Source organism: Sulfitobacter sp. M05, assembly GCF_029285175.1.
Taxonomy (GTDB): Bacteria; Pseudomonadota; Alphaproteobacteria; order Rhodobacterales; family Rhodobacteraceae; genus Sulfitobacter.
In genome coordinates this window covers 114389-171851 of the sequence record NZ_JABEDH010000001.1, presented here as the reverse complement: position 1 = coordinate 171851, position 57463 = coordinate 114389, and the positions used below count along the sequence as shown (strand labels likewise).

57 protein-coding genes (2 of these 57 cut by a window edge) are annotated in these 57463 nt (G+C 57.9%); 26 read left to right on the top strand and 31 right to left on the bottom strand.

The window, feature by feature from the left end; all coding sequences use genetic code 11:
- The 8 genes from HKX44_RS00855 to coxB form a co-directional block, all read right to left on the bottom strand.
- On the bottom strand, positions 1-1044 hold the 5' portion of the coding sequence (locus HKX44_RS00855; RefSeq protein ID WP_276149415.1) for a pitrilysin family protein. 219 nt of this gene lie to the left of the window's left edge; 1044 of the gene's 1263 nt are visible here — the first part of the coding sequence; it begins with the start codon at positions 1042-1044; its stop codon lies off the left edge, out of view.
- Positions 1041-2429 carry a threonine synthase gene (gene thrC / locus HKX44_RS00850; protein WP_276149414.1) on the bottom strand — a complete coding sequence of 463 codons (1389 nt, stop codon included), beginning with the start codon at positions 2427-2429 and terminating at the stop codon, positions 1041-1043. The genes HKX44_RS00855 and thrC overlap by 4 nt, the downstream gene beginning before the upstream one ends.
- A 5-nt stretch (positions 2430-2434) precedes the next feature.
- Entirely contained in the window at positions 2435-3112 is a 678-nt protein-coding gene (locus HKX44_RS00845) for an SURF1 family protein (protein ID WP_276149413.1), read from the bottom strand.
- Between the two features lie 98 nt (positions 3113-3210).
- The gene (locus HKX44_RS00840; protein WP_276149412.1) at positions 3211-4020 is read right to left on the bottom strand and encodes a cytochrome c oxidase subunit 3; all 810 of its coding nucleotides are present in this window, start codon (positions 4018-4020) and stop codon (positions 3211-3213) included.
- A 35-nt stretch (positions 4021-4055) separates the two neighbouring features.
- Positions 4056-4631, bottom strand: coding sequence for a cytochrome c oxidase assembly protein (locus HKX44_RS00835; RefSeq protein WP_276149411.1), 576 nt, complete (start codon positions 4629-4631; stop codon positions 4056-4058).
- The gene (locus HKX44_RS00830) at positions 4631-4822 is read right to left on the bottom strand and encodes a cytochrome C oxidase assembly protein (RefSeq protein WP_276149410.1); all 192 of its coding nucleotides are present in this window, start codon (positions 4820-4822) and stop codon (positions 4631-4633) included. The genes HKX44_RS00835 and HKX44_RS00830 overlap by 1 nt, the downstream gene beginning before the upstream one ends.
- Entirely contained in the window at positions 4822-5757 is a 936-nt protein-coding gene (cyoE, locus tag HKX44_RS00825; protein WP_276149409.1) for a heme o synthase, read from the bottom strand. Before cyoE ends, HKX44_RS00830 begins: the two co-directional genes overlap by 1 nt.
- A gap of 140 nt (positions 5758-5897) precedes the next feature.
- Positions 5898-6821: a cytochrome c oxidase subunit II gene (coxB, locus tag HKX44_RS00820; RefSeq protein WP_276149408.1), complete on the bottom strand. Its 924-nt coding sequence runs from the start codon at positions 6819-6821 to the stop codon at positions 5898-5900.
- A 178-nt stretch (positions 6822-6999) separates the two neighbouring features.
- On the opposite strand from coxB, the gene tldD reads away from it, so the two are divergent.
- From tldD to HKX44_RS00790, 6 genes are all read left to right on the top strand, one after another.
- Positions 7000-8421, top strand: coding sequence for a metalloprotease TldD (gene tldD / locus HKX44_RS00815; RefSeq protein ID WP_276149407.1), 1422 nt, complete (start codon positions 7000-7002; stop codon positions 8419-8421).
- A 111-nt stretch (positions 8422-8532) separates the two neighbouring features.
- On the top strand, positions 8533-9684 hold the full coding sequence (dprA, locus tag HKX44_RS00810) for a DNA-processing protein DprA (protein WP_276149406.1): 1152 nt from the start codon (positions 8533-8535) through the stop codon (positions 9682-9684).
- Between the two features lie 187 nt (positions 9685-9871).
- On the top strand, positions 9872-12535 hold the full coding sequence (gene topA, locus HKX44_RS00805; protein WP_276149405.1) for a type I DNA topoisomerase: 2664 nt from the start codon (positions 9872-9874) through the stop codon (positions 12533-12535).
- Positions 12536-12702: 167 nt separating this feature from the next.
- Positions 12703-13266, top strand: coding sequence for a L,D-transpeptidase family protein (locus HKX44_RS00800; RefSeq protein WP_276149404.1), 564 nt, complete (start codon positions 12703-12705; stop codon positions 13264-13266).
- A 99-nt stretch (positions 13267-13365) separates the two neighbouring features.
- Positions 13366-14070 (top strand): CoA transferase subunit A, encoded by a 705-nt coding sequence (locus tag HKX44_RS00795; protein WP_276149403.1) that lies wholly within the window; start codon positions 13366-13368, stop codon positions 14068-14070.
- A gap of 2 nt (positions 14071-14072) precedes the next feature.
- Positions 14073-14696, top strand: coding sequence for a CoA transferase subunit B (locus HKX44_RS00790; RefSeq protein ID WP_276149402.1), 624 nt, complete (start codon positions 14073-14075; stop codon positions 14694-14696).
- Positions 14697-14773: 77 nt separating this feature from the next.
- Here HKX44_RS00790 and HKX44_RS00785 read toward each other — a convergent pair whose 3' ends face one another.
- Positions 14774-15586: a lytic transglycosylase domain-containing protein gene (locus tag HKX44_RS00785; protein ID WP_276149400.1), complete on the bottom strand. Its 813-nt coding sequence runs from the start codon at positions 15584-15586 to the stop codon at positions 14774-14776.
- A gap of 369 nt (positions 15587-15955) precedes the next feature.
- Here HKX44_RS00785 and HKX44_RS00780 point away from each other — a divergent pair, with 369 nt between their 5' ends.
- The 16 genes from HKX44_RS00780 to HKX44_RS00705 all read left to right on the top strand — a co-directional run bounded on the left by HKX44_RS00780 (position 15956) and on the right by HKX44_RS00705 (position 31834).
- On the top strand, positions 15956-16144 hold the full coding sequence (locus tag HKX44_RS00780; protein ID WP_276149399.1) for a hypothetical protein: 189 nt from the start codon (positions 15956-15958) through the stop codon (positions 16142-16144).
- Positions 16145-16252: 108 nt separating this feature from the next.
- The gene (locus tag HKX44_RS00775; RefSeq protein ID WP_276149398.1) at positions 16253-16441 is read left to right on the top strand and encodes a hypothetical protein; all 189 of its coding nucleotides are present in this window, start codon (positions 16253-16255) and stop codon (positions 16439-16441) included.
- Between the two features lie 189 nt (positions 16442-16630).
- Complete coding sequence (gene cpaB, locus HKX44_RS00770; RefSeq protein ID WP_276149397.1) at positions 16631-17485, top strand: Flp pilus assembly protein CpaB; 855 nt, start codon at positions 16631-16633, stop codon at positions 17483-17485.
- A 206-nt stretch (positions 17486-17691) separates the two neighbouring features.
- On the top strand, positions 17692-19128 hold the full coding sequence (locus HKX44_RS00765) for a type II and III secretion system protein family protein (protein ID WP_276149396.1): 1437 nt from the start codon (positions 17692-17694) through the stop codon (positions 19126-19128).
- Positions 19115-19804 carry an OmpA family protein gene (locus HKX44_RS00760; RefSeq protein ID WP_276149395.1) on the top strand — a complete coding sequence of 230 codons (690 nt, stop codon included), beginning with the start codon at positions 19115-19117 and terminating at the stop codon, positions 19802-19804. The genes HKX44_RS00765 and HKX44_RS00760 overlap by 14 nt, the downstream gene beginning before the upstream one ends.
- A 270-nt stretch (positions 19805-20074) precedes the next feature.
- The gene (locus HKX44_RS00755; RefSeq protein ID WP_276149394.1) at positions 20075-21316 is read left to right on the top strand and encodes an AAA family ATPase; all 1242 of its coding nucleotides are present in this window, start codon (positions 20075-20077) and stop codon (positions 21314-21316) included.
- A gap of 20 nt (positions 21317-21336) precedes the next feature.
- Positions 21337-22770: a CpaF family protein gene (locus HKX44_RS00750; protein ID WP_276149393.1), complete on the top strand. Its 1434-nt coding sequence runs from the start codon at positions 21337-21339 to the stop codon at positions 22768-22770.
- Positions 22771-22837: 67 nt separating this feature from the next.
- Positions 22838-23800, top strand: coding sequence for a type II secretion system F family protein (locus tag HKX44_RS00745; RefSeq protein ID WP_276149392.1), 963 nt, complete (start codon positions 22838-22840; stop codon positions 23798-23800).
- A 17-nt stretch (positions 23801-23817) separates the two neighbouring features.
- Complete coding sequence (locus HKX44_RS00740; RefSeq protein ID WP_276149391.1) at positions 23818-24801, top strand: type II secretion system F family protein; 984 nt, start codon at positions 23818-23820, stop codon at positions 24799-24801.
- Between the two features lie 50 nt (positions 24802-24851).
- Positions 24852-25379 carry a tetratricopeptide repeat protein gene (locus tag HKX44_RS00735; protein WP_276150771.1) on the top strand — a complete coding sequence of 176 codons (528 nt, stop codon included), beginning with the start codon at positions 24852-24854 and terminating at the stop codon, positions 25377-25379.
- 49 nt (positions 25380-25428) lie between these two features.
- A complete protein-coding gene (locus HKX44_RS00730; protein WP_276149390.1) occupies positions 25429-26280 on the top strand; it encodes a tetratricopeptide repeat protein in 852 nt (283 codons plus the stop codon).
- Positions 26281-26284: 4 nt separating this feature from the next.
- Entirely contained in the window at positions 26285-26779 is a 495-nt protein-coding gene (locus HKX44_RS00725) for a prepilin peptidase (protein ID WP_276149389.1), read from the top strand.
- A 110-nt stretch (positions 26780-26889) separates the two neighbouring features.
- Positions 26890-28197 (top strand): ATPase, encoded by a 1308-nt coding sequence (locus tag HKX44_RS00720; protein ID WP_276149388.1) that lies wholly within the window; start codon positions 26890-26892, stop codon positions 28195-28197.
- Between the two features lie 114 nt (positions 28198-28311).
- Positions 28312-30750, top strand: a complete 2439-nt coding sequence (locus HKX44_RS00715) for a ligase-associated DNA damage response DEXH box helicase (RefSeq protein ID WP_276149387.1) — start codon at positions 28312-28314, stop codon at positions 30748-30750.
- A complete protein-coding gene (pdeM, locus tag HKX44_RS00710) occupies positions 30747-31418 on the top strand; it encodes a ligase-associated DNA damage response endonuclease PdeM (RefSeq protein WP_276149386.1) in 672 nt (223 codons plus the stop codon). Before HKX44_RS00715 ends, pdeM begins: the two co-directional genes overlap by 4 nt.
- Positions 31415-31834: a PaaI family thioesterase gene (locus HKX44_RS00705; RefSeq protein WP_276149385.1), complete on the top strand. Its 420-nt coding sequence runs from the start codon at positions 31415-31417 to the stop codon at positions 31832-31834. The genes pdeM and HKX44_RS00705 overlap by 4 nt, the downstream gene beginning before the upstream one ends.
- 127 nt (positions 31835-31961) lie before the next feature.
- On the opposite strand, the gene HKX44_RS00700 is transcribed toward HKX44_RS00705, so the two are convergent.
- Complete coding sequence (locus HKX44_RS00700) at positions 31962-32717, bottom strand: LytTR family DNA-binding domain-containing protein (RefSeq protein ID WP_276149384.1); 756 nt, start codon at positions 32715-32717, stop codon at positions 31962-31964.
- Positions 32718-32811: 94 nt separating this feature from the next.
- On the opposite strand from HKX44_RS00700, the gene HKX44_RS00695 reads away from it, so the two are divergent.
- A complete protein-coding gene (locus tag HKX44_RS00695) occupies positions 32812-33210 on the top strand; it encodes a DUF2306 domain-containing protein (RefSeq protein WP_276149383.1) in 399 nt (132 codons plus the stop codon).
- Here the strand turns inward: HKX44_RS00695 and folD are convergent.
- The 16 genes from folD to ruvC form a co-directional block, all read right to left on the bottom strand.
- Entirely contained in the window at positions 33199-34101 is a 903-nt protein-coding gene (gene folD, locus HKX44_RS00690; RefSeq protein ID WP_276149382.1) for a bifunctional methylenetetrahydrofolate dehydrogenase/methenyltetrahydrofolate cyclohydrolase FolD, read from the bottom strand. The two genes, HKX44_RS00695 and folD, sit on opposite strands and share 12 nt — an antisense overlap.
- A 70-nt stretch (positions 34102-34171) precedes the next feature.
- Entirely contained in the window at positions 34172-35848 is a 1677-nt protein-coding gene (locus HKX44_RS00685) for a formate--tetrahydrofolate ligase (RefSeq protein ID WP_276149381.1), read from the bottom strand.
- Positions 35849-35993: 145 nt separating this feature from the next.
- Positions 35994-36575 carry an MOSC domain-containing protein gene (locus HKX44_RS00680; RefSeq protein WP_276149380.1) on the bottom strand — a complete coding sequence of 194 codons (582 nt, stop codon included), beginning with the start codon at positions 36573-36575 and terminating at the stop codon, positions 35994-35996.
- 110 nt (positions 36576-36685) lie between these two features.
- Positions 36686-38608, bottom strand: a complete 1923-nt coding sequence (ftsH, locus tag HKX44_RS00675) for an ATP-dependent zinc metalloprotease FtsH (protein ID WP_276149379.1) — start codon at positions 38606-38608, stop codon at positions 36686-36688.
- 102 nt (positions 38609-38710) lie between these two features.
- Positions 38711-39967 carry a tRNA lysidine(34) synthetase TilS gene (tilS, locus tag HKX44_RS00670; protein ID WP_276149378.1) on the bottom strand — a complete coding sequence of 419 codons (1257 nt, stop codon included), beginning with the start codon at positions 39965-39967 and terminating at the stop codon, positions 38711-38713.
- Positions 39968-39970: 3 nt separating this feature from the next.
- Entirely contained in the window at positions 39971-40798 is an 828-nt protein-coding gene (gene ybgF / locus HKX44_RS00665; protein ID WP_276149377.1) for a tol-pal system protein YbgF, read from the bottom strand.
- A 42-nt stretch (positions 40799-40840) separates the two neighbouring features.
- On the bottom strand, positions 40841-41365 hold the full coding sequence (gene pal / locus HKX44_RS00660; protein WP_276149376.1) for a peptidoglycan-associated lipoprotein Pal: 525 nt from the start codon (positions 41363-41365) through the stop codon (positions 40841-40843).
- Between the two features lie 83 nt (positions 41366-41448).
- Positions 41449-42786 (bottom strand): Tol-Pal system beta propeller repeat protein TolB, encoded by a 1338-nt coding sequence (gene tolB / locus HKX44_RS00655; RefSeq protein ID WP_276149375.1) that lies wholly within the window; start codon positions 42784-42786, stop codon positions 41449-41451.
- A 136-nt stretch (positions 42787-42922) separates the two neighbouring features.
- Positions 42923-44023, bottom strand: coding sequence for an energy transducer TonB (locus HKX44_RS00650; RefSeq protein WP_276149374.1), 1101 nt, complete (start codon positions 44021-44023; stop codon positions 42923-42925).
- Between the two features lie 3 nt (positions 44024-44026).
- Positions 44027-44506 carry a protein TolR gene (gene tolR / locus HKX44_RS00645; protein ID WP_276149373.1) on the bottom strand — a complete coding sequence of 160 codons (480 nt, stop codon included), beginning with the start codon at positions 44504-44506 and terminating at the stop codon, positions 44027-44029.
- 116 nt (positions 44507-44622) lie between these two features.
- Complete coding sequence (tolQ, locus tag HKX44_RS00640) at positions 44623-45318, bottom strand: protein TolQ (RefSeq protein WP_276149372.1); 696 nt, start codon at positions 45316-45318, stop codon at positions 44623-44625.
- Positions 45319-45432: 114 nt separating this feature from the next.
- On the bottom strand, positions 45433-45831 hold the full coding sequence (locus HKX44_RS00635) for a YbgC/FadM family acyl-CoA thioesterase (protein ID WP_276149371.1): 399 nt from the start codon (positions 45829-45831) through the stop codon (positions 45433-45435).
- Positions 45828-46463 (bottom strand): hypothetical protein, encoded by a 636-nt coding sequence (locus HKX44_RS00630; RefSeq protein WP_276150770.1) that lies wholly within the window; start codon positions 46461-46463, stop codon positions 45828-45830. Before HKX44_RS00630 ends, HKX44_RS00635 begins: the two co-directional genes overlap by 4 nt.
- 33 nt (positions 46464-46496) lie before the next feature.
- Positions 46497-47516 (bottom strand): Holliday junction branch migration DNA helicase RuvB, encoded by a 1020-nt coding sequence (gene ruvB, locus HKX44_RS00625; protein WP_276149370.1) that lies wholly within the window; start codon positions 47514-47516, stop codon positions 46497-46499.
- A gap of 48 nt (positions 47517-47564) precedes the next feature.
- Complete coding sequence (gene ruvA / locus HKX44_RS00620; RefSeq protein WP_276149369.1) at positions 47565-48224, bottom strand: Holliday junction branch migration protein RuvA; 660 nt, start codon at positions 48222-48224, stop codon at positions 47565-47567.
- The gene (ruvC, locus tag HKX44_RS00615; RefSeq protein ID WP_276150769.1) at positions 48221-48727 is read right to left on the bottom strand and encodes a crossover junction endodeoxyribonuclease RuvC; all 507 of its coding nucleotides are present in this window, start codon (positions 48725-48727) and stop codon (positions 48221-48223) included. Before ruvC ends, ruvA begins: the two co-directional genes overlap by 4 nt.
- Before the next feature lie 345 nt (positions 48728-49072).
- Here ruvC and HKX44_RS00610 point away from each other — a divergent pair, with 345 nt between their 5' ends.
- Positions 49073-49282 (top strand): DUF1127 domain-containing protein, encoded by a 210-nt coding sequence (locus HKX44_RS00610; protein ID WP_276149368.1) that lies wholly within the window; start codon positions 49073-49075, stop codon positions 49280-49282.
- Between the two features lie 303 nt (positions 49283-49585).
- Here the strand turns inward: HKX44_RS00610 and HKX44_RS00605 are convergent, their stop codons facing one another.
- From HKX44_RS00605 to HKX44_RS00585, 5 genes are all read right to left on the bottom strand, one after another.
- Positions 49586-49936 carry a hypothetical protein gene (locus HKX44_RS00605; protein WP_276149367.1) on the bottom strand — a complete coding sequence of 117 codons (351 nt, stop codon included), beginning with the start codon at positions 49934-49936 and terminating at the stop codon, positions 49586-49588.
- Between the two features lie 113 nt (positions 49937-50049).
- On the bottom strand, positions 50050-50922 hold the full coding sequence (locus tag HKX44_RS00600; RefSeq protein WP_276149366.1) for a 50S ribosomal protein L11 methyltransferase: 873 nt from the start codon (positions 50920-50922) through the stop codon (positions 50050-50052).
- On the bottom strand, positions 50922-52313 hold the full coding sequence (locus tag HKX44_RS00595; protein ID WP_276149365.1) for an MATE family efflux transporter: 1392 nt from the start codon (positions 52311-52313) through the stop codon (positions 50922-50924). Before HKX44_RS00595 ends, HKX44_RS00600 begins: the two co-directional genes overlap by 1 nt.
- A gap of 1 nt (position 52314) precedes the next feature.
- Positions 52315-53547 carry an MFS transporter gene (locus HKX44_RS00590; RefSeq protein WP_276149364.1) on the bottom strand — a complete coding sequence of 411 codons (1233 nt, stop codon included), beginning with the start codon at positions 53545-53547 and terminating at the stop codon, positions 52315-52317.
- A gap of 212 nt (positions 53548-53759) precedes the next feature.
- Entirely contained in the window at positions 53760-55955 is a 2196-nt protein-coding gene (locus tag HKX44_RS00585) for a primosomal protein N' (protein WP_276149363.1), read from the bottom strand.
- A 94-nt stretch (positions 55956-56049) separates the two neighbouring features.
- On the opposite strand from HKX44_RS00585, the gene fsa reads away from it, so the two are divergent.
- Both fsa and HKX44_RS00575 read left to right on the top strand, forming a co-directional pair.
- Complete coding sequence (gene fsa, locus HKX44_RS00580) at positions 56050-56703, top strand: fructose-6-phosphate aldolase (RefSeq protein ID WP_276149362.1); 654 nt, start codon at positions 56050-56052, stop codon at positions 56701-56703.
- 130 nt (positions 56704-56833) lie between these two features.
- On the top strand, positions 56834-57463 hold the 5' portion of the coding sequence (locus tag HKX44_RS00575; RefSeq protein ID WP_276149361.1) for a DUF484 family protein. It continues 78 nt past the right edge of the window; 630 of the gene's 708 nt are visible here — the first part of the coding sequence; it begins with the start codon at positions 56834-56836; the stop codon falls past the right edge of the window.

Here is a 57463-nt window from a genome sequence, read left to right as displayed (position 1 = left end):
GCTTTCCAGCCCCATCAACAAACCCGCTTTCATCTGGGCGCGCGCCCTTGCCACCTCGGCCGGTGACATATCGGAGGCGGCGCGTTTCATCTCGTCGATGGTGATGCCGGCAAGTTCCGGCAGTTGCTCGGCAGAGGTGCCTGCATAGATCGTCATCATACCGGTATCGGCATGAGCGCCCGCTTGCGCAAAGATCGTATAGCAAAGGCCGCGGTTTTCGCGGATTTCCTGAAACAAGCGCGATGACATGCCGCCGCCAAGGGCAGAGGCGTATATCTGCGCAACATAGATGTCATCTGCACGGTATCCCGGCGATTCAAAGCCTAGGGCAAAATGGGCCTGTTCCAGCGCCTTGTTCTGGCGCACCTCGCCGCCTTTGAACGATGCCACATCCATCTGAAACAACGGTTTCGCCGGCATGTCACCAAACAGCTGTTCGGCCAGTTTCACGATCTCGTCGTGATCCACAGCCCCTGCCGCGGACAGGATCATCTGTTCGGGGCCATAGTGATCCTTGATGAACCCTTGCAAATCGCTCCGGTCGAAGTTTGACACACGTTCGCTCGGTCCGAGGATCGTTCGGCCCAGCGGCTGACCGGGATAGGCCTGTTCCTGTAGCCAGTCAAAAATCACATCATCTGGCGTATCAAGCGCCTGACCGATCTCTTGCAGGATAACACCGCGTTCGACTTCGATCTCGTTCGGGTCCAGTACCGGATTACGCAGAATGTCCGCGATGACATCAAGTCCAAGCGCCACATCATTTTCCAACACGCGCACGTAATAGGCCGTTACTTCGCGGCTGGTGTAAGCGTTGATATAGCCCCCCACGTCCTCAATCGCTTCGGCGATTTGCAGGGAGGTGCGTTTCTTGGTGCCTTTAAACGCCATATGTTCCAGAAAATGCGCAATGCCGTTTTGTTGCGGCGTTTCGTGGCGCCCTCCTGCGGCGACCCACACCCCAATAGAGGCAGAGGCAAGGCCCGGCATGTGTTCGGTGACAATGCGAAAGCCATTGGCAAGGCGGTGTTCGTTCAGGCTCATAGGCCGAGCGCCCCTTTGATGTGAGATTTCAATGCGTCCAGATCGTTGGCAACGCGGGTGACGCGTTCGTCCCGTTCAAACAGATCGGCCATGCGCGGGGGCAACGGGGGCCGGATGCCGCTTGCTGCTTCTACCGCGTCGGGGAACTTGGCCGGATGGGCGGTGGCAAGGGTGATCATCGGTGTGGCCGCGTCGCGTTTCTCCTCCGCTACTTTTACGCCAACCGCAGAATGAGGGCACAAAAGTTCACCGGAAGATTTCAGCGCCCGCGTGATGGTCGCGCTGGTTTCTTCTTCGGTGGCACGGCCCGAGGTATAGATATCCTGCAAGACCTGCATCGCGCCCTGACTGACATCAAAGCCACCCTGCCCCAGTTCATCCATCAATTGCGCCACGGCATTGCCGTCGCGACCATAAGCGTCAAACAAGGCGCGTTCAAAATTCGAGCTGACCTGAATATCCATTGATGGGCTGATCGACGGTTCAACCGTGCCCTTGTGATAACCCTGTCCCTTCAGGCAACGGTCAAGGATGTCATTCTGGTTGGTGGCAACGACCAAATCCTTGATCGGCAACCCCATGCGTTTGGCAATGTAGCCGGCAAAAATATCGCCGAAATTGCCGGTCGGCACGGTAAAGCTGACCTCGCGCTCCGGCGCACCAAGAGACACGGCAGAAGAAAAGAAATATACAACCTGCGCCAACACCCGGCCCCAGTTGATCGAATTCACACCGGCCAGCTTGACCGCATCACGGAATTCGAAATCGTTGAACATATCTTTCAGGCGGGCCTGACAATCGTCAAAATCACCATCGATGGCCAAGGCATGTACATTGGACTCGGTCGGGGTGGTCATCTGGCGACGTTGCACATCGCTGACCCGGCCATGCGGATAAAGGATAAACACATCGACGTTGTCGAGACCGCGAAAAGCCTCAATCGCGGCAGAACCTGTATCGCCCGAAGTTGCGCCGACGATCGTGACACGCGCGCCTTTTCGTCCCAGTGCTTTCTGAAACATCTGGCCAATCAACTGCATGGCGAAATCCTTGAACGCCAGCGTGGGGCCATGGAACAGTTCAAGCAGGAAATGATTAGGGGCAAGTTGCACCAGCGGTGCCCGTGCCTCATGGCCGAACCCGCCATAAGCGCTGGCAATCAACGCGCGAAACTCGGCGTCAGTAAATGTATCGCCGATGAAGGGGCGCATAACGCTAAAGGCAACCTCTTCATACGACTGGCCAGCCATCGCCGCGATCTGTTCCCGGCTCAGGGTGGGGATTTCTTCGGGCACATAAAGCCCCCCGTCCCGGGCAAGGCCCGTCAACATGGTGTCTTCGAATGTCAGCGCGGGGGCTTGGCCCCGGGTCGAGATATAGCGCATTTCAATCAGCTTTCGGATAGGGGGGCGCGACGACGGCGCAGGAAAAGGAGGGACATGGCCAGCCAGATGGCAGCCAGCGAAAACCACGTGACTGCATATTGCAGGTGGTCATTAGGAATACGGCTGGTGTCGACAGGCAAGGGTGTAACAGCCGGGTCATCGTCTGGCAGGCTGCGGGCGACGATCAGCACAGGTTCTGCGCCGAGTGTTTCTGCCATCGCCGGCACATCACGGGCGAACCAGATGTTGTTTTCGGTATCCGCCTCGGGGGTAAACCCGTCCGTCTCACGGGGCCATTGCAGGTTGCCGATGACCATTACCTCGCCGATGGGTAATTCGGTAGTTTCGCTATCAACCGAGACAAATCCACGATCGACCAAAACCCGCCGCTCGCCGGTTTCGAATCCGGTGATCAACCGGTAACCGGCCCCTTTGACTTTTTGCGAGACCAGAACACGCAGGGTATCGCCAGAAAACCGGCCGGACGCAGTGACTGGCAAATAAGCATCGCTCTCAGCGGACGCAGATGTGGGTACCGCCACAGGTGTTGCATGTATGCGGGCATCAATATCGGCGATGACGCCCTCTTTCCATGCCAGACGCTGCACCTGCCACAGGCCCAGTGCGACCAGAATGGCGACACCCCCAAGGCCGATGATAAGAAGGAACAAGGCGCGGTTCATAGACACTCATGCATACGAAAAAGCACGCGAAGCGGTTGCTACGCGTGCTTGGGTTTTCAAGGATCGGAGATGCAGATGCAACCCCAGTTTTGCCGCAGTTAGCCCGGTACGCCCCAGATGTAGACGGCGAAGAACAGGAACAACCATACGACGTCAACAAAGTGCCAGTACCAGGCAGCCGCCTCAAAGCCGACATGCTGTTCAGGGGTGAAATCACCGCGCATTGCACGGATCAGGCAAACCGCCAAAAAGATTGTCCCGATCAGAACGTGCATACCGTGGAAACCGGTTGCCATAAAGAACGCAGAGAAGAACGCATCGCCACCAAAGGTCCAGTCGTGGTGCAGCAGCAGTTCACGGTATTCATAAGCCTGCAAGAAGGTAAAGAAGACGCCCAAAGCAATGGAAATGGCCAGACCGTTGATCAGGTCCTTGCGGTTGTTTTCATGCACCAGCGCGTGGTGCGCCCAAGTTACGGCACAGCCGGACAGCAACAGAACCAGCGTGTTGATCAGCGGCAGGTGGAATGCGTTCACGGCGTCGAATACCGGCGGAACATATTCAGATCCGACATATTCGTTCATCGGATAGATGGCCTGTTTGAAGAAGGTCCAGAACCACGCCACAAAGAACATGACTTCAGACATGATAAACAGGACAAACCCATAGCGCAGGCCGATACGCACAACAGGGGTGTGATCGCCGATCCGGCTTTCAACAACCACTTCACGCCACCAGCCGAACATCACGTAAAGTGTTGCGACAAAACCGCCGAGGAACATGAACGGTGTAACATCGTGCATCCAAAGGACTGCACCGAAAAGCATGACGAACCCTGCCAATGAGCCAAGCAGGGGCCATGATGACGGCGCGAGGATATGATAATCGTGGTTCTTAGCGTGGGCCATGGCGGGCGGTCCTTCTTTGCTCAAAGCGGGTTGGCTTAATTCAGTTCGGTTGGCTGGTCTGCATCAAGGGCGGCATAGCCTTCGGGCAGATCAATTTCGTAGAATGTATAGGAAAGCGTGATGGTGTGTACATACTTGCCATCATTATCCGTGACGATTTCGGGATCAACGAAAAAGCTGACGGGCATCTGCACGCGCTCACCGGGGGCAAGCACCTGTTCAGTAAAGCAGAAACAGTCGATTTTATCGAAGAAAGCACCAGCAGCGTAGGGTGTTACGTTATAGCTGGCCTGCCCAGCAATCGGGCGGTTGGAAGGGTTGTAGGCCTCGTAAAAGGCCAATCCGACCTCGCCGATGCGCAGCTCCATTTCGCGCTGCACCGGCTTGAATTCCCAACCCATATTGTTGTTCAAGGTGCCATCGAAACGCACCTTGATGGTCTGGTCGAGAATTTCATCAGAAGCGACATCGACCTGCCCCGGCACCCCACCAAACCCGGTGACGCGGCAGAACCAGTCGTAAAACGGCACCGACGCCCAGGCCATTGCGCCCATGAACACCACCAGCGAAACAGTTTGCACAACGGTTTTGGTCGGACCAGACATCGCCATCAGTTGCCCTCCACTGGTGCGGTTCCGCTGGCGGGCCCGACGGCCCCCGGGCCGGTTGCGAAATCAGTTTGGGTGATTTTCACAAAGGTCAGCACCATCACCAGAACAACAAAGGCCCCCAGCATCAGGCCAACCCCGACGTTGCGGCCTTTGCGCCGGCCATGAAGATCATGTTCAACGTTCAGTGGCATTACCAGCCCCCCAATCCGTAAGGGCGCAGCGTCGCTTCAATCAGGATCGCGCCAAAATGCAGGAAAAGATAAAACAGTGACAAGCGGAAGAATTTTCGCTCAACCTCATAGTTGTCGCCTTCGGCATCCCCCTCGTCGCGCTGCCAGATACGATAGGCACCAATCAGAAACAGAACGTTCAGCACCACAGCAAAGCTGAGGTAAATATAACCGCCGATGGCCGTGAACCCGGTGCCAATCGCAAGGATTGCCAGCAAGACCGTGTAGGCCAGGATATGACGCCGTGTCGTGGGGCGCCCGTGGGTCACCGTCAACATGGGCACGTTGGCATCATCGTAATCCGAGCGCATGAACAGGGCCAGCGCCCAGAAATGCGGTGGCGTCCACATAAAGATCAGCGCAAACATCAACCACGCCTCGACAGAGAAACTGCCGGTTGCGATGATCCAGCCGATGACCGGCGGGAAGGCCCCCGCGGCACCGCCGATAACAATGTTCTGAGGCGTCGCACGCTTCAGCCACATGGTATAAAACACAGCGTAAAACAGAATAGTGAACAACAACATGCCGGCAGCAAGCAGATTTGCACTGAGCGCCAGCATCATCACCGCCATGCCCGACAAGGCCACGCCTAACGCCAGTGCTTCGCCCGGTTGCACCTTGCCTGCGGGAATCGGTCGGCCAACGGTACGTTTCATCACTGCGTCAATATCGGCGTCCCACCACATATTCAGTGCGCCGGAGGCACCTGCCCCGATGGCAACAAAAAGAATGGATGCAAAACCGATAACCGGATGTACGGACACCGGTGCCGCTAGCATACCTACAACAGCCGTAAAGACGACCAGCTGCATCACGCGCGGCTTGAGCAGCGCGAAATAGTCGCCCAGTTGCGCCTCGTATTCGGCAGCAGGTGTATTCGTGATATCGGACATCCGGTACCTTTTATGCAGGAGGGTGGGCAAAGTGCCCACCACAGTTTTCGGTCGAATATTTTGGTCGCTTAGCGCAAGCAGGTCAGCGCCCCGCCCTGCCGGCTGGCGCGTAGCGGATGGGCATCAGCCCACCCTGGCGCTTAGTTCGAAGCGATCTGAACGGTTGGGGTGATGCCCGCGTATTCTTCTTTGGCTTTGCCGATCCAGTCAGCATAGGCCTCTTCGGACACAACCTTTACCGTGATTGGCATATAGGCATGTGCCTGACCGCAAAGTTCGGAACACTGACCAAAGTACACGCCTTCCTTTTCAGCGCTGAACCACAGCTCGGCCAGACGGCCCGGAACAGCATCCTGTTTCACGCCAAACGCCGGCATCGCCCACGAGTGGATCACGTCAGAGCCGGTAACCTGCACCACGATTGTCTTACCCACAGGTACAACAACCGCCGTATCTGTCGCCAGCAACCATTCACTGCGGGAGTAGCCGGCGTTTTCCAACTTGGTGATCATCACGTCGTTCAACATGTTGGCAACCGCACCTTCGGCCTCTTCTTCAGAGGTCAGGGTCGCAGGCGCACCGATCATATAGCTGTCAAAACCGAATCCTTCGTCGACATACTCGTAAGACCAGTACCACTGGTTGCCGATTGCCTTGATAGTGATGTCAGCCTGCGGGATTTCCTGCTGGCGGAAAAGAATGGGCAGTGAAAAGGCCCCGATCAGCACCAGAACCAGAATCGGCCCGACAGTCCACGCAATTTCAACCGGTGTATTGTGGGTAAAAGATGCAGGTGTCGGATTTCGTCTGGCGTTAAACCGGATAACCACCCAAGCCATCAATCCCGTCACAAACAGGGTGATTACTGTAATGATAACGAGAATCAGATAATCCAGATCGTGGATATCCTGAGCGAGGCGCGTAACGGCAGGCTGAAAGCCCATCATGCCGTCAACAGGTGCGCCGATCACCTCAAGCCCGTCGATCCGCAATGCATCCTGCGCCATTGCTGGTAGGGCTGAAAGGCCTGCCATGAGCGCAGTCAAAGAAAAAAGATGTTTCATGTGTCGTCCTGATCCTGTGACCAAATTTGGGTCCCGTTTCGTGCGAAGGCGCTTGGTGCGCGCCCCTGCCGTTGTGTTCCTGATGCTTACAATCATATTCTAACCTCAAGATAAAGTCTTTCGATTGCGTCAAACAGACGCTAACGCGCAAAACATGTTGCAAAAACAGGATAGCTTGATGCCCCATACGCCCTTTTCTCCGTTTGAAAACGATCTGGACCGTGACACCGCCCTTACTGTGCTGCGTGCGGCCACACAGGGGGCAGACGACGGAGAGCTGTTTTTCGAACGCCGCCGCTCCGAGGCGCTGATGTTTGATGATGGCCGCCTTAAGACCGCCAGTTATGATGCTTCAGAGGGGTTTGGCCTCCGGGCGGTACGGGGCGAAGTGGCCGGATATGCCCATTCAACAGAAATCTCGGAACAGGCGTTGCGCCGCGCGGCAGAGACCGCGCGGCTGGCTGTGGGGGATGGCGGTGGCACTTGGGCGGATGCACCGGAGGGGACCAATAAAAAACTCTATACAGATGCGGACCCGATCGAAGGGGCGGCCTTTCCGGTCAAGGTCGAAACCCTGCGCGAGATCGACGATTTTGCCCGCAGCCTCGATTCCCGTGTCGTACAAGTCAGCGCCAGTATTGCCGCCAGCCTGCAAGAGGTCGAGATTTTGCGACCCGAAGGCACCTCCGTGCGCGACATCCGCCCCATGACGCGGGTGAATGTATCGGTGATTGTCGAACAAAACGGGCGGCGGGAAAGCGGCTCTGCGGGGGGCGGCGGGCGGATTGGTCTGGACGGGATGCTGGCACCAGCCGACTGGCAGGCCAAAACCCGCGAGGCCTTGCGGGTGGCTGTGGTTAACCTTGATGCGATTCCCGCCCCTGCCGGTGTCATGGATGTGGTGCTTGGCCCCGGCTGGCCCGGCATTTTGCTGCACGAGGCAATTGGCCACGGCCTGGAGGGTGACTTCAACCGCAAGGGCAGCTCCGCCTTTGCCGGACTGATGGGACAGCAGATTGCAGCCAACGGCGTGACGGTTCTGGATGACGGGACGATTCCCGATCGCCGTGGGTCTATCTCTGTGGATGATGAAGGCACACCGAGTGCGAAAAACATCCTGATCGAAGACGGCAAACTGGTTGGCTATATGCAGGACCGCCAGAACGCGCGACTGATGGGCGTGCGCAGCACTGGCAATGGGCGGCGACAATCCTATGCGCATATTCCGATGCCCCGGATGACAAATACCTATATGTTGGGCGGCGATACCGCACCGGGTGATATTGTCGCCGATCTGAAAGACGGCATCTATGCCGTCGGATTTGGCGGTGGTCAGGTGGATATTACCAATGGCAAATTCGTGTTTTCCTGCACCGAGGCCTACCGCGTGGAAAACGGCGTTGTCGGTTCGCCGGTCAAAGGTGCCACACTGATCGGCGACGGGGCGACCGCACTTAAGCAAATCCGCGCCATCGGCAATGATCCCGCCCTCGATCCCGGCATGGGGAACTGCGGCAAACAGGGCCAATGGGTACCAGTCGGTGTCGGTCAGCCCAGCTTGATGATTGGGGGGCTAACCGTGGGCGGATCAGCGGCGTAAGGTTTGTCCTTAACCAGATCGGTTCAAGCTAAGGGAGATTGGGCCTATTCTGTTCATGCCCTGTTAACCAGCTGGATTTATACCTGATTCTAGTAACAGACGGAGCAACGGATGACTGACAAGGAACACGATCCTTCTTCCACTCACCCCCCACTCCCACCCACCCCGGAAGACGAACAGTTTGCCCGTCTCCGTCTGTTACGCTCGCGCCGGGTTGGCATTGCCACGTATAAACGACTGCTGACTGAACACGGCTCTGCGCAAAACGCGCTGGCCGCGCTGCCTGAGGTGGCGCGCGCCGCGGGCGTTACAGACTACAGCATTTGCCCCGAGGGGGTGATCCACGCGGAACTGCGCAATGGTCACGCGCTTGGGGCGCAGCTTGTGGCGTTTGAGGATCGCAGCTATCCCGCTGCACTTGCAGAAATCTCCGACGCCCCCCCCTTTCTATGGGCGCTTGGCGATGTGGCCTTGCTTGCCCGTCCCATGGTCGCGCTGGTCGGCGCCCGCAACGCCTCGTCGCTCGGAACCCGTATGGCCAGATCACTGGCACGCGATTTGGGCGCGGCCGGATATGTCGTGGTATCCGGGTTGGCCCGTGGTATCGACGCGGCGGCACACCATGCTGCGCTGCCTTCGGGAACAATCGCGGTTCAAGCCGGCGGCGTCGACACAGTCTATCCCACCGAAAACACCGAACTTGCACGCTCGATTGAAAAATCCGGCCTGCGCCTTTCCGAACATCCGATTGGGATGCAACCGATGGCGCGTCATTTCCCCAGCCGCAACAGGATCATCTCTGGCCTGTCGCGCGCAGTGGTCATTGTGGAAGCCGCGGCAAAATCCGGCAGCCTGATCACCGCCCGCGATGCGCTGGATCAGGGCCGCGATGTTCTGGCCGTGCCGGGCCACCCCTTTGATGCCCGGGCCGCAGGCTGCAACATGTTGTTGCGGGACGGGGCGACCTTGATCCGGTCTGCGGCTGATGTGCTTGAGGTACTGGGCGCCGCTTGCGCACCCGAATTGCCGCTGTCCCCTCCAGTTGACGCGCCCGCCGCCCGCACGGCGAAACGCCCCTTGCGCGAAACGGCGGCACTGCACACTCGCATTCTGGCCCGCCTTGGCCCTTCGCCCCTCGCCGAAGACCAGTTGATCCGCGACCTACATGCGCCCGCCGCAGAAGTTGCGCCGGTTCTGGTCGACCTTGAGCTTGACGGCAAGATCACCCGACAGGCCGGCGGCCTGCTCAGCACGGCGGGATAACCCCAGCCTTTCGCGGACATCCGCCCCGCCAGCGGTGGTTTCAACTTGTGGTAAATGCGGATCACCCCCGCCATTACGGCGTGCAAAGGGAAAGACTGCGCAGCTGCCGCATTGACAATACCCCCCACCATCCCACATGTGACAGCGCAAAGACCGCTATAAACATTCACGTAAGGTGCCTAAATCCATGCCCGTAGTTGTTGTCGAATCCCCGGCCAAGGCCAAAACGATCAACAAATATCTTGGCGACAATTATACTGTCCTTGCGTCTTACGGTCACGTCCGCGACCTGCCCCCGAAAGACGGATCAGTCGATACCGACAATGAATTCGACATGAAATGGGAAGTCGCCAGCACAAGCAAGAAACACGTCAAAGCCATCGCTGACGCGCTGGCCGGTGACAACGAACTGATTCTCGCAACCGACCCCGACCGCGAGGGAGAAGCAATCAGCTGGCATTTGCAAGAGGCGCTGACCAAACGCAAATCCATCAAGAAAGACACGCCGGTCAGCCGCGTGGTGTTCAACCAGATCACCAAAAAGGCCGTGACCGAAGCCATGGCAAACCCGCGCCAAGTCGACATGCCGCTGGTCGAGGCCTACCTTGCGCGACGTGCGTTGGACTATCTCGTGGGGTTCAACCTGTCGCCGGTTCTTTGGCGCAAGTTGCCCGGCGCGAAATCCGCAGGACGCGTGCAATCCGTTACGCTGCGCATCATCGTCGAACGCGAAATGGAGATCGAGGTATTCCGCGCCCGCGAATATTGGACCGTCAAGGCAATCCTCTCAACGCCACGCGGTCAGGAGTTCGAGGCACGGCTGACAACGCTGGCTGGCAAAAAGCTGGACAAGTTCGATCTTTCCGACAGCACGCAGGCGGAAATGGCCGTGCAGGCAATCACCAGCCGCGACCTAAGTGTGACATCGGTCGAAGCAAAGCCGGCCACCCGCAACCCCTCCGCCCCATTCATGACCTCGACCTTGCAGCAGGAAGCCAGCCGCAAATTCGGCATGGGGGCCAAAGCCACGATGTCGACCGCGCAGCGTTTATACGAAGCCGGGCACATTACCTATATGCGAACCGACGGCATCGACATGGCCCCCGAAGCCGTCGAGATGGCGCGCGACGCGATTAAGGACCGCTATGGTGCGGATTACGTGCCAAGCAGCCCCCGCATCTATAAGAACAAAGCCAAGAACGCACAGGAAGCACACGAATGTGTGCGCCCGACCGACATGGCCAAGGATGCCGCGTCGCTGAACCTCGAATCCGATCAGGCAAAACTTTATGATCTGATCTGGAAACGCACGCTGGCCTGCCAGATGGAATCTGCCCGGATGGAGCGGACCACCGTCGAGATCGGCAGCAAGGACGAACAGGTCGGCCTGCGCGCCACCGGTCAGGTTGTGTTGTTTGACGGGTTCTTGCGTGTCTATGAAGAAGGCCGCGATGACGTTGTAGTTGATGATGACGACAAGCGCCTGCCGCAAATTTCGCAAGGCGACAAAACCGCCAAGAGCAGCATCACACCGGAACAGCATTTCACCCAACCGCCGCCCCGCTATACTGAGGCAACGCTGGTGAAACGCATGGAAGAGCTGGGCATCGGGCGCCCCTCGACCTACGCCAGCATTGTTACGACCATTCAGGACCGCGGCTATGTGCGGCGCGAAGGTCAACGGCTGATCCCCGAGGATAAGGGGCGGCTGGTGACGGCCTTCCTTGAGAACTATTTCCGCAGATACATCGGCTATGATTTCACCGCCGACCTTGAGGACCAGCTGGACAAAGTATCGGCCAACGACGCCAATTATAAGGACGTGCTGACCCGTTTCTGGCGCGACTTTTCCGCAGCCATTGCAGAAACGGCAGACCTGCGGATCACCGAGGTGTTGGAAAAGATCAACGAGGTACTGGAGCCGCATCTGTTCCCGCCACTGGAAGACGGCGGTGATCCGCGTCTGTGCCCGAACTGCGGCAATGGCCGTCTGTCGATGCGCACGGCGCGTTCCGGCGGGGCCTTTATCGGCTGTTCTGCCTATCCCGAATGCCGCTATACGCGTCCGTTCGGCCCGCCAAATCCCGAGGCCGAGGCATCCGCCATTCCGCCGGAAGGCAAACTTCTGGGGTCGGATGCCGGGGACGAAATCCGTGTGTTCAAGGGGCGTTTCGGCCCCTATGTCCAGCGCGGTGAAGTCACCGAAGAGAACAAGAAACCACCACGTCAGTCGGTGCCAAAAGAATGGCCCCCAGAAGAGCTGGAGCTGGAGCGCGCGCTGATGCTCTTGTCCCTGCCCCGTGAAATTGGGCCGCATCCTGAAGACGGGATCATGGTCTGGTCCAATATCGGGCGCTACGGCCCCTATCTGAAACACGCGCCCAGCACTTCGGATCGTGGGGGCACCAACGCCAATCTCGGCGATATCGACGAGGTGTTTACCGTCGGCATGAACCGTGCGGTGCAATTGCTGGCCGAAAAGGTTGCCAGCCGTGGCGGGCGCGGCGCCGCCGCCAAACCCCTGCGCGAGTTGGGGGAACACCCCGCAGCTGGTGGTGCAGTCAATGTGATGAAAGGGAAATACGGTCCCTACGTGAAATGGGAAAAGATCAACGCGACGATCCCCGACACCATTGATCCCGAAGAACTGACCATGGATCAGGCCGTGCATCTGATTGATGAGCGTGCGGAAAAGGCGGGCAAGAAAAAGCCAGCAGCTAAAAAGAAGGCCGCCCCCAAGAAAGCCCCCGCGAAAAAGCCGGCGGCAAAGAAAACTGCGGCCAAAAAGCCGGCAGCGAAAAAGCCAGCGGCAAAAAAGGCCGTGCCAGCCAAGAAAGACGACGAGGCCTAAGCCCCGTTGAACAGCCCCGGCTGCCCTGTGCAGACCGGGGCTGTTGTGCTGTCAAAAAGTGGGGCGCGGCCAAATCGCGGGGCGCATGTCGCACGACTCATTTTTTTGTGATTTGATCCTGCCCAACGGCTTTGCCACACCGTCAATAAAAGACGAAAGGCAGAGCAATGGCAAAACCAACACTCACCCGCCGCGCATTAATGAGCGGCGGTACGGCGGCGATCTTCGCCCCTTCTATTCTGCGGGCCGACACTGCGGATCAGGCCGGTGTGCGCCGAAACGCAACCAGTTTTGTATCTCAGGACTGGCGCGACCACTTCGACACTTTGGGCAAATCGGCAATTGTTGCAGACACCAGCTCGCGTGCCCTGCACTATTGGAACAGCGACGCCAGCGACTATCGGGTTTACCCCACCTCGGTGCCCGCCACCGAAGAACTGACCAAACGCGGGTATACCAAGATTATGCGCAAGAAGGTCGGACCGGACTGGACCCCGACCGCATCCATGATGGAGCGCTTCCCGCATTATAAATACATGCCCCCCGGACCTGACAACCCTTTGGGCACCCATGCGATGTATCTGGGCTGGCCAGCCTATATCATCCACGGCACGCAGGATACGCGCAAAATCGGGCGGCGGTCTTCGGATGGTTGTATCGGTCTATATAACAACCAAATCGAAGAGCTTTTTGCGCTTTGTCCGGTTGGCACGCAGGTGCGCATCATCTGATTGCGCCATTTCCTGACGCAGATGTGAACCGTTTGACACTGCCGCGCCGCAGCGTCACAAAAGGCGTGATCAATTTTGACCTGCAAAAAGGGAATACCGATGAAAAAAGTCTATGGCTCGGCTGCAGAAGCCCTGGATGGCGTCCTAGCGGACGGTATGCTGATTGCATCGGGGGGGTTTGGCCTGTGTGGCATCCCCGAATTGCTGTTGCAGGCCATTAAGGAAAACGGGGCCAAGAACCTGACCTTTGCGTCCAATAACGCGGGTGTCGACGATTTTGGTATCGGTATCCTGTTGCAGACCAAGCAGGTCAAAAAAATGATCAGCTCTTATGTTGGTGAAAACGCAGAGTTCATGCGCCAATATCTGTCCGGCGAGCTTGAGCTTGAGTTTAACCCGCAAGGCACATTGGCCGAGCGTATGCGCGCCGGCGGCTGTGGCATTCCGGGGTTTTACACCAAGACCGGTGTCGGCACCGTGATTGCCGAGGGTAAGGAAGTCAAAAGCTTTAACGGCGAGGACTATATCCTTGAAGAGGGGATCGTCGCGGACCTGTCCATCGTCAAAGCATGGAAGGCGGACGAGACCGGCAATCTGATATTCCGCAAGACCGCCCGCAACTTCAACCCACCGGCTGCCATGTGCGGCAAGGTCTGCGTGGCCGAAGTGGAAGAGATCGTTCCCAAAGGCTCCCTTGATCCTGATATGATCCACCTGCCCGGCATCTATGTACACCGGATCATTCAGGGTGATCACGAAAAACGCATTGAACAACGTACAACCCGCAAGCGCGAGGAGGCTTAATCATGGCTTGGGACAGAAACCAGATGGCTGCGCGCGCGGCACAGGAACTTGAAGACGGCATGTATGTGAACCTTGGCATCGGTATCCCGACGCTGGTGGCGAACTATGTCGGCGACAAGGACATCACCTTGCAATCGGAAAACGGGATGCTGGGCATGGGCCCCTTCCCGTATGAAGGCGAAGAAGACGCCGATCTGATCAACGCGGGCAAACAGACCATCACTGAATTGAACCGTACGGCCTATTTCGATTCTGCCACCTCTTTCGGGATGATCCGCGGCGGCAAGATTGCAGCGGCCATTCTGGGGGCAATGGAAGTTGCTGAAAACGGCGATCTGGCAAACTGGATGATCCCCGGCAAGCTGGTCAAAGGCATGGGCGGTGCCATGGATCTGGTGGCCGGTGTTGGCCGTGTGATTGTCGTGATGGATCACGCCAACAAACACGGTGAAAGCAAAGTGCTGAAAGAATGCACCCTGCCGCTGACCGGCAAAGGTGTTGTGGACCGGATCATCACCGACCTCGGTGTGCTGGACGTGGTTGAAGGTGGCTTGCGTATCGTTGAATGCGCCGAAGGCGTCACCGAAGAGGAACTGCGCGCCGCCACACAGGCCACGATCGTCTAACGCCTCAGCCATCCATAAAACCACGGGGCGGGCAGATTGCCCGCCTTACCACACGAGGCTATTGCGCCAACGCGCAATCAGTCCAACGCCGCAAAAACACAGCCATCTGTGATTAACTCGGGTGGTGTTTGGCACAGCCCCTTGGCAACCTGAAACGCCGCCAGCACCTTGGGCACATAGTCGCGGGTTTCGGCAAATGGCGGCACGCCCTGGTGTTTGCGCACTGATCCCTCCCCCGCGTTATACCCCGCCAGCACCAGAATTGGATCGTGATCGAATTCTTGCATCAGCCAGTTCAGGTATTTCACCCCGCCAGTAATGTTCTGCGCTGGCTTTAGACTGTCCTCGACGCCAAACCGCTCAGCAGTGGCTGGCATCAATTGCATCAGACCCTGTGCCCCCGCGCTGCTTTCGGCGTCCGGCTTGCCGGCCGATTCAACTGTGATCACCGCCAGCACCAAAGCCGGCGAGACATTTGTGCCAATCGTCGTGCGCAAAATGTCGATGCCATTGCTACGCGCGATGTCTTGCATCTGTTGAAGGCGCGGCGCGGGTACTTTACTGGTCGCGCCGGACAACACAGCAATCGCCGCTTGCAACCGCCCCGGCCCTGTACTGGCAACATTGGGGGAAATTTTATCCCAGAACCAACTGTACTGGCCCACTGTATCCCTGTTCACAGTGCCGGAAGGCGCCAATGCCACGTCATCAGACGGTGTGGGAACCTGTGCCGCCGGATCGATCTGGATTCGAATCCGCTTGCTGGTACCTGGTTTTGGCGGCTTCACCCGCTTTGAACTAAAGTCTGCAAAGGGTTTCGGATCACCAGCATCAGCCATGCCAGCACAAAGTACCCCCGCCAAAAGCGATAAAGCTAGAATTCGAAGCATGCGTGCCTGCTTTTTTTGCGTGTCTGCTCGATTTTTCGGAAATATCCCACAAAATACCCCCCCAAACCAGCCAATCATGGCACAGAACATGGCGGTTTCGCCTTATTTCGCCGGATTTTGCGGGGATTTGAAAAAATTCAGCACGGTGAACATAGTATTAATCATTACAAAACAGAGAGTTAAATATTTTTACTCTCATTTCTGGCCCGTAAACGAAAAAGTCACATTTGCTGCCAAATTGGTGCCCCATTCGAGGGGCTATATAGCGTCATACCAAGTCGGACAGGCAGCCAACTGAGAGAAACGGTTGCCACAACGAACGGCGGGGTTGGAACTTAAAAACTTACATGATCCTTGGAGGGACATACCATGATGAACTTTATCAAAAACTTCCGTGCAGACGAAGACGGCGCCGTAACTGTTGACTGGGTTGTTCTGACAGCCGCCGTTGTTGGCCTGGCCGTTGCAGCATACACATCCATCCAGTCCGGCGCGTCAGACCTGACAGCTGAAACCGGCACATTCCTTGAGAACCGTACACCTGGCGTAATCCAGTAATATCAGGTTCTAGCTTTTTATAGAGCTTTTGGGGGTCGCGTTCTTATTCTCAGAGCGCGGCCCCCTCTGCCTTGGTGGTATTCAAAAGATTAACTTGAAGGGCCCAGCATGTTTAAGAAAATAAGTGATTTTTCACACTCCGAAGATGGCGCGGTTACAGTTGACTGGGTTGTCATTACCGCAGCAGTGGTGGGACTTGCCGGTCTTGCGATCGTTGCGATTTCAGGCTCCACGGGCAATGTCGGTGATGGCATCGGAACCTGGCTGACAGCCTATCTTCCCGGCGCGTCCAGCTAAGGTCAGAAGACTGAGGTACCGACCAAATCGGCCGGTATTCAGGTTCGTGGCGCAAGAATTGCTGTGTGTAGAATACCACAGCCGTTCCCCAGATGCGGCAAAGTTCAGCCACAATTCTGTTGCACGATAACAAAGCGAACCAGGGACCGGGCCACTCCCGGTAAGAATAGAAAAAAAGAGGTAAGAGACATGCGCATGGTATTTGGATTGGTTCTTTTGGTGGGCATCGCGCTTGCCGGCGGTGCCGTATACCTGGCCAAGGATCGGATCGCGCAATATCAATACGCGAACGCTCAGGCTCAGGCCGCACTTGCAAAAATCGTACCGACAAAGACGGTCTTTGTGGCAACCGGCGCGTTAAAATACGGTCAACGGTTGACGCAGGAAGATGTCCGCGCCGTCAATTGGCCCGAGAATGCGATCCCAGAGGGGTCATTCGTCGATATGGCCGCCCTCTTTCCCGAAAACACGGATGATTTGCGTGTTGTCTTGCGGGCGATCGAGAAAGACGAAGCTATTTTGGCGCTCAAGGTTACAGAACCCGGCGAAGATACTGGCCTGACTTCACGACTTGAGCGGGGCCAGCGGGCCTTTGCCATTAAAGTCGATGTCTCCAGCGGCGTTTCCGGTTTTCTGCGCCCGGGCGACAAGGTCGACGTCTACTGGACCGGTCGCGCAAACAGCGGGGGTAAAAGTTCCCGTGAGGTTACCAAGCTGATCGAGGCCGCGGTTAAGTTGATCGCCATCGACCAAAGCGCAAGCGACGTTCGGGACGAGGCGACAATCGCGCGCACTGTCACCGTCTCAGTCAGCCCGCAGCAAGTCGCCGCATTGGCGCAGGCCCAGTCAACAGGTTCCCTATCCCTGTCACTGGTTGGTGCCGAAGACGACACCATTGCCTCTGCTATCGAAGTCGACCAGCGTTCCCTGTTGGGGATCGAAGCCGAAACAGTGAAGAAAGAGGTTGCCGCCGCAAAGGTTTGCACGATCCGGACAAGACGGGGTGCAGAAGTGGTCGAAATTCCGATCCCTTGCACAAACTAGTCCGGATTTTCCTCTAGAAACAATTGATTGAAACAGCGCCGCAAATCTGCGGCGCTGTTTGCATTTGAGGTTTTGTTGCCAATTACCCACATAAACAGTTGCGGCGAACACCTTGATTCTTGCAATAAAATTGAAATTGACGCAGAGTGTTCCAAACGACGGGCGAAAAGACCCTACTTTGAGGCGTGATCAAAAAGGCAGGTCACATGAAAATTGATAGATTTATGAAAGCGGCCCTCGTCGGGCTGTCCCTTAGTGTGATGCCATTGGCACTGTCCGCGCCTGCTCCGGCATTTGCGGACACGCTGCGCGTCGTTAAAAAGGGTACCAACTCCACTCTTGATGTGCCGATGAACCGGGCCGTCGTGGTGGAAAGTGACATTCCCTTTGCAGAGCTAAGCATCGCAAACCCCGGCATTGCGGACATTTCTTCCTTGTCGGACCGCACGATCTATGTTTTGGGCAAATCCCCCGGGATGACCACCCTGACCCTGCTCGATGCCAGCGGTCAGCTGATCACCAACGTGAATGTGCGTGTCGCCTCGGATGTTACCGAATTTAAGGAACGACTGCGCCAGATCCTGCCGGGCGAGAAAATCGAGGTACGCACCGCAAACGACGGTATTGTGCTGTCCGGTGTGGTGTCCTCGACGCAGCGTTTGCAGCGCGCGCTTGACCTTGCTGAACGGTATGCCCCCGAACGGGTGTCCAACCTGATGAGCGTCGGCGGCGTTCAACAGGTGATGATGAAAGTCCGCTTCGCAGAAATGCAGCGTAACGTGTCGAAATCCCTAAGCTCTTCTTTGTCCTTTAACGGGGCTGTCGGCGGCACTGGTCTTAACGGCGGCACCGGGACCAGCAACCAATCCGGCGGCGTGGCGACCTCTTTGGGCGGCAACATCCCTGCCTCGAACCAAAACGCTGGTGCCGTGCTTTTCGGCTTTAACGCTGGATCAACCCAAGTGGGTATCCTGCTGGAAGCACTGGAGAAAAAGGGCGTTGTGCGTTTTCTTGCAGAGCCCAACCTTGTTGCACTTTCCGGGCAGGAAGCGAAATTTCTGGCAGGTGGCGAATATCCCGTCCCTGTTGCACAGCTGAATGGACGGATCTCGGTTAAATTCAAACCCTATGGCGTTGAACTGGCCTTTATCCCGCGGGTTGTGGACAAGGACGTCATCAACCTTGAAATGCGCGCAGCGGTGTCGGCCATTGACCCGACCAACAGCATCGCCTTGGGCAACGGCATTGAAATCTCTGCGTTCACACGGCGCGAAACCTCTTCCACAGTAGAGCTGCGCGATGGTGAAAGCTTTGCGATTGCGGGCCTGTTGACGGACGATTTTGTTGATAACTCAAGCCAGCTGCCATGGATTGGTGATGTACCGGTTTTGGGCGCGCTGTTCCGCTCGGCAGATTACCAGCGCAACCAGACAGAGCTGGTGATTATTGTCACCGCCCATCTGGTGACGCCGACACGTGGCGAGGCACTTGCCCTGCCAACGGACCGGATCAAGCCACCGACCGAAAAGGACCTGTTCCTCTTTGGCCGCACCGCGGAAGACACCCGCACACCGACAAAAGGGGCTGCGGGAGAGGTTGCCAAACAGGACTTTGGCGGGTCATATGGCTATGTACTGGATTGAGCCAATGAAAACCCTCATGCGTAAAAACACCAAAATTGCAGGGATCACTGCCGTTCTCGCGACCGTTCTTGGCTGTGCGCCAAGCTCTGATCCTGTCTACACGCAGTTTTATCGCGAAGCGGGTGCGCTGACGGATACGGGTAACTTTGGCAATGCGACGCTGAACAACCGTCTGGTCATGACAGGCGAACGCCAATACACATTCGATCTTGCAAATAGGTTCGCCTCCGAAGTGACATCCACTGTCACTTTCGAGTTCAACTCTGCTCGTCTGGACGCAACCGCACAGGCAATCTTGCGGCAACAGGCACATTGGATCAGGCAGTTCCCTGAAATCCGTTTCCGGGTCTATGGACATACGGATGCCGTCGGATCGAACCGATTTAACAAGGCGCTTGGCAAACGGCGTGCGGATACTGTTGTGAACTACCTCAGCACGCTGGGCGTCAGCCGCAGTCGTCTTGAGGCGGTTGTCTCCTTTGGGGAAACACAGCCGCTTATCGTCAGCCAAGGCCGCGAGCGGCGCAACCGCCGCACGGTTACCGAGGTAAGCGGCTTTGTCGGTCGTCACCCAACCGTGCTTGACGGAAAATACGCACAAATCATCTATCGTGACTACATTGCCAGCGCGGTGCCGGCGACGTTGTTGACGCCCGGCGCTCTGGGCGAAGAGTAAACTCACTCAAATGACGGTCCTGCCCCTATTCGGGGTGGGGCAACTCTGATCCCACCACACCAATCTCGGACCGCTGGCAGGATCGTTTCAAGATACCCAACAATCGAAACTTTTTGGCCCCAATCCTGCCCCAGTTGGCTGCGATATCTCGCCCCATAGGACAATTGTGTCTGCGCAAAATGCCAGACATGGGCGACCGCGAGGGGTGAATCTGTGCATCAGATACAGCGTACACCTCTGCCGAGCCCTTGCGAGCAAAGGATGTAAGCCATGAGCAGTGTTATGCCACAACCCCAGACAGCGCCGATTGTGGCCTGTACCGTCAGCCGTGACGTACAGAACTTTGATCTGCTGATCGAGGACATGGAAGACGCGCTGGGTGAAACCTGGGGTGATCTGGGCTTTGCCGAAGCTCTCGCATTTTTCGGCCAGCCCGAAGCCGAACAGATGGAGTTTATTGCACTGGCAATGGACGAAACCGATGAAGAGAACCTTGTGCTGATGAGCGAAATCATCACACAGGCCAAATCCCGCGATATCAAGGTGATCCTGATCGCCGAAGACATGACCCCTGCTGCGCTGCATTCTCTGTTGCGCAAAGGGGCGGATGAATTTGTGCCCTATCCCCTGCCAGAAGGCGAACTAGCGCAGGCCATCGAACGGGTGAGCAAAAAGGCGGATGCACCCACCGCTGCCGAAACGCCCAATGGACCAACGCTTAAGGCTGGTGCGCGCAAAGACGGGGCCTTGATTGTGGTTCATGGTCTTGCCGGCGGTACCGGTGCAACCACCACGGCGGTCAACCTCGCCTGGGAACTGGCCAATGTAGAAAAGAAAAACCCGCCGTCGGTCTGCCTGCTGGATCTGGATCTGCAATTCGGCTCAGTAGCCACCTTCCTCGACTTGCCCCGTCGCGAAGTTGTTTATGAAATGCTCTCGGAAACTGACCTCCTGGACGAGGAAATCTTCGGGCAAGCCTTATTGACATATGAAGACCGGTTGCAGGTTTTGACCGCGCCGACAGATATGCTGCCACTTGATCTGATCACCTCCGAAGATGTCACCCGCATTCTCGACATCGCCCGCAATCAATTCGATTATGTGGTGGTCGACATGCCATCGACACTTGTTCAATGGTCCGAAGCCGTTCTGAACATGTCACACATCTATTTTGCAATGCTGGAACTCGACATGCGCTGTGCGCAAAACACGCTGCGGTTCAAACGCGCGTTGCAATCCGAAGAGCTGCCGATTGAAAAGCTGCGCTATGTTTTGAACCGCGCCCCAAAATTCACCGACCTGAACGCCAAGGGGCGTGTCAAACGCATGGCGGAATCTCTGTCGATTTCAATTGATGTGCAACTGCCCGATGGCGGCAAGCCGATCACGCAGGCCAACGACCACGGTATGCCACTGGCCGCCTCTGCCCCCAAGAGCCCCCTGCGCAAAGAACTGATGAAGCTGGCCGCCTCAATCCATGATCTGAAGAACGATCAGGCCGAAGCCGCTTAAACCTGACGGAAAGAACCAAAATGTTTTCCAAGTACAAAAAGCCCAGTGCAAAGACTGCCACACCGCAGCCAGCCGAGATTATTGACAATGTCACGTCGATAGAGGCCCCAAAGGCGACCCGGTCCATGCGCAAGGCCTTGGCCCCCGCCGCGGCGGCCCCGGTTGATAAAGAGGTCAAGCGCAAGCAGCGCATGTCCGATATTAAGCTGGAATTGCACCGCGCGCTTTTGGATAACCTGAACCTGTCTGCCCTTGAACACGCAAGCGAAGCGGATCTGCGACAGGAAATCAACGAGATTGCAGTCGAAGTCCTGTCGGAAAAAAGCATCGTACTGAACCGCGAAGACAGGATGACGCTCAACTCCGAACTCTATGACGAGGTAACCGGCCTCGGCCCGCTTGAAACCTTGCTGAAAGACGAGACCGTCAACGATATTTTGGTGAATGGTCCGCAACAGATCTTTGTGGAGCGCGACGGCAAACTTGAGCTGACCGACATCACATTCAAAGACGAACGTCACCTGCTGCGAATCATCGACAAGATCGTATCGGCGGTGGGACGTCGTGTGGATGAAAGTAACCCCTATGTTGACGCCCGTTTGCAGGATGGCTCGCGTTTCAACGCCATGGTGCCACCGGTTGCGGTGGACGGTTCGCTGGTTTCCATTCGTAAGTTCAAAAAGGACAAGCTGGGCATCGACGATCTGGTGAACTTTGGTGCCTTCACCGAAGAGATGGCCGCCTATCTTCAGGCCGCTGTTGCCACACGTCTGAACGTCATCGTGTCCGGCGGTACAGGGTCCGGTAAAACCACCACGCTCAACGCGCTGTCATCCTTCATCGACAATGCCGAACGTATCCTGACGATTGAGGACACCGCGGAACTTCAGCTGCAACAAACCCACGTGGGCCGGATGGAAAGCCGTCCGCCTAACGTTGAGGGCAAGGGCGAGGTTTCCCCACGCGACTGTCTGAAAAACGCCCTGCGTATGCGTCCCGACCGGATCATCGTGGGTGAGACGCGTGGCGAGGAAGTCATCGACATGTTGCAGGCGATGAACACCGGCCATGACGGTTCTATGACCACGATCCACGCCAACTCTGCGCGGGATGGCGTGTCGCGTCTGGAAAACATGATCGCAATGGCGGGGATTGAAATGCCGCTGAAAGCTGTGCGTTCACAGATTTCATCAGCGGTGAACCTGATCGTGCAGGCCTCGCGCCTTCAGGACGGTTCGCGACGTATGACATCCATCACCGAAATCACCGGCATGGAAGGTGACGTCATATCGATGCAGGAAATCTTCCGGTACCAGCGCGTCGGCCTGACACCGGACAATAAGATCATCGGCCATTTCACAGCAACCGGCGTGCGCAGCCACTATGCAGAACGTTTCCGGATGTGGGGCTATGATCTGCCGTCCTCCATTTACGAACCCGTCGCAGCACAATGACAAGCGTACTGCGCCATCGGCGTATTGATCAGAACGATGCGTCACCGGCGCAATAAGGAATAACCCAATGAGTGCAGAACCTATCATTTATGTTTTGATCTTTGTCGGCGTACTGGTGCTGGTCGAAGGCCTGTACCTTGTGGTCTTTGGCAAATCCATCAGCCTGAACAGCCGGGTCAACCGCCGTCTGGAGATGCTGGAAAAAGGCACAGGCCGCGAAGAGGTACTGGAAAAACTCCGCAAGGAGATGGAACAGCACATTAATTCAAAGTCGATCCCGCTCTATTCCCTGCTGTCGGAAAAAGCACAACGCGGGGCAATCGCCTTCAGCCCGCAACAACTGATCATGTTGATGGGCGGACTTGCTGTGGTCGCCTTTCTGGGTCTTACCATCGGGACAGAAACCGAAGTTGCAGTGCGTGCTTTGCTGGCTGTCGGGATCGGGATCGGTGCGGTCTATTTCTGGGTGTCGTCCAAGGCCAACAAGCGCATGGGTATGATCGAAGAACAGCTGCCTGATGCCGTTGAACTGATGGTGCGCTCCCTGCGAGTCGGGCACCCGTTCACCAGCGCGATCTCCATCGTTGCCAAGGAAGTACAAGATCCCCTGGCCTCGGAATTCGGTGTCATCGCGGATGAAGCAGCCTATGGCCGTGACGTCGGCGAGGCGCTCAAGGATATGGCCGAACGTCTGGACATGCAGGATCTACGTTTCCTCGCGGTCGCGGTGACGATCCAGCAGCAATCCGGTGGTAACCTTGCCGAAATCCTTGCTGGTCTGGCCAAAGTGATCCGCGCCCGTTTCCGCCTGTTCCGCCGGGTTAAGGCGATTACCGCCGAGGCCAAATGGTCTGGCAAGTTCCTGTCCGCCTTCCCGATTGTGGCATTGGTTGTGATCAACGTTTCCGACCCGCACTACTATGATCAAGTCATGGACCACCCGATGTTCATTCCGGCGTGCTTCCTTGTCGGCATCTTTTTGTGCGCCAACCTGTTTGTGATGCGCATTCTGACAGACATCAAAGTATAATTGGGGGGATTTTCGATATGCTTACGTCCTTTAACGACCAAATCACCACCCTTTTGGGACCGATGGGGCTGATCATCATCGTTGGCGCTTTGGGGCTCATCCTTGTGGCCCTGACCGTCGTCATGATGGTAAAGCAACCAGAGGACCCGCTGGAAAAGCTGAAACGCGCATCCAACCGTGACTTGCAGGCGGGTAATGGCAAGGCCCAGCTGCGTCAGGCCGACGGTAACCAGCAATTGCAAAAATTCGCCAAGTTTCTCGAACCCGAAGACGTGGCAGAGCTGTCTGCACGCCAGCTTGAGTTACGTCAGGCCGGTTATCAGGGCCGCGATGCGGTCCGCATGTTCTATTTCTCTCAAATGGCACTTGGTTTGCTCGGGTTGCTGGCCGGTGTGATTTACATCAACTTTATGGGCGGCGGTGAAGGTCTGAGTACACAAAAGACGATGATCTATACCATCGGACCAGGCGGCATCGGATACTACCTGCCGAAATACTGGATCACCCGACGCGTCGAAGCCCGCAAGGAAGAGATCACCCGTGGCTTTCCTGATGCGCTTGATATGATGCTGGTCTGTGTTGAAGCAGGTCAATCACTGGACCAATGTATCGTACGCGTAGCGCGGGAACTAAAGGCATCCTACCCTGCGCTATCCGAAGAATTCGATGTTGTGGCCTATGAGATGAAAGCCGGTAAAGACAAGGTCACTGTTTTGAACGACATGGGCGAACGCTGCGGTGTCCAGGACGTATCTTCCTTTGTAACAGTGCTGATACAGTCAGCTGCCTTCGGTACGTCGATCTCTGACGCTCTGCGGGTCTATGCGGGTGAAATGCGCGACAAGCGCGTGATGCGCGCAGAAGAGGCCGCAAACAAGTTGCCAACCAAGATGACACTTGCCACTATGATGTTAACCGTTCCACCCTTGCTGATCATTCTGGTTGGCCCGTCGGTGCATGGCATTACACAACTGGGCAATATGGGAGGACCCGGGCAATAAGACAGCTTTCGTTCGGGCGCTCTGTTTCATGCGCTTTGGCTAGTTTTTGTATCTTCGGATTGGCCGCCTGTTCCCCGGGCGGCTTTTCTGCGGCTGGTGATCAGGTCTATGCACCCGGTGTAAACCAACGCGCCGAAGCACAAGATGGCATCGAGGTGGGCCACCGCCTGATTGCTGCGGGTCAATACGAGCTGGCGATCAAGTCCTTCAACCGCGCGGCCCTTGAGCATGGCCTGGACGTCGAGGTGCTGTCGGGGCTGGGCAGTGCCAATCTCGGGCTGGGCCGTTTGGGACAAGCAGAAAAACTGTTGCGCACTGCGATCAAAAAAGACGCCACACAGCCTGAAGTCTGGAATAATCTGGGTGTTGTCCTGATGGAACGCGGCCAAACCGTCGAAGCGGAACAGATCCTGCGCCGCGCCTATGCCATGGACAATGGCGAAAGTGACGCAATTCGCGACAATTTGCGCTTAGCACTCGCAAAATCTGAAAATCCTGATAGTTTGGATGTTGACAACGATAATTATAAATTGGTGCGAAGAGGCTCAGGCGACTACCTGATCAGTTCGACACTATAACGGTCGTGGCCCCCGCGGCCTTAGGCAGAGCAGTAAAAAGGACGCTAAAATGCGCCACCCTATTCTATTGGCCCTCTGCGTTGCAGGGGTTACCGCAGTTGCAGGCTGTGGTCAAAAAGACGCAAATGCCACCGTCGAACGTGCCTTTCAGGACGTTGACGCGCTGGATGGCAATGATATTTCCGATGTAATGCTGACCGTGGCCGACCCGAACGAGGCGGTCTCCTATTTCCAGCGCGCTACTGCAAACGATCCTGATCGTATTGACCACCAGCGTGGTCTGGCGGCATCACTTGTACGCGCCAAGCGTAACACCGAAGGGTCTGCCGCCTGGAGAAAAGTCACGCAGATGCCAGAGGCCAACGCCGATGACAGCGTTGAACTGGCCGATGCCCTGATCCGCTCGGGGGATTGGGCCAGCGCAGAAAAGGTGCTGGATGGCGTACCGCCCACCCATGAAACCTTTAAACGCTACCGTCTCGAAGCGATCGTCGCCGACAGCAACAAGGAATGGAAGAAAGCGGACAGTTTTTATCAGACTGCTGTGGGCCTGACGACAACCCCCGGTTCGGTAATGAACAACTGGGGCTATTCCAAACTGACCCGCGGTGATTATCCGGCGGCAGAACGGCTGTTCTCGGATGCGATCCGGCAGGACGGCGATTTGTTTACCGCCAAAAACAACCTTGTTCTGGCCCGCGCCGCGCAGCGTGACTATACCCTGCCGGTGATCCCGATGGACCAGTCCGAACGCGCTCAGTTGCTGCACACAATGGCACTCTCTGCGGTGAAGCGTGGGGATGTGGAAACCGGCAAAGGACTGCTGCGCGAAGCCATCGACACCCATCCCCAGCATTTTGAAGCTGCCGTGCGGTCGCTGCGCGCCCTAGAGAACGGTTAGACAGATGGCGGTCGACGCCACAAATGCGCTGTGGTTCCTGCCCTTCGTCCTGCCGATCTGCCTCTATGTGGCATTTACGGACATGGCGCAGATGAAGATTACCAATCAGGCGGTGATTGCCCTGACCTTGGTCTTTGTGATCTTGGGCGTTTTTCTAATGCCGTTTACGGATTATCTTTGGCGTCTTGCTGCGCTGGTCATTGTGCTAGTGGTCGGGATTATCCTGAACGCTGCCGGCGCGCTTGGCGCGGGGGATGCCAAATTCGCCGCTGCCGCAGCGCCGTTCATTGCACTTGGCGATTTATTGTTGCTGATGAACCTGTTCGCCGCCACGCTTCTGGCCGCCATCGTGGCCCATAGAGGTATCAAATATACCCCCCTGCGCCGTCTGGCTCCGGAATGGGCCAGCTGGGAGCAGGGCAAAAAATTCCCCATGGGCCTCGCATTGGGGCCCGCTTTGGCCATCTACCTTATTCTGGGCGCGCGTTATGGCCATTGAACCAAAGGCCAACCCTAAAAATGCCGCAAAGCCGGGGTATTCTCTCGTAAACGTCATCTTCAGCATTTCTCCCGCATACCCCGCGCAAGCCTGATCACCGGAGCCGCACCATGAACATGCAACACAACACCGTCATGGCCCCGCCCCCCCCAAAACGGCTGGAGGAAATGAAACTCCCGCCTGTGATGATGCGCGACATCATTCTCAAGACGATCTTTCGCAAAAATATCGAAATGGTCAGCGAACTGGCTGCGGCTGTCTGCCTGCCGGTGCCGGTCACTCAGGAGCTGGTGGATGCAGCCCGCACTCAACGTCTGCTGGAGGCAACAGGCACCCTGAACGCCAACAACAGCAATGAAATGGGGTACCAGCTGACCGATGCCGGCAAGGCGCGGGCACTGGACGCTTTGGCGCAATCGGAATATTTCGGCCCGATGCCGGTGCCGCTGGATGTCTATGCCGAACAGGTCCGCCGCCAATCCGTGCGCAATATTCAGGTGACCCGTGACCAGTTGACCGGCGCAATGGGCCATCTGGTCCTGCCCGACAGCCTGCTGGACCACCTCGGCCCAGCCGTTTCTGCGGGTCGTTCGATCCTGATGTACGGCCCCCCCGGAAACGGTAAGTCCTCTATCTCCAACGGTATCCGCGACGCTTTAGGGGACAAGATCTATGTGCCCTTTGCAATCGAATATGCGTCCCAGGTGATCACCGTTTTTGACCCGATTGTGCATACCAAAGCGGCGGAAAACGTCGAAGACCCCAATGCCCTGCGGCGGGTGACCCGTTTTGACACACGCTATGTGTGCTGCGAACGTCCTACTGTGATCACGGGCGGTGAACTGACCACCGACATGCTTGATCTGGTCTATAACCCGACCGCCAAAACCTATCAGGCCCCGTTGCAGCTGAAATCAACCGGCGGCATCTTTATCGTCGACGACCTTGGCCGCCAGAAAGAACCGCCCCAAAGCATCGTCAACCGCTGGATCGTCCCCTTGGAAGAAGCCAAAGATATTCTGGCGCTGCAATCGGGCGAAAAATTCGAGGTGCCTTTTGATACCTTGGTGATCTTCTCGACCAACTTTCACCCCAACGAGATTTTTGACCAGGCTGCTCTGCGCCGGATTTTCTTCAAGATCAAAATTGACGGCCCAAATCAGGAAAACTTCCTTCGGATCTTCGCTATGGTTGCCCGTAAGCGCGGGATGCCATTGGACGAGGCCACATTGGTGCATCTGCTCAAGGTCAAATACCCAACCATCGACAACATCTATGCCAACTATCAGCCGATCTTTCTGATCGACCAGATGATTGCGATTTGCGAGTTTGAGGGTATCCCTTATCAGATGTCCCCCGACCTGATAGATCGGGCATGGGCCAATATGTTTGTAAAAGACGAACATATCGTCAAATAGCCCGGCCGATCCCCTCGGTCCGCGCCCGTCCTTCATCTTGCCAATAACCTCCGGGGGAGTCAGCTTTGCTGACGGGGGCTGGCCCCCAAGCCGCACCATGCTATCTAATGATCCATGCAGGTGCTTCCCGAACAATTCCAAGATTGGTTCGCCGCCAAAGGCTGGTCCATCCACCCCCACCAGCAGGACATGCTGTCGCGCGCGGATGCCGCTGCCCTGCTGTTGATAGCGCCAACCGGCGGCGGCAAAACCCTGTCCGGCTTCCTGCCCACGTTGATTGACCTCGCCGAAGGCACACATGAGGGGATGCATACCCTCTATATCTCGCCGCTCAAGGCGCTGGCAGCGGATATCAAACGCAACCTGACCACACCGGTTGCTGAAATGGGCCTGCCGATCACCATTGACGAGCGCACCGGCGACACGCCTCAGTCACGCCGCAAACGCCAACGCGCCGATCCTCCGAATATCTTCCTGACCACCCCCGAAAGCCTTGCCCTACTGACCAGCTATGACGATGCCGCGCGGATGTTTTGCGGCCTGAAACGGGTGGTGATAGACGAAATACATGCCCTGTCTGAATCAAAACGGGGCGATCAGATGATGCTGGCCCTGGCCCGGTTGCAAACCCTATGCCCAAACCTCAAACGGGTTGGGCTTTCGGCCACGGTCGAAGATCCCGCCGCCATCGCCCGTTTTATGGCCCGCCATCCCGATCCCTGCGAAATCCTGCTGGCAGATCCCGGCCCTGCACCCGACATCGGAATGCTGCGCACGCAGGAAGCCCCCCCTTGGGCCGGTGCCGGGGCTGCCTATGCCATCCCCGCGGTGCTGGCGCAGATCAAACAGCACAAAACTACGTTAATCTTTCACAACACCCGTGCGCAGGCCGAGATTTTCTTTCACAACCTCTGGCTCGCCAATGACGAAAGCCTGCCCATCGGCATCCATCACGGCTCGCTTGACCGCGACCAGCGCAGCCGTGTCGAGGCAGCGATGGTGCGTGGTGATCTGCGCGCGATTGTCTGCACCGGCAGCCTTGATCTGGGCATCGACTGGGGCGATGTTGACCTTGTGATCCAGATCGGCGCGCCCAAAAATGTCAAACGACTGGTACAGCGTATCGGGCGGGCAAACCACCGCTATAACGCCCCGTCAAAAGCACTGCTTGTGCCGGCCAACCGGTTCGAAGTGGTCGAATGCATGGCCGCATTGGATGCGGTACTTGCCGGCGACCTTGATGGTGATCCACGCGGCGCAGGACCACGCGACGTCCTGTGCCAGCATATCCTGATCACCGCCTGCGCCGGTCCGTTTGACGCCGATGCGCTTTATGCAGAATTCACCACTGCCGGTGCTTACAGGGACCTCAGCCGCGCCGATTTCGACGCCTGTCTGGCGTTCTGCGCCACTGGCGGATATGCGCTGCGCGCCTATGACCGTTGGCAACGCCTGATGCAGTTGCCCGATGGCCGCTGGCAGTTGCGCGACCCGCGCAGCGCCCGTGATATTCGCATGAATATCGGCACGATTCAGGACACAGACACACTCAAAGTTCGGATGCGCCGCAACCGCGGGGGCAAACCCTTGGGCGAAATCGAAGAAGGATTCTCCGCCACCCTGACACCGGGCGATACCTTTTTGATCGGGGGGCAGATCGTCAAATACGAAGGCCTGCGCGAAATGACCGTCGAGGTCAGCCGCGATGCAGCAAAAAAGCCCAAGATTGCCACCTTTGCCGGCACTAAATTCGCCACCTCGACACAGCTGTCCGCCCGGGTGCAGCAAATGTTCACCCAAGACAGCTGGCCCGGGTTGCCCTGCCACACCGCCGACTGGCTGCGGCTGCAACGCAAGGTCAGTCAACTGCCCCAGCCGGGCCGCCTCTTGGTCGAGAGCTTTCCCCATGACGGACGGGCGCAGACGGTCATCTATGGATTTGCCGGGCGCAACGGAATGCAAACTCTGGGCCTGTTATTGACCAAACGCATGGAGGAGTTGGGCCTGTCGCCGCTTGGCTTTGTGGCCACGGATTACGCCACATTGATCTGGGGGCTTGAGGAGGTTGACGACCCCGCTCCGTTGTTTGATCCGGCCGCACTCTATGACGGGCTGGACACATGGCTGGCCGGCAATGCCGTGATGAAACGAACGTTTCGCGCCTCGGCAACGATTGCCGGCCTGATCCAGCGCAATACCCCGCAGGCGCGTACATCCGGGCGCCAAGCGACCTTTTCCAGTGATATTCTCTATGACACCTTGCAGAAATACGACCCCGATCACCTGATGTTACAGATCACCCGCGAGGAGGCATTGCGTGGGCTGGTCGATTTTGGCCGGATCGAAGAAATGATGAAGCGGGTCGGTGGGCGCATTGATCACCGCCGGCTTTCGCGGGTTTCCCCGCTTGCCGCGCCGCTGTTTCTGGAGATGGGGCGGGTGCCGGTGCAGGGCGAGGCCGAAGAGCGATTGTTGGCAGAAGAAGCGCGCCGGTTGATGTCCACCTCGGGCTTGGCCAATATCGGCCCTGAACTGGCGGAAAGCAAACGATGAACGCACATGACTTCACCCTAGCGGGGGTGCCACTCAAGGCGCTGAACACCGGCGCGCTGTGGTGGCCTGATGAACAGTTGCTTTGTGTCAGCGACCTGCATCTGGGCAAATCCGAACGCATTGCGCGGCGCGGCGGAGTGCCCCTGCCACCTTATGAAACCCGCGACACGCTGACCCGGCTGGCGGCGGATCTGGCCCTGACACATGCCCGCACAGTGATCTGCCTTGGCGACAGTTTTGACGATCTGGGCGCGGCCCTTGCCCTGCCAGAGGACGAGAAACTGTGGATCACCCGTCTTCAGGCCGGGCGGCGCTGGGTCTGGATCGAGGGCAATCATGACCCCGGACCGGTCGATCTGGGCGGCAGCCATCTGGCAGAACTGCCCATCGCCCCCCTGACCTTTCGCCATATCGCCGAAGCCGGTGCCAGCGGCGAAGTTTCGGGCCATTACCACCCCAAAGCCCGCGTTCTACTCGCCGGACGCAGGGTCACGCGACCAGCGTTTGTTTATGACAGTGACCGCCTTATCCTGCCGGCTTACGGGACCTATACTGGCGGGCTCGACACCCGTGACGCGGCCTTTCGCACCCTGATGCGCACCGAGGCCCGCGCCGTGTTGACAGGCAAGACCGCAATCGCCCTTCCCATGCCAAGGACCAGCCAATGACCGATCAAGACCGCGACCGAATTTATCAGAGCTTTGCGGCGCAATCGATGATGCAGACCCTAGGCGCGGAACTGATCACCGTGGAGGACGGGCAGGTGCGCATCGCGGCACCGATCCTGCCCGGCAGCCGCCAGCAACAGGGGTTTGGGCACGCCGGCCTGACCTTCTCCATCGGGGATTCTGCGGCCGGCTATGCGGCATTGACCGTTTTGCCGCGGGGCCAGGAGGTCGTCACCGCAGAGATCAAAATCAACCTGCTGGCCCCGGCCCGCGGTGACCGGCTTATTGCCACCGGGCGCGTGGTGAAGCCCGGCAATCGGCTGTGTGTGGTCACATCCGAAGTACATGCAGAAACCGATGGTGAACTGACCCTGATCGCGATCCTGCAAGGAACGATGGTACCGGTCCCGACCTAAAGCGGGTCAGGCAAAACCCGGAAACCTATAGCGTTTCATATATCATCTGGCCCCCTTGTTCGCGGCCCCTCCCCTTGGTCGAACACGAAAAGGGGCGCATGATGTTTCAAGTGAAACTCGAAAAACTCTAAAAGAGCCCTGCTTCCTGCGCAGCGGCACGGTTGCTGCGGCTGACCGGCACCTCTGCCCCGTCTGACAGGACCAAAAGGTCCCGCCCCTTTTCCCGCCGGTGGGCGGTGACAGCCTCCAGCGCCACCCAATGCGAACGATGCACCTGTAACCCCGCGACATTGGCCAGTTCCTCTACAGCCTCGCTCAGGCGCAGCAGGATCAAGGTGCTGCCACGATCTGTGACGACCTTTAGATAATGATCCTGCGCTTCGATCCGCACCAGAGGTCCGCGTTCGGCCAAAGGCAGACGACGCAGAAAACGGGTTTGAGGGTCTATCTCCATGCCGGCTGTTTCAACGGGCACAGGGCGGGCAAGGTCAATCAGAAAAAACACGCCATGCACAAGCACCGAAACAACCGCGACATAGACCAACAGTTGAAACAGCGAGACCGCATCCTGCCAGCCGGGGAACACCACCGCGTTGATCCCCCAAACCAGACTGCCCAACCCCACCACAAATAGTGACCAAGAAATCAGGTATCTCAGTGCGGTACCAAAGGTCATGCGCGACAACAGGGTGCTGAAACCAACAGAAACGCCGATGACCACCGCCCAATAGGCAGTCCGCGCCCATAGTCCCAAGGCCTCAAGCGTGCCGAAAGGCCCCGCGACGGCACAGATCAACGTGGCCATTCCCCAGATCGCCACAGGGATCATCAGCCCCTGTTTTTCACGAAGCGCGAGTTGCAGCCCGTTCCAAATCTTGCCCATTCACGTAGTCCCTGCGCCGCTTACGTAACATGGGTAGCGGTCTAGCATCCCGTTTTGCAATGCCCAAGAGGCAACAAAAACAGGAGCTTTTCCCGTGAACCTTCGTCCCCTTCTTGACGCCACGCCGGTCATCCAGATTCACACCATACTGGCGGTTCTTGCCATCGCCTTAACCGTCGCAATCTTCTCGATCCGGCGGGGCAGCCCGGCGCACCGTATCCTTGGCTGGGTTTGGGTCTTGTCGATGGGCGGGGTCGCGCTGAGCAGTTTCTGGATTTTCGGCATCCGCCTGATCGGCCCGTTCAGCCCGATCCACCTGCTGTCAGTGTTTGTGCTGGTCCAGCTTTTCATCGCAGTGCGCGCCGCCCGCTCTGGTCAGGTGCAACGCCATCGCGGCATCATGCGGGGCATGGTTTTCGGGGCATTGATCGGGGCCGGAGCATTTACGTTTCTCCCCGGCCGCACGATGTATCAGGTGTTTCTAGGCGGTTAGGCCTTCGGGCTCTGCCAGCCCGTTCGCACGGCAACAGGCCGTGATGGTATTGGCCAGCAGACAGGCGATGGTCATCGGGCCAACGCCTCCCGGCACGGGGGTGATGGCACCGGCACGTTCAGCACAGCTTTCGAAATGAACGTCGCCTACCAACTTGGTCTTGCCTTCACCTTTTTCAGGCGCGTCCAAACGGTTAATGCCTACATCGATGACAGTTGCGCCTTCTTTGATCCAGTCACCCGGCACCATTTCAGGACGCCCGACCGCGGCGACAACGATATCGGCGCGGCGAACTACATCTGCGAGGTCTTTGGTGCGGCTATGCGCAATCGTCACGGTTGCGCTGTCGTTCAACAGCAGTTGCGCCATCGGTTTGCCAACGATGTTGGAACGGCCAATGACCACAGCATCCATGCCAGAGATAGACCCATGGTGATCGCGCAACATCATCAAACAGCCCAACGGTGTGCAGGGTACCATGGATTTCTGACCGGTCCCCAACAGCCCAACGTTAGAGATGTGAAACCCGTCCACATCCTTGGCCGGCGAGATCGAATTGATGATCAGGTCTTCGTTCAGATGATCCGGCAGGGGCAACTGCACCAGAATGCCATGAATTTCCGGATCATTGTTCAGATCGTCAATAACCTTAAGAAGGTCCGCCTCCGAGGTATCGGCATCCAACTTATGCTCGACTGACTTCATCCCGACCTCAACGGTCATCTTGCCCTTGGAACGGACATAGACCTGTGAAGCCGGGTCTTCGCCCACCAGGACAACCGCAAGGCCCGGTGTGATGCCGTGATCGGCTTTTAGGCGGGTTACATGGTCGCCAACCTGCGCACGGACCCGCGCGGCGAATTCTTTACCGTCGATAATCTTTGCAGTCATTTTTCTTCCTTCCGGTGGGTTGCACCCACCCTACGCGTGTTTTGTAGGGTGGGTGTAACCGACGCAGGGTTTAGAACAAGCCTTCGACTTCACCCGCATCATTCAAACCGATGCTCTCGGCGGATGGCACGCGGGGCAGACCGGGCATGGTCATGATCTCGCCGCAGATGGCGACGACGAAGCCGGCACCAGCAGACAGGCGCACTTCGCGCACCGGAATGTCGAAACCGGTTGGCGCACCGCGCTCGTTCGGATCGGTGGTAAAGCTGTACTGCGTCTTTGCCATACAGACAGGCAGGTTGCCGTACCCCTGATCTTCCCATTCTTTCAGCTGGTTCAGAATTTTCTGATCCATCTGGGCGCTATCCGCACGGTAGATCTTGGTGGCAATGGTATTGATCTTGTCAGACAGTGACATGTCATCGGGATAGATCGGGGCAAAATTGCTCTCGTTCTTCTCAATGGTTTCAACCACTTTTGTGGCCAGATCCGCTGAGCCTTCAGACCCCAACTCCCAGTGACGCGACAGAACCGCCTCGGCACCTTGGGTGGCCACGTAATCCTTCACCGCCTGCACTTCTGCATCTGTGTCGGTGACAAAATGGTTGATCGCGACGACAACCGGCACGCCGAAGGATTTCATGTTCTCAATGTGACGGCCAAGGTTGGCACAGCCGCTGTTCACGGCCTCTACATTTTCGCCGCCCAGATCGGCCTTGGCGACACCACCATTCATCTTCATCGCACGCACCGTGGCCACAACCACAACCGCAGAAGGCGCAAGGCCCGCTTTGCGACATTTGATGTTCAGGAATTTTTCCGCGCCCAGATCGGCACCAAAGCCCGCTTCGGTCACAACGTAGTCAGCCAGTTTCAGTGCTGTTGTCGTGGCGATAACAGAGTTACAGCCGTGTGCGATGTTGGCGAATGGGCCACCGTGGACAAACGCCGGGTTGTTTTCCAGTGTCTGTACGATGTTGGGCTGCATCGCATCCTTGAGCAACACAGTCATTGCGCCATGCGCTTTGATGTCACGCGCAAAGACCGGTGTTTTATCACGACGGTACGCGACGATCATCGCGCCAAGGCGCTCTTGCAGATCGGCAAGGTCTTTTGCCAGACAGAGGATCGCCATCACCTCAGAGGCAACGGTGATGTCAAAGCCTGCTTCACGTGGGAAACCATTGGCCACACCGCCGAGCGACGCGGTGATCTGGCGCAGGGCCCGGTCATTCATGTCGACCACACGACGCCAGACAACGCGGCGGGTGTCGATTTCAAGGGCATTGCCCCAATAGATATGGTTGTCGATCATCGCGGACAACAGGGAGTGCGCGGAAGTGATGGCGTGAAAGTCACCTGTGAAGTGCAGGTTCATTTCTTCCATCGGCACGATCTGCGCATAGCCGCCACCAGCGGCACCACCCTTCATGCCAAAGTTTGGTCCAAGGGAGGCTTCGCGAATACACACAGCAGCTTTCTTGCCGATGCGGTTCAAACCGTCACCCAAACCAACAGTTGTCGTGGTCTTGCCTTCGCCCGCTGGGGTCGGGTTGATCGCGGTAACAAGGATCAGCTTGCCGTCAGCGCGGTCCTGAACCGAGTTGATGAAAGACTGGCTGACCTTGGCCTTGTCGTGGCCATAAGGCAGCAGATCGTCGTTGCTGATGCCCAGCTTTGCGCCAATCTCCTGGATCGGACGTTTCGTCGCTTCCCGCGCGATTTGGATGTCGGTTTTGTAAGCCATTTAAGAATCCCCTCCTGCCCTAAGGCGCTGTTCTTGTGTTTGTCATACCGCGCGCCCCCCTCAAAGTGAGGTCGCATTTCCGACATTTCCATCACCCGACGCGTCAGAGTGCCGCAGAAGCGTTTCGTTTCGGAAACCACTTCCTCTAAATGTGCTTCCAGCTGCGTTGGCCCGGGATGTGCAGCCGCAGGGCATCGCCAACCCTCAGCAATCCTTCTCGCTCCACCCAACCACACACCCCGCGCCGGTCTTTGGCTGCGGCCCTGAATCCCTTACCATGCCCCGGTGCCTCTTTTTCAATTTCGCGGGCCGGAAAATTGCAGGGAGCATTCTGCATATCCACAACAATCGTGGCACCATTGGCAGCCTGAAGCCGTGAATTGGGCGGGACATGGGTAAAGTCGTCAATCCCTTCGACAACGATTGACGCGCCCAGCAAGACAGGATTCAGCGTGGCGACGCCGATCACCTCCGCAATGGCGGCCAGCTCCTCGGCGGACACAATCGAAAACTGTCGTACGTTGCGAATTTCGGTGCCTTCCGGATGTTGTGATTTGACCCGCACACAGGACGAACGGGTCAGGCCGGCATGAAAATCACCATCGAAACCGGCATAGCTGGCAAAGGCTTCCTCTATCGCTTGTGACCTGATGTCAGGGCGGTCCTGCGGGACCTTGCCCATCCAGACAATTTTGGCATGGTGATCGGTGGGGACCAGTTCAGGCATCGGGAATCTCCTTGGGTTGGGGCCAAGATGATCAGGCCGCATCAAAAAGAAAAGGCCCCGCAGGTGCAGGGCCTTATGATATTTTGTGATCCCCGGAAAACCGGAAACGATCAGGTAGAGGGTTCCGGCTCAAGCCCGCCATCTGCTGGTGGTGTCTTCTTGGCTTTGCCCTTTGCCTTGGGGATGGCCGTCAGGCTGGGCTTATCACCCTTGTCGCTGTCGTCATCGTCATTCTCAGCAATTGGTGGCAAGCCGTCCATCACCCGTTGGATTTCGCCACCGGTGAGGGTTTCATACTCCAAAAGGCCCTGCGCCAGACGCTCGAACTTTTCTTCGTTTTCCTTGATCAGCTTAGTCGCCCACTCATATCCGTCCTGAATGAACTTCTGCACTTCCTTCTCAACCAGTTCCTTAGTGCTGGCCGATACAGAAAAGCCGCCGGTGCTGCCCTGATACCCTTGCGCCGCTTCGGAATAGTCGATGTTGCCAACCTTGTCGGACATGCCCCACTGCAGGACCATGGCACGCGCCAGCGCCGAGGCTTGCTGGATGTCGCCCGCAGGCCCGTTGGAGACGGCTTCTTCGCCATATTTATGGATTTCCGCCGCCTTGCCAGCCATGGTCATGGCCAGACGCTGGTGGCATTCGTCCTTGAACATGTTGAGACGGTCCATTTCCGGCAGGCTCATCACCATGCCCAATGCACCACCACGCGGAATGATCGTGGCCTTATAAACCGGATCACATTTCGGCAGCAGCATCCCGATCAGCGCATGGCCGGCTTCGTGATAGGCGGTCATTTCCTTTTGCGCGGCGGTCATCACCATTGAGCGGCGCTCGGCCCCCATCATGATCTTGTCCTTGGCGGATTCAAAATCAATCATCGTGACAAAACGACGGCCCAAACGGGCAGCCCCAAGTGCCGCCTCGTTCACAAGGTTCGCCAAATCCGCCCCCGAAAAGCCCGGTGTACCCCGCGCGATAATGCGCAGATCAACATCAGGACCAAGTGGGGTCTTGCGCGCATGGACGCCAAGGATTTTTTCGCGGCCCTTGATGTCAGGGTTGCCGACCGTGACCTGACGGTCAAAGCGACCGGGGCGCAACAGCGCCGGGTCCAGCACGTCTTTACGGTTGGTGGCCGCGATGATGATCACACCTTCATTGGCCTCAAAACCGTCCATCTCGACCAGCAGCTGGTTCAGCGTCTGTTCGCGCTCGTCATTGCCACCGCCATATCCGGCACCACGCGATCGACCCACAGCGTCGATTTCGTCGATGAACACAATACAGGGTGCATTTTTCTTGGCCTGCTCGAACATGTCGCGCACGCGAGAGGCACCAACGCCGACAAACATTTCAACAAAGTCAGAACCTGAGATGGTGAAGAACGGCACGCCGGCCTCGCCGGCAATGGCACGGGCCAACAGGGTTTTACCGGTCCCGGGAGGGCCCTCAAGCAAGGCCCCCTTGGGGATCTTACCACCCAAACGGCTGAACTTCTGCGGGTTGCGCAGGAACTCGACGATTTCCTCAAGTTCTTCTTTTGCTTCGTCAATGCCGGCGACATCGTCAAAGGTCACGCGCCCGTGTTTCTCGGTCAGCATCTTGGCCTTGGATTTACCAAAGCCCATGGCCCCGCCTTTGCCGCCACCCTGCATCCGGTTCATGAAGAAAATCCAGACACCAATCAGCAAGACAATCGGCAACAGAGACATCAGAAATGTCTGAAAGCCGGACTGTTGCTGTGGCCGTGCCTGCACCGGAACATTGTTCTCGATCAACAGCGTGGTCACCTCGGCGTCACCGGGTTTGATCACGACATATTCCGCGCCGTCTGTCTTGCGAAAGCGCACCTGCTCGCCATCCAGCGTCGCATTGCGAATCTCGCCACCCTCAACGGCGCTGACAAATTCGGAATAGCTGACCTCATTGCTTTGCAGATTGCCGTTCGACCCGCTGAACAGGTTGAAAAGCGCCAAGACGAGCAGCATCAAAACCACCCAAAACGCTAGATTGCGAACATTTCCCAAGGGAGTTCTCCTAAATACTTTTGGCCCGCGCTACTTTGCAGGCCGTTTGGCGCACATAACGTACGCTGCTTACCCTATAAGATAGACTGGATACAGTCAGGTTCAATGCGATAATAGAGTTGCGAAAAAGGTATCTTGCTCTTCGGACAGCTTGGCCTGCCAATTCTGCTGAAAGCCGGCCAATGGTGCCGCCACAAGAACATCCCCGCGCCAGACAGCCGGTGTTGACCTTAAAACAACATGCGGACGTCCGGAACTGCGCCAGTCGTTGCACTGCTCAAGCCCCGCAAGGCCCAGTGGCTTGACCCGCAAATCATGGTGGTCGTGGCCTGCGTCATCGTGCAACAGCCGCCAACGCCCATCCCAGAGTTCATCGACCCCCACATTGGCGTCCCGCACGCCATTGAATTCGCGAAAGACCCAGATCTGGGAAGCAATACGCCTGATGTGGCACCCGTTCAAAGTGGTTGCCTGGCCGTTGGACAGGGCCGCCATGACATTTGAAACGCCGCCACGACGCGGTGCGTAATAGCGGCCATTGACCCAGTTAATGGCCTTGATCAAAAGCCGTCGTCGCACCTCTTCGGGTTCCAGCTTAAAGCTTGCCTCGTTCAGAAGAACCGCCCCCGCATCCAACGAAACCATATGTTTCGCCGCCAGAAAGGTTTGCCAATCAAGCGCTTTGCGCGCTGTGTTCATGTTCTCGGCGACCTCGCCCAGAACCTCAGCACCAATGCCCAACGGTGCCAAAACCTCCAGCGCGTTGCGGGCTTTGATCCGGTCATACCGGGCATCATCATTGCTGGGATCGTCCAACCATCCGATACCACGGCCACTTAGGTAGTTGCGCAGTACCTTACGGCGGGCTTGCAACAAGGGCCGCACCCAGATGATCCCCTCGCGCAGGGTGCGCCGGCTGATTGCTGACAAACCGTCCACGCCCGAGCGCCGCGCCAGACGCATCAGAACCGTTTCGGCCTGATCATCCGCCGTATGCCCCGTGGCGATGGTATCAATGCCACAGCCCTGCGCCCATGCGGCCATCTTTTGATAGCGGGCATGGCGCGCAGCCCCTTGCAGGTTGCCCTCGCCGCGCCATTCATTCCAGACAAGTGTATCATGGGGCACGTTGATCCGGGCGCAGACCTCAGCCACATGGGCCGCCTCTGCCCCAGATTCAGAACGCAAACAGTGATCTATCGTGACGGCCTGCAAGCGGATTTGCCTTTTGATGCAAAATTCATGCAACAGGTGCAGCAGCGCCATTGAATCGCTGCCCCCTGACACCGCAACGCCCATTGCCTTGGGCGGATGGGGCAGAAGCGCCCCTGCAAGATAGATGGGCAGTTTTTCCGGCATGGCCTATCCGCAACCGATGTTTCGGCGTTGATCCTGAGCTTTTGCAACAGCTGCGCTGTCCGGGAACCTGACCTGCACCTCTTTTAGCGTGACACAGGCCTCTTGGGTTTGCCCTAAGACGCCCAACGTTCGGCCCAGTTCAAACAGAGCTTGCGGGGCCATGGGCCCCTGTGGATCCGTGCTGAAACTGGCCAGATAGGATCGTGCCGCCTCACGGGTATCGCCCAGTTTGTCCAATGCATCCCCGCGACGCAGATCAGCTTCGGCGGCTAGCGGACCACCCGGGTAGGTCTGATTGAAGGTCTCAAAGAAGTCAGCGGCGGCACGAAAGTCACCGGATGCGAGCGCCTCCTGCGCCCGCTTGAAGTCTGCCTCTTCCCCAACCGCCAAAGAGGCGGTTTGGGTTGGCGTAGATGGTGCAGTCAGAGGGGCGGCAGTGGCGGTCTGTCCCGCGCCGCCCAATGTTGTTGTTTCGCCAAGGGTCGAGATATCGCCGCCCTCCAGCTCGACAAGCCGGAACTCCAGATCACCGATCCGCGTCGTGCCATCTGCCACAATCCGGTTAATCCGATTTTCCAACTCTTCGGTCTTGGCCGTCAGGCGTTGCAGTTCGCTTTCCATCGTGCCGACACGTTCCAACACAGAACTGCCGCCTGTGTTCACCCCGCCGCTGCCTGAGGTCGACAGTTCGCGGCGCAATTTTTGTACCTCTGTATAGAGAATTGTCAGCTCCTGACGCACATCCGCCAGTGTCTGGTCATCCTGCGCCACAAGCATCACCGGGGAAAACAACAGCCCCAAGGCCAGCGTCGCCGTCAAATGCAGTTTCATCGCTTGAGTGTCCTTCGATTGGTTCCGACCGAGGTGGTCGGCTTAGCTGATCAGCCCGCCAGCCAGAACGGTTACCGCACGGCGGTTTTTCGCGTAACATGCCTCGTTCGAGCAAACCTCGATCGGGCGTTCCTTGCCATAGCTGACCACACGCAACCGCGCGGCTGGCACACCTTTGGACAGCAGATACTCCTGCGCGGCATTGGCACGGCGCGCACCAAGGGCAAGGTTGTATTCCCGGGTGCCCTGTTCGTCTGCATGGCCCTCGATGACCGCCTGATAGTCGCTATTACTCAGCAACCAGTTGGCCTGTCCATCCAGTGTTGCACGCCCCGCGGCGGTTAGGGAAGACTGGTCCACTTCAAACAATACGCGATCCCCGACGGTCTGCTGGAAAAATGCCGTTGATGTCGGATCATTGGCGCTGCCCGGAATGACGCCACCATTGTTACCCGCGTTGATGCCGGTGTCGACCCCCGCTCCATCAGAGCCAAAGCGGTTCGGATTGGTACAAGCTCCTACGGAAAGAGCTGCAATCAGCAGGCCGCTGGTCAGAAGTTTTTTCATGGTATCTCTGCCTCGTATTTTATGATTTTTGCGTAACATATTTTCAGTGACGAGGGAATTCCCTCGTTGCCTCGGCGTCCAGTCTAGTCTTGCAGCGGCGACCACGATGGGTCTGACCCGCCAGACGGCGTGCTGACAGGGCGCAGGTTACGACCCGAAATATCCACCGAATACAACGTTGACGATCCGCCCGCCCCTTGGGTTTCACGGGCAAACATGATCACGCGGCCGTTGGGAGCCCATGTCGGCCCCTCATCCAGAAACGAGGCGGTCAAGAGGCGCTCTTGGGTGCCATCCAGCCGCATCACACCGATGTGAAAACGGCCCTTGTTCTGTTTGGTAAAGGCCACCAGATCACCGCGTGGCGACCAGACCGGCGTGCCGTAACGCCCTTCCCCAAAAGAGATACGCTGTGCCTCGCCGCCTGTGGCTGGCATGACATAGAGCTGTTGTGTCCCGGAACGGTCACTTTCAAAAACGATCCGGCTGCCGTCAGGGGAATAGCTGGGCGCAGTTTCAATCGCTGGCGTATTGGTCAGCCGCTGTGAGCGCCCCGAGGCAATATCCATGGTGTAGATGTCGGTATTGCCGCCCTGCGTCAGGGAGAACACCACCGTTTCGCCCGAGGGCGAGAACCGCGGCGCAAAACTCATGGTGCCGTCAGCGCTTTCCAGAACGCGGCGCTGCACTGATCCGATATCCAGTACATAGATACGCGGAAATCCGCTTTCGTAACTGGTGTAAAGCACCCGATCACCGGATGGCGAGAACCGCGGGGCCAAAACAATTGATCCGGAATCGGTCAGATACTGCACATTGGCACCGTCATAATCCATGATCGCCAAGCGCTTCTTGCGGTTGTCCTTGGGGCCGGTCTCGGAAACATAAACCACCCGGCTATCGAAATAGGGCCCCTCGCCGGTGATCCGTGCATAGACCGCGTCGGACACTTTATGCGCCATCCGCCGCCAGCCCTCGACTGTGCCGGAAAACTGCAACCCGCTGCCAAGCTCTGCACCCGAGAACACATCATAGAGACGGAACTTCACATTCAACGTGTTGCCCTGCACGCTCACGGCACCGGTAACCAGCGCCTGCGCATTGATGGCTTTCCAGTCGGCAAACAGTACCGAAGCGTCAAAATTCCCAATCGACGAGATATAGGCCGATGCCGGAATTTCGCGAAACAACCCGGTGCCGGTCAAATCCGCCGCTACAACACGGGCGATATCCCCCGCCAGCTGGCCCGCCTCGGGGGTCTCGGCCTGAAACGGAGGCACAGCAACCGGCAGGGGTTCGATGATCGCTTCGTCAATGACAATGCGCAACGGCTCTTGCGCCTGCGCTGGTGACGGGAACGCCCCCGCCCCTGCAAGGGTCACGCCCAATGCTGCCGAAATGCTCAAAAACAAGTGCTTCATTGGATCTGCATCCTTTCTAATTTGGACCGGGCCTCGGGGGATAACCCACCCCGACTGTGTCGGTTCCCTGAGGCGGCAGATAGGGGAATTCTGGCCAGTTTACCCCCCAATCTGTCGTTCCAGCTCTGTCGCATAATCAATACCCCATCTTGCTGGGGTCAAACGTCATTTCGATATTCTGCCATTGGTCGAATTTATCCGCCGGCAGATCATAACCGCGCGCACCGCAAAGAATAATCGCGCGCCGGGCGCTGTCATAGACCCGCCGTGCAGACGCGTCAGAGCCGCCAGATGTCCCGATCATCCGAATGCTGTCATTGACCGGTGTCGCGTCACTGTTCATCCGAACACCAATGATGACCGTGGTGCCCAAGGCAGCCGTCGACAGAGACCCGATGTTCCAGCATTTGGCAATCTGTGCCCGCAGCGCGTCCTTTTCCCCCGCAGACAGTGGCGGCCCACTGGGGGCTGCGACCGCTTCTTGTGCGGCAGCAAGTGCGGCAAGCACGTCGTCATTGTCCACCGCGCCCGCCTCGCCTGCTGGTTCCTGTGATGGTTCCGATGCCTCAACAACACGACGGGGGGCCGGTGCGGCGGGGCGTTTGCCGGGCGGGCGATTGGACCGTGCCGGCGCATTTGTCGCCTCCGTCACGATCTCGGCGACCGCTTCTTCGGGGGCCGTCGCCTCCAGCGGTTCCTGTTCAGGTGCCTCGCCCGCCGCATCCGGTGCGACTGCTTCACGGGTCTGCGCATCGGGCTCGGCTTCGGGCTCTGGCGGGGCCACGGGTTCAGGGGCCACACGCGCCACAGGGCGCGGTGCCGCTTCGGGCGCGGTTTCAGGCGCAAGCACCGCGATATCTCCCACCGGTTCCGAAAGGTCAGGTGGTGTCGGTGTCTCTTCCGCCGTTGCCTCTGGCGGTAACTCAGTCACTTGGGGTGGCGTATCTTCGGGAGGCGAGTCAACCTGAACCGGTGCCGGTTGCTCGATAGCTGTGTCTGGTGCGCGGGTGATCTCCGGTGGTTTCTCAACTGAATCCGGTGTTTCCGGTTGCGCCACCTCGGTGGCCGATTGCGGTGCCTGCCGGGCCGCGACCATAGCGTCAAAATCCGCACCCGAGATCACCGATACCTCAGTCAATTCGAAGGTGTCCGGCCTGTCGGTGAACAACCCGCCCAAGAGCAACCAGGCAATCAACCCCAGATGCCCCGCGGCGGATATATATTGACCGGAATGCACGGATCAATTCCCCGTTGGATCGCTGCCGTCCAGCGCTGGCCCGCCAATGTCTGTCACAAGGCCAATGTTGGAAAACCCGCCGGCGTTTAGCGCCCCCATTACCTCCATCACGGCGGCATAGGGCACCTGCCCGTCGGCCCGCAAAAACACCCGGTCACTGGCACGTTCAGCGGCAATGCCGCGCAAACGGGTCACCAGTTCTGCGCGATCCACAGGCGAGGTCTGGATCTGGACGTTCCCTTCTGCCGTTACCGTAACGGTCAGCGGTTCCTCTTGTTCGCTCGGCAGGGCACCGGCAGCGGATTTCGGCAGTTCAACCGGCACCCCCACAGTCAGTAAAGGGGCCGCAACCATAAAGATAATCAGCAACACCAACATGACATCTACAAAGGGGGTGACATTGATCTCTGCCATCGGTTGCGCGCGGCCCCTGCGCCGCCCACGCCCCCCGGCATTTTGTTTTTTTATCGCTCCGGCACCCATTTAGAATGTGCTCCGCTTCATAAAAAATCCTGTGACCACATCACGCGCTGCGGCGACGCCTTGCATGCAAAGGCGTTCGGGGCCTGTTGTGCCCTCTGCTTTGTATGACACAGTCATCAAGCGTCCAGCTGGCGGCTGAGAATGGTGGCAAACTCATCTGCAAAGGCTTCGTGATTGCCGATAATCCGTTCGCTGTCCGCATTCAGCTTGTTATAGAAAATCACCGCTGGGATCGCTGCCAGCAGGCCCAGCCCCGTCGCCAAAAGCGCCTCGGCAATACCCGGGGCCACAACTGCCAGATTGGTGTTTTGCTGCTCTGCAATCTCAATAAAAGCGTTCATGATGCCGATTACCGTACCGAACAAACCGATGAACGGAGCCGAAGAGCCGACCGTCGCCAGCACTGTCAAACCCTTTTGCAGCCTGTCCGCTTCCTTGACGATGGCCACATCCATGCTGCGGTCGATCCGTGCCGTGGCGCCCGGGATCAACCCGCCATCCTCGCGGTGCGAGCGGCGCCATTCCGTCATGCCGGCGGCGAATACTTTCTCCGATGCACCGTCAGGGTCCGGTCCGATCTGATCAAAAAGACCGTCCAGGGGCTCTCCAGACCAGAACGCATGATCAAAGGCCTCGTTCCCGGAACGGGCCTTACGGTACTGGATGGATTTCTGAATGATGATCGACCAGGACCAGAAGGACGCGAGGATCAAAAGGATCATCACAAGTTTGACCGTAAATGTCGCCCGTGCGAACAACCCCCACATGGAGAAATCAATCTCCTGCGCCAATGCCAGCGTCTCTGCTTCCATGATACCTGCTCTTTTTATCTGCCGCTTGCGCAGCTTCTGCCTGACGGCCCCGTTTTCGAGGCTCATTTGGTCAGAAACTAGCGAAGTACAAGAGCGAAAGCCAGAGGAATGGCTTCAATCCGCCTGTGGCGGCAATACTGAGCGGAGTTTTGCTGGCAACCGGATCGGTTTTCCCGCTGTGGTCATGCAGACGGCGGTGACCTTGGCGCGAAAGATCACCTCGTCGCCGCGCAGCACCTCCTGGTCGAACATCCAGCGCACCGCCCCTTTTGCGTGATGTGTCGTGCGCACCTCCAGACGATCCCCAAACCGCCCCGATCCCAGATAATCCGCTTCAACCCGCGTGATAACAAACACGATGTCCTCTTCACGCATCCCCTTTTGGTCCAGGCCCAGTTGTTCGGCAATGTCCGAACGCGCCCGCTCGATGTATTTCAAATAGTTGGCGTAATAAACGATACCCGCCATATCGGTGTCTTCATAGAAAATGCGGACCGGAAATGAATGACTCACTGAAGCACTCCACTTTGTGTCTGCACCCGGGCACTCAACCGCAAGGCATGGCTGGCATCCTGCGCCGCCGCCGGCAATACCGGATCATATGCCGCACGCAGCAAGGCCGCGATATCCGGACGCAGAACCGCTGCATCAGCACGCACCATCAGCGGCGATTGATCACGAAAGGCCGTATCCGACCACAACAACATAGATTGCACGATCTGGCTCAGCGCCAAGGTCTGCGCTGGCACATCGCTTAAATGCCGATCCATGCGCAGGAAGACAAAACAGGCCTTGATCGCGCCGTGATCATCAAATCTGAAAAACCGGTATTGATTGGCATCCACACTCTCAAGCCGCGCCACCAATGGAGCCAGATCGGGCACCAGCCGGTCCATGCCCGGCACCTCGGTCAACTCGGCCCATTCGCTGAAGAAAAACATCATCAGGTTCGAGCCCAGCTCTGCGTCCATCTCGCCCATCTCGTGGCCGGCCAAATCGCAGGTCGCCGCAATCGCCCCCTTCACAACGCCAAGCGTCGCGTCATCCACACCAAACACCACAGGGCAAACCGGCCGCCCCCATCGCGCAAAAGCAAAACTACCATCCGACCGGGTGAAAAACCCCTCAACCTGTGCAACTTCCATCTTCATCTTGCCCTTAAACTCATAGCCATCAGATCAACCAAACAGATCGCTTTGCGACTTTGGCGGCACCATGGCCAAATGTGTCCACGCCTTCTGCGCCAACATCCGCCCGCGCGGGGTGCGCTGGATCAACCCCTGTTGCAGCAGGAACGGCTCGATTACCTCTTCCAAGGCGTCGCGGCTTTCGCTTAGGGCGGCAGACATTGTTTCGATCCCCACAGGCCCGCCTTGATAGTTCTCGGCAATCAAACGCAGATAACGCCGGTCCGCGCCGTCCAGCCCCAGATGATCCACCCCCAGCCGCGTCAACGCCATATCCGCAAGTTCCTGCGTCACACGCCCGTTGCCTTCCACAACCGCAAAATCCACCACCCGGCGCAGCAATCGCCCTGCGATCCTGGGCGTGCCACGGGCACGTTTGGCAATCTCGCGCGCACCGCCTTCATCCGCCGGTGCGCCCAATTTGCGGGCATTGCGGTCCACGATGATGAACAACTCGTCCTCGGTGTAAAACTGCAACCTTGTGGGAATGCCAAACCGGTCGCGCAAGGGCGTGGTCAGCAGGCCCATGCGGGTGGTCGCACCCACAAGGGTAAAGGGCTGCAATTCAATCCGCACCGTGCGCGCCGCCGGCCCCTCACCGATCACCAGATCCAGCTCGAAGTCTTCCAAGGCCGGATACAACACCTCTTCAACCGCCGGATTAAGCCGGTGAATTTCGTCAATGAACAAAACATCACGCGCTTCCAGATTGGTCAGGATTGCGGCCAAATCCCCCGCCTTGGCCAATACCGGCCCCGAGGTCATGCGAAACCCGACCCCCAGCTCGCGCGACATGATCTGCGCCAGCGTTGTCTTCCCCAGCCCGGGGGGGCCGTGGAACAAAGTGTGGTCCATCGCCTCGCCGCGTTGCTTGGCAGACTGAATGAACACCGCCAGATTCGAGCGCGCCTCCGCCTGCCCGACAAATTCGGACAGCATCTGCGGGCGCAGGGCGCGGTCCGCGTCTTCCGGCATCGGCTCGGGCCGCACGGTGGGGTCTATTTCGGTCACGACATACCTTTACGCCAGGAAAACCGGTCAGGGCTTGGTGAATGCACCCTAACCTTTGGGGGCCAGAAGTTTCAACGCAGCGCGAATAAGGTCCGGCGTTGTCGCGCCTTCTGTTTCACCTGCCGCCTGCGCCACAGCACTTGCGGCATCACCGGGGCTGTAGCCCAGATTACCAAGTGCCGACAAGGCTTCCGATTGGGCAGATGCCTGCGCGGGTGCGGCGCGCGCCACCGGAGCAAGCGGTTCCAGAACCTCGGCTTCGACCTCGCCTTGAGCCTCGGCCAAAGTGCCCGACATCGCCATCACAGAGGGTGCCTTGTCCTTGAGGTCAAGCACCACCCGCTGGGCAATCTTGGGCCCGATCCCTTTGGCGGCTTTCACGGCATTCCAGTCCCCCAGCGCAATGGCGCGGCTCACCCCGTCCGGCCCCAATGTGCCAAGGATCGCCAGTGACGCTTTGGCCCCGACCCCCTGCACCGAGGTCAGCAAGCGGTGCCACTCCTTTTCCACCAGCGTCTGAAATCCGAACAGCTGCATCAGGTCCTCGCGCACCACCAGATCGGTAAACAGCGCCGTCACCTCGCCGACACCGGGCAAAGCCGCCATGGTGCGGTCCGAACAATAGACCAGATACCCCACACCGCGCACATCAATCAGAAGATGATCCGCCGCACGGTATTCAATCCTGCCAGTGATCTTGCCAATCATCTGCCTGCCCTCGCGACTGCCGCTGCCAGCGAACTTGCCCCGCCATGATGCGCGTGACAAATCGCAATCGCCAGCGCGTCCGTTGCATCCGGCCCGTTCAGCACAACACCGGGCAATTGCACCTTTACCATATGGGCCACCTGTTGCTTGTCCGCATGGCCCGCCCCCACAACCGTTTTCTTGATCTTGTTGGGGGCGTATTCCCCAACGGGCAAACCGGCCTGCGCCGGCACCAGCATCGCAATGCCGCGCGCCTGCCCCAGCTTTAGCGTGCCCGCGCCGTCTTTATTGACAAAGGTCTGTTCGATTGCGGCTGACACCGGTTGATATCGGGCGACCACGGCGGTCAGCTGGCCATGCAAGTCGAGCAACCTTTGCGCCAACGGTTCCGTGCCCTGCGACTGACAAACCCCATTCGCAACATGGCTTAACCTGTTGCCAGCGACGTCGATAACGCCCCATCCAAGGTTTCGTAACCCCGGATCAATGCCAATTATGCGCATCATCACCCTGCTCTCATTCGTTTTTGTTGTATTTTTGATGCAATAGCACGAAACGCGAACATCCGCCAAGCCCCTGCCGACAAATCCATTTGCGACACCCAATTTGTCGCATTTAAGCGCCAAGGTCAGTTTTCGTCATGTCAGCCGCTAAAAACGACGCATTCTCTGCCCTGATTTTCCTTATTTTTATGACCTTCAAGGCAATTTTAGACCTATGCAAAACACGCAGATCACACATGCAGCCACGGGAGTTGTGCGGTTTCGACTTACCGCCTAAATGCCCCTCAGATCGCTGAGCAATTCAGCACAACTTACATACAGACAACAGACATAAGGACGGCTCAAATGGCAACTCTTGATACAACCCGCACCGCATTCGGCTCCACTTCGGCCGTTTCTTCATTCATCACACGCAGCTTCGCCACTCTGGCAGCTTGGAACGACGCGCGCATCACACGCAGCGCCCTGTCTTCCCTGTCCGACCGCGAGTTGGAAGACATCGGCCTGGTCCGTGGCGACATCGACGCCGTCGCACAGCCGAACTTCTTCCGCTAAAAGGCCCCGCCTTTAACCTGAACCATCATATATCGCTTTTCGCGTTCGACCAAAGGGAGAGGCCGCGAACAAGCGATTCATGTTTAAGGTGGAAGGCTCTAAGTCAAAGGCCGCGGCAGGTTACTGCTGCGGCATCTGATATCTGCACCGGACGTGCCGGTGGACCAAAACACAAAGCCGCGCTCTGGTCCTCAGAGACGCGGCTTTTTGATATTTGGATGTGTGGCTTTCGTCTTTGCAACCGGTCAACAGGTGCTGTCGTCCGGCGGTATCTTTCATCAAGCACAATCGTGCGGGTCGCTCTTATCGTTTGGACGGACCAACCGAACCGGCCAGAGCTTCGGTCACCGGATCAATGGCAAGTACCTTGGCACCCACCTGTTCAACCACGGTCCCGCTTTCCAGTTTGGCCAGACGCTCGTTGTAGGTCACGGGCCCCACGGCAACCAATGTGAACGCCTTGAACGCAATCAGACCGACAACAACCAGCGCAATCAGTTTCACCGCACCACCGCCGCGCGCACTGCGTCGCTTGGGCTTTACGACGATCAGGCCGTCTTTGCCCACCTTGGTGGTATACCCATATGTCATTTTTTCATGCTTGCGCCCGAGCGCGGTCAGGCGTTGCACAAAGTGGTCGTGTGTCTCAACCATGATAGCAGTCTTTCAATTAACAAACGGCCCCCACCGCTGTTAAGAAAGTATTAGCCATAGAATGTGGCGAAATCTGGGCAACTGCCTCAAATCGACCTTAAAAGCCTATCAATTTAGGTCTTTTTTTGCAGCGTTAGTGTCGTCCAGTCAACAATGCTTTCGCGGTTGACAAGATTGACGCCGGAACGTGCATAAACCTCAATCACCTCGTCGGCCTGTTCGTTCAGAATCCCGGATAGAATCGCATACCCCTCAGGCTGAAGCGCAGCGGCCATATCCGGTGCCAAGGCGATCAACGGTCCCTTCAGGATATTGGCAAACACCAGATCGAAAGGTGCCGCAGCGGCAAGGTCTGCGTGATCAAAGCCGGCGGCCTCAACACAATTCACCTGCCCGTCCAACCCGTTGGCCGTCACATTTGCCTGCGCCACCTCGACGGCAACCTCGTCAATGTCGCTGGCCAAGACCGTTTCAGGCCAGATCCGTGCCGCCGCCATTGCCAGAACGGCAGTACCACAACCCACATCGACGACATTCTTGCCGGCGAACCCCTGCGTTGCCAACCGATCCAGCGCCCGCAAGCAGCCCAGCGTCGTTCCGTGGTGGCCGGTACCAAATGCCATCGCCGCTTCGATCAACAGAGGTTCGCAATCCTCTGGCACCTTGTCTGCATCATGCGAGCCGTAAACAAAAAACCGCCCCGCCTCGACCGGCGCAAGTTCACGGCGCACATGGGCAACCCAGTCGGTTTCCGGCAATTGCGAAACGACAAAAGGTTTGGCCCCCATTGCCGCAGACAAAACCGCCAGCGCGGTTTCATCCGGTGTGTCCTCGAAATAGCCACCCACTTCCCAAAGGCCGGAGCCGTCCTCCATCTCAAAGACGCCAACGCCGGTCGGCTCGGGCGTCAGCCGCTCCATCGCCTCGCCCAGCGCATAAGCAGGGTCGCGGCCCTCAAGGGTGGTGAGTGCGGTGAATGTGGTCATTATCTTCTCCGGTGTTTGTCTGGGTTCGGGTAGGCGCGTGGCGGGGCCGGGTCAAGGGCCTGACTATCGGGACCGCGCAGCCCTTTGACATAAAACCAACCCCATGTCGCCGCGACCAGCCCCATCACGCACCCCGCAAGCGCCTGACCATAGATCACGCCGGTCGCCCCGAACAAACCGGTCAATACAGCGGCGGCAGGATAACTTAGCACCCCGTCCTTGATCCAGTTCACCAAGGTAGAGCGCGACGGCCGCCCTAGATTGTTGAAAGCGGCGTTGGACACAAACAAGGCCCCGATAAAAACAAAACCGCCAACCCCAATTGCTGTGAAGGACTGCAAGACTTCGACCCCCACGCCATCCAAACCAAAACCCGCAATGACATAGGGTGTTGCCAAGCGCATCAACGCCCAAGCCACAAGTGTATAGAGCAAGCAAAAGATCAGCGCATTGCGGTAGGTGCTGCGCACACGGTCCATCTGGCCCGCGCCAAAATTCTGCCCGAAGATACCGCCAATCGCACCGGACAGGGCAAAGACACCGCCAAACACCACAACCGTCAGTCGACCGATAACAGCCCAAGCCGCCATTGCCGCATCGCCATATTGCGCCATTACAATGGTCAGCAGATAGTTGCCCGCAGGCGTCGACATCTGGGTTGCAATCGCCGGCCCTGCCACCCGCATGAACGGCACGGCAATGTTGCGCAATGTCGCGAATGTCGGACGGTCCACCATGTTCATCTGGATCACCGCGAAGAACACCGCCACTCCCAGCAGGCACAATCGGAACAACACCAGCCCTATTGCGGCCCCGTCCAGCCCCCAGCCCATCCATAAAATCAACACCGGATCGATCAGCATCAGCACAATGCCCGACCAAAGCGTGACATACATCGCCTTGGCCCCATATCCGTCCGCCCGCAGCACGCCGGACAAAACCAGCGCGGCAGACATCGGAATAAGCGAGGGAATGGTAAAGGCCAGATACCGCGCTGCCAAACGTGCGGTTTCCCCTTCGGCCCCGGCAATCCCAACCAACTGATGACGTGCAGCGACGATAAGGGCGCTGACAAGCGCCAGAATACAGACCGAAACCGCAATACCTGCCCCCGCTTGTCGGCGGGCTTGCTCTCGATTACCCATTCCGATGCTGCGCGAAATCACCGCTGTGGCACCGATCATCAAACCCACGGCAATTGAAACCGAGAAGAACTGAACTGCATAGGCAAACCCAATCGCCGCGACCAGCTGCGGATCACCCAACTGGCTGATCCAGAACAGATTTGCCGCGTCCACGAGAAACACAAAAGTGATCCCCATGGCACCGGTCGCCGTCATTCGCACCACATGTCCCATGGTGCCGCCACTCAGAAAGCGGCCCTGCGCCATGCTACAGGGCGGCCCGCGCAAAGGAGGCGCTGAACACAGTTTCGTTGCCCGGGCGAGGGTGACGCGGGATCAACATCGCCAGAGCAAAGGAAATACCGGCCATCCCCGCAGCCAAGAAAAACACCGCCGCGGGCGAAATCAGCCACAGCAGGCCCAGCCCCACAGGAAGGAACACGGCAGCAATGTGGTTGATGGTAAAGGCCACCGCTGCCGTCGGCGCGATGTCCGCGGGATCGGCAATCTTCTGGAAATAGGTTTTCTGCGCCATGGCCAGTCCAAAGAACATGTGGTCCAGCACATAAAGCGTCGCCGCAACCGCCACGCCCCACCCCAAATAGTAGACCCCGCCATAGCTGAGAAACACAAGGATCAGTCCGATATACTCAAACCCCAAGGTGCGCCGCTCACCAAAATATCCGACAGCGCGGCCCAACAGAGGCGCAATCACAATATTCGCAACCAGATTGATCAGATAGAGGGTGGTGATTTCATGCACATCATAACCGAATTTCTCGACCATCATGAAACCCGCAAAAACCATGAAAATCTGGCGCCGTGCCCCGCCCATGAATTGCAGCGCGTAATACAGCCAGTAGCGACGGCGCAGGATCATTGTCTTGTGCTGCGGTGTCGGGGCCTCAAACTGTGGATAGGCCATCAAGGCAAAGATCGCGATGACAACCGTCACACCACCACCCGCCATATAGACCGTGTTATAAGACAGGTTCAGCGTATCCCACAGCGCCATGATTGCGAGATAGGCAATCAGGGTCGCAAAGGAACCAACCGCCATCAGCAAACCCAACATGCGCGGCGCGTCCTCAATCTTCAGCCATTGCAGCTGCAACGACTGGTTCACGGTCTCGTAATAATGAAACCCGATCGAACTCAGCATTGTCAGCGTCAGGATGCCCCCCATCGACGGGAACCACGCAGTCAAAGCCGTCGCCACCCCTAACAGGATCAACGCCACCATGCCCAAAACCTGCTCGCGCACGAAAATGATGATCGCAATCACACCGACCGCCAGAAACCCCGGTATCTCGCGCACCGTATGCAAAAGCCCGATGTCGGCCCCGTCAAAGTTCGCGACCTCGATCACAAAGTTATTCAGCAGCGCCGCCCATGTGTTAAAGGCAATCGGCATCGCCAAAGCCATCAGGAACAACAGCGAAACCGGCCTGCGCCAGAACGGCAGGGATTTGGCATCTTCAAGAGTAATGAATTGTGTCATCCCTCCCCCTTACGCCCGCCCCAAGGGAAAGGCGAGATGAAAACCACATCCGCACTGCCCGCCTTGCGCCACGCCGGCCCCAAGCACAGCATCAGCTGCCCCCTCTTTTTGGCCTTAAATACTGTCCGCACTCACGACACCCACCGCCCATTCGCGTTGGGATGCTAATGCGCCACCATCAGGGAGCGGACGGCAAAACCCTGCGCATCCCCCTAGTAAAAACTCTGCGGATCTATATCGACGGCCAGCCGCAACTCCCCCTTCAACCGTACCTGCGCGACCCACTGCGCCAGTGCGTCTTGCAAAGGCGCGGTTTTCTCGGCCTTCACCAGCAACCGCACCCGATGCCGCCCGCGCACCCGCGCAATCGGTGCTGGTGCCGGCCCGAACACCTGCGCCCCGATCCGCCGCAGCGGCCCGTCCTGTCGCGCCAGAAGGTTGCCCGCCTCAAACACCGCCGCCACATCCGGTCCCGACAGGATGATCCCCGCCATACGTCCGTAAGGCGGCACACCGGCTTGTTTGCGTTCCGCCGCCTCCGCCCGCCAGAATCCCTCTTCGTCTCCGGCCAAAATGGCGCGAATAACCGGATGCTCGGGTTGATAGGTTTGCAACAGCGCTGTTCCCGGTGCCTCGGCCCGCCCCGCACGCCCCGCAACCTGCCGCATCAGTTGAAAGGTTCGCTCTGCCGCCCGCAAATCCGACCCCTGCAACCCCAGATCGGCGTCAATCACACCAACGAGGGTAAGGTTGGGGAAATTGTGTCCCTTGGCCACCAGCTGTGTGCCGATCACAATATCCGCGGCCCCTTCGGCAATGCCGGCGATTTCCGCCTTCAGCGCCCGCGCCGATCCGTACATATCAGAACTCAGCGTCGCAATACGCGCGTCCGGCCAGATCGCCGCAGCCTCCTCGCCCAACCGCTCAACACCGGGCCCGACCGGGGCCAGCTTGCCCACCGCCTCGCAATTGGGACAGGCCTCCGGCATCGGTTTACTTTCCCCACATTGATGGCACACCAGCCGTTTCAGGAACCGGTGTTCCACCATGCGCGCATCACAGTCATCACAACCGATCTGATGCCCACAGGCGCGACACAGCGTAATCGGCGCATAGCCGCGACGGTTGATGAACAGCATCGCCTGCTCGCCCCGCTCCAGCCGCTTGTTGACCTCCGCCTGTAGGGTGGGTGAAACCCACCGGTCGCTCTTTAATCCCTCGGCACGCATATCAATCGCGCCCATTTCCGGCATCACCGCAGGCCCGAACCGTGACGTCAGGTCAAGCCGGCGATATTTGCCCGCCTCCGCATTTGCCCATGTTTCCAGCGAGGGCGTCGCGCTGGCCAGAACCACCTGCGCCCCGCAGATCGCCGCCCGCAGCACGGCCATATCACGGGCGTTGTACAACACGCCCTCTTCTTGCTTGTAAGAACTGTCATGCTCTTCATCGACCACAATCAAGCCAAGGTTCTGATACGGCAGGAACAGCGCCGAACGCGCCCCGATTACCACCTGACATTGCCCGTGGCCGACCATCCGCCAGATACGCCGGCGTTCGGTCATGGTGGCACCGGAATGCCATTCGGCGGGTTTGGCCCCGAACCTTTCCTGCACCCGTTCGAGAAACTGCTCGGTCAGGGCAATCTCGGGCAGCAAGACCAACGCCTGCCGCCCCGTGCGCAAAGCTGCCGCCACTGCTTCCAAATAGACCTCGGTCTTGCCCGATCCGGTCACCCCGCGCAGCAGCGTCGTGCCGTATTTCCCCGAACGCACCCCCTCATCCATCGCGGCTGCCGCTGCCGCCTGATCCTCGGTCAAGGCTTTGCTTGGCAGTTCTGGGTCCATACGCAGGAACGGCACATCGCGCGGTGATTCCTCTTCGCGCAGGGCCTCTTGTGCCACCAACCCTTTCACCACGGACGCGGTCACACCCGCCATTTCGGCAAGCTCTTTCAAGGTGAACGACAGGTCCCCATATTCATCCAATGTCTCGAGCACCCTGCGGCGGGCATCGGTCATTTTGTTCGGTTCCGCCATCCCGCGCCGGTAGACCTTGCGCATCGAGGGCGGGTCCCCCAACCCCGGTGCCCGTGTCGCAAGTCGCAACATCGCGGGCATCGGCGTCAACGTATAGGCGGCAGCCCGTTCCAGAAAGCTGCGCATCTCGTCGCGCATAGGGGCGGCATCCAGCACCCGGATCACATGGCGGATTTTTGCCAGATCATAATCGCCCTTACCCGGTCCCCAGACCACACCCAACACCTTGCGTGGCCCCAGTGGCACCTCAACAAACGCCCCTATCCGGCAACCACCCTCGGGTGCTTTGTAATCCAGCGCACGGCCAAGGGGTTGTGTACTCATCACCGCAACCAGATCACCATGGTTAAAGAATTCAGGGCTGCTCACAGGCGCTCCATCGCTACAAAAGAGGGTTTCAGGTCTGCGTGGCTTACGCTAGACCCAAGATCAATGCATCCCCCTCTAACCGCAAGGACCGCACATGAGATTCTTCGTAGATACCGCCGAAATCGACGCCATTGCCGAACTGAACGATCTGGGCATGGTCGATGGGGTCACCACCAACCCCTCGCTCATCCTGAAATCCGGCCGTGACATTATGGAAGTCACCAAGGAAATCTGTTCCATCGTCTCCGGCCCCGTCAGCGCCGAAGTTGTTGCCATGGAAGCCGACGCAATGATCGCCGAAGGCCGCAAGCTGGCCGAGATTGCCGAGAACATTGCGATCAAACTACCGCTGACATGGGACGGCCTAAAGGCCTGTAAAACCCTGTCTGGCGAAGGCCGCATGGTCAATGTGACCCTTTGCTTCTCAGCCAACCAGGCGCTGTTGGCTGCCAAGGCCGGCGCGACATTCATTTCGCCTTTCATCGGGCGTCTGGACGACATCAACGTCGACGGTATGGAACTTATTCAAGACATCCGCACGGTCTATGACAACTATGGTTTCGAAACCAATATTCTTGCCGCCTCGATCCGTTCCGTGGCGCATGTGCATGATTGCGCCCTGATCGGTGCCGATGTGATGACCGCTCCGCCTGAAGTGATCAAGAAACTGGCGACCCACCCGCTGACGCAGGCAGGGCTGGATCAGTTCATGAAGGACTGGGCCAAAACCGGTCAGAATATTCTGTAAAAACCGGGCTGGGCAAATTGCCCACCCAAACCTCTGACGCCAAAGCGCCACAGGTCATCATTTGCACAACTTGGGGGCAGATTTTTGTGCTGCCCCCTGATATAAGATGCGAAACTAAAAAGAGACGACCATGAGCAGCAATCCCAAAATTGATGACGTCCTGCGCGAGGCCATCATTTCCAAACCCGATGTCATTCTGGATGACGGCGATGTCATGCAGGCGCTTATTGCAGCGAATGAAAAGGCCATGGGTGGCAATATCGTCGATCTGCGCGGCATCGCGATGGAGCGGCTTGAGGCGCGACTGGACCGGCTGGAAGACACTCATCGCAGCGTGATTGCGGCCGCCTATGAAAACCTTGCCGGCACCAACCAGATCCATCGGGCCATCTTGCGGATGCTTGATCCGGTCGAATTCGAGACCTTTCTGTTGGACTTGGGCGGCGAAGTTGCCGACATCCTGCGTGTGGACGCCGTAAAACTGGTATTGGAATCTGTGCAGAACGATGACGACCCGGCAGTTCAACGCCTTGGTGACGTGTTGAGTGTGGCCGAACCCGGTTTCATCGATGACTATCTGACACAGGGCCGTGGTGGCATCGCACGGCAGGTGACGCTGCGCGGAATACAGGACGGTTCAGAACAGATTTACGACGGAAAGGCCGATTGGGTACGCTCTGAAGCTTGCCTGAAACTTGATTTCGGGGCTGGTCGTCTGCCCGGTCTGTTGGTGTTGGGGTCCGAAGACCCACATATGTTT

Bases quoted from the DNA above. Each gene is read 5' to 3' on its own strand.
- dprA (WP_276149406.1), top strand. From the start codon at position 8,533: ATGACTGACAAGGAACACGATCCTTCTTCCACTCACCCCCCACTCCCA.
- cyoE (WP_276149409.1), bottom strand. From the start codon at position 5,757: ATGTCCGATATCACGAATACACCTGCTGCCGAATACGAGGCGCAACTG.
- folD (WP_276149382.1), bottom strand. From the start codon at position 34,101: ATGACTGCAAAGATTATCGACGGTAAAGAATTCGCCGCGCGGGTCCGT.
- HKX44_RS00685 (WP_276149381.1), bottom strand. From the start codon at position 35,848: ATGGCTTACAAAACCGACATCCAAATCGCGCGGGAAGCGACGAAACGT.
- HKX44_RS00780 (WP_276149399.1), top strand. From the start codon at position 15,956: ATGATGAACTTTATCAAAAACTTCCGTGCAGACGAAGACGGCGCCGTA.
- pal (WP_276149376.1), bottom strand. From the start codon at position 41,365: ATGAAAAAACTTCTGACCAGCGGCCTGCTGATTGCAGCTCTTTCCGTA.
- HKX44_RS00715 (WP_276149387.1), top strand. From the start codon at position 28,312: ATGCAGGTGCTTCCCGAACAATTCCAAGATTGGTTCGCCGCCAAAGGC.
- HKX44_RS00765 (WP_276149396.1), top strand. From the start codon at position 17,692: ATGAAAATTGATAGATTTATGAAAGCGGCCCTCGTCGGGCTGTCCCTT.
- HKX44_RS00595 (WP_276149365.1), bottom strand. From the start codon at position 52,313: ATGGCGCAGGGCCGCTTTCTGAGTGGCGGCACCATGGGACATGTGGTG.
- HKX44_RS00720 (WP_276149388.1), top strand. From the start codon at position 26,890: ATGAACATGCAACACAACACCGTCATGGCCCCGCCCCCCCCAAAACGG.
- HKX44_RS00745 (WP_276149392.1), top strand. From the start codon at position 22,838: ATGAGTGCAGAACCTATCATTTATGTTTTGATCTTTGTCGGCGTACTG.
- cpaB (WP_276149397.1), top strand. From the start codon at position 16,631: ATGCGCATGGTATTTGGATTGGTTCTTTTGGTGGGCATCGCGCTTGCC.
- HKX44_RS00760 (WP_276149395.1), top strand. From the start codon at position 19,115: ATGTACTGGATTGAGCCAATGAAAACCCTCATGCGTAAAAACACCAAA.
- tolR (WP_276149373.1), bottom strand. From the start codon at position 44,506: ATGGGTGCCGGAGCGATAAAAAAACAAAATGCCGGGGGGCGTGGGCGG.
- HKX44_RS00785 (WP_276149400.1), bottom strand. From the start codon at position 15,586: ATGCTTCGAATTCTAGCTTTATCGCTTTTGGCGGGGGTACTTTGTGCT.
- fsa (WP_276149362.1), top strand. From the start codon at position 56,050: ATGAGATTCTTCGTAGATACCGCCGAAATCGACGCCATTGCCGAACTG.
- tolQ (WP_276149372.1), bottom strand. From the start codon at position 45,318: ATGGAAGCAGAGACGCTGGCATTGGCGCAGGAGATTGATTTCTCCATG.
- HKX44_RS00705 (WP_276149385.1), top strand. From the start codon at position 31,415: ATGACCGATCAAGACCGCGACCGAATTTATCAGAGCTTTGCGGCGCAA.
- HKX44_RS00750 (WP_276149393.1), top strand. From the start codon at position 21,337: ATGTTTTCCAAGTACAAAAAGCCCAGTGCAAAGACTGCCACACCGCAG.
- pdeM (WP_276149386.1), top strand. From the start codon at position 30,747: ATGAACGCACATGACTTCACCCTAGCGGGGGTGCCACTCAAGGCGCTG.
- tldD (WP_276149407.1), top strand. From the start codon at position 7,000: ATGCCCCATACGCCCTTTTCTCCGTTTGAAAACGATCTGGACCGTGAC.
- HKX44_RS00800 (WP_276149404.1), top strand. From the start codon at position 12,703: ATGGCAAAACCAACACTCACCCGCCGCGCATTAATGAGCGGCGGTACG.
- topA (WP_276149405.1), top strand. From the start codon at position 9,872: ATGCCCGTAGTTGTTGTCGAATCCCCGGCCAAGGCCAAAACGATCAAC.
- HKX44_RS00845 (WP_276149413.1), bottom strand. From the start codon at position 3,112: ATGAACCGCGCCTTGTTCCTTCTTATCATCGGCCTTGGGGGTGTCGCC.
- HKX44_RS00680 (WP_276149380.1), bottom strand. From the start codon at position 36,575: ATGCCTGAACTGGTCCCCACCGATCACCATGCCAAAATTGTCTGGATG.
- HKX44_RS00590 (WP_276149364.1), bottom strand. From the start codon at position 53,547: ATGACACAATTCATTACTCTTGAAGATGCCAAATCCCTGCCGTTCTGG.
- HKX44_RS00600 (WP_276149366.1), bottom strand. From the start codon at position 50,922: ATGACCACATTCACCGCACTCACCACCCTTGAGGGCCGCGACCCTGCT.
- ruvC (WP_276150769.1), bottom strand. From the start codon at position 48,727: ATGCGCATAATTGGCATTGATCCGGGGTTACGAAACCTTGGATGGGGC.
- HKX44_RS00630 (WP_276150770.1), bottom strand. From the start codon at position 46,463: ATGGAAGTTGCACAGGTTGAGGGGTTTTTCACCCGGTCGGATGGTAGT.
- HKX44_RS00740 (WP_276149391.1), top strand. From the start codon at position 23,818: ATGCTTACGTCCTTTAACGACCAAATCACCACCCTTTTGGGACCGATG.
- HKX44_RS00795 (WP_276149403.1), top strand. From the start codon at position 13,366: ATGAAAAAAGTCTATGGCTCGGCTGCAGAAGCCCTGGATGGCGTCCTA.
- HKX44_RS00835 (WP_276149411.1), bottom strand. From the start codon at position 4,631: ATGGCGATGTCTGGTCCGACCAAAACCGTTGTGCAAACTGTTTCGCTG.
- HKX44_RS00700 (WP_276149384.1), bottom strand. From the start codon at position 32,717: ATGGGCAAGATTTGGAACGGGCTGCAACTCGCGCTTCGTGAAAAACAG.
- thrC (WP_276149414.1), bottom strand. From the start codon at position 2,429: ATGCGCTATATCTCGACCCGGGGCCAAGCCCCCGCGCTGACATTCGAA.
- HKX44_RS00605 (WP_276149367.1), bottom strand. From the start codon at position 49,936: ATGGTTGAGACACACGACCACTTTGTGCAACGCCTGACCGCGCTCGGG.
- tilS (WP_276149378.1), bottom strand. From the start codon at position 39,967: ATGCCGGAAAAACTGCCCATCTATCTTGCAGGGGCGCTTCTGCCCCAT.
- HKX44_RS00730 (WP_276149390.1), top strand. From the start codon at position 25,429: ATGCGCCACCCTATTCTATTGGCCCTCTGCGTTGCAGGGGTTACCGCA.
- ruvA (WP_276149369.1), bottom strand. From the start codon at position 48,224: ATGATTGGCAAGATCACTGGCAGGATTGAATACCGTGCGGCGGATCAT.
- HKX44_RS00725 (WP_276149389.1), top strand. From the start codon at position 26,285: ATGGCGGTCGACGCCACAAATGCGCTGTGGTTCCTGCCCTTCGTCCTG.
- HKX44_RS00840 (WP_276149412.1), bottom strand. From the start codon at position 4,020: ATGGCCCACGCTAAGAACCACGATTATCATATCCTCGCGCCGTCATCA.
- HKX44_RS00755 (WP_276149394.1), top strand. From the start codon at position 20,075: ATGAGCAGTGTTATGCCACAACCCCAGACAGCGCCGATTGTGGCCTGT.
- HKX44_RS00830 (WP_276149410.1), bottom strand. From the start codon at position 4,822: ATGCCACTGAACGTTGAACATGATCTTCATGGCCGGCGCAAAGGCCGC.
- coxB (WP_276149408.1), bottom strand. From the start codon at position 6,821: ATGAAACATCTTTTTTCTTTGACTGCGCTCATGGCAGGCCTTTCAGCC.
- HKX44_RS00610 (WP_276149368.1), top strand. From the start codon at position 49,073: ATGGCAACTCTTGATACAACCCGCACCGCATTCGGCTCCACTTCGGCC.
- HKX44_RS00775 (WP_276149398.1), top strand. From the start codon at position 16,253: ATGTTTAAGAAAATAAGTGATTTTTCACACTCCGAAGATGGCGCGGTT.
- tolB (WP_276149375.1), bottom strand. From the start codon at position 42,786: ATGAAGCACTTGTTTTTGAGCATTTCGGCAGCATTGGGCGTGACCCTT.
- HKX44_RS00790 (WP_276149402.1), top strand. From the start codon at position 14,073: ATGGCTTGGGACAGAAACCAGATGGCTGCGCGCGCGGCACAGGAACTT.
- ybgF (WP_276149377.1), bottom strand. From the start codon at position 40,798: ATGAAACTGCATTTGACGGCGACGCTGGCCTTGGGGCTGTTGTTTTCC.